Here is a 42,895-nt window from a genome sequence, read left to right on the forward strand (position 1 = left end):
GTCGTCGACGTCTTCGTGCCCAGTGCCCCGCCGGTGCGGCAGGGCAGTGACGTCGACCCGCGACCGGGTCAACCCCGCGCTCGCCCTGCTGCCGCAGGAGCGGGACGAGGCGGGCGTCACCACCCTGCTGTGGGAGCGCCGCCGCCCGCTCCACCCCGAGCGGCTGCACCGGGCGCTGGAACTGCTCGTCCCGGCGGCCCAGCGCAGCCGCGGCCGGTTCTGGCTCGCCAACCGGCCGGACCTCCTGCTGGCCTGGGACGCCGCCGGGGCCAACCTCGCGGTCGAGGAGTGCGGGCCCTGGCTGACCTCCCTGCCCGACGCGGCCTGGGAGCTCTACCCGCCCGCCCGCCGGGCCGCCGCCGCCCTCGACTGGCACCCGCTGCACGGCGACCGGGTGCAGCAGCTCAGCTTCACCGCCGAGGGACTGGACGTCGACGGCCTCACCGAACTGCTCGACTCCTGCCTGCTCACCGACGCCGAACTCGCCGCCGGCGAATCCGGCTGGAAGGCCCTGCCGGACGCCTTCCACGACCTGCTCGACCCCGTCCACCGAGAAGCCGGCCCACCCCGCGCGGGCGACCCGCCCCGCCGCGGTCCCGGCCCGACCACCACCACCCGATGAGGAGCCCACGATGGCCGTACCCAAGCGCAGGACCTCCCGCAGCAACACCCGGCACCGCCGCGCCCAGTGGCGGGCCACGCCCCCGAAGCTGGTCCCGATCACGCTGAACGGCCGGGAGATGCTCGTCCCGCAGAGCCTCGTCCCGGCCTACCGGCGGGGCCTGCTCGACCCGGACGAGCGGTGAGGGAGCCGCCGAGGGGCCCCGGCCCCTCGGCGGCCGCCTCGGCGGGGAGCGGGCGGCACGGCGTGGGACGCGGGGCGACGGCGCGGTCGCGCGGGGGGCGCGCAGGAAGCACCGGGGGTTCTGTCGGGGGTGCTCGGCGGGCGCTTCGGGCCGGGGGTTCGTAGGCTCGACGCATGGCGGATGCGTACGCGGGGCGGCGGGAGCGGGTGAGGGAGCACTGCAGCGCGGCCGGGGCCGATGCGGCGCTGATCACCGGCGCGGCGAACGTGCGGTACCTGACGGGCTGCGCGCCCTGCGGGGCGAGCCTGCTGCTGACCAGGGAGCGGGCGCTGCTCGCGCTGCCGGACGACCTGCCGCCGGACGACTCCGGGGAGCACCTGATCGCCCCGGACATCGCCCGGCTGCCGGTGGCGTCCGGTTCGGACACCGCGCTGGCCGCCGCGACGGTCGCGGCCGCGTCCGGGGTGTCGGACCTGGCGGTGGAGGAGCACGACCTGACCGTCAGCCGGCACCGGGCGGTGGGGGGCCTGGCCGAGGGCGCCCGGCTGGTGGACCTCGGCCGGACGGTCGAGCGGCTGCGGGTGGTCAAGGACGAGCACGAGATCGCCGACCTGCGGATCGCCGCCGAGATCGCCGACCAGGCGCTCGGCGAGCTGCTGGAGTCGATCCTGGTCGGCCGCACCGAGCGGCACCTGGCGATGGAGCTGGAGCGCCGGATGATCGACCACGGCGCCGACCGGGCCGCCTTCCCGGTGTCGGTCGGCACCGGCAGCCACTCCGGCCAGGCCGCCCACCAGCCGACCGACCGCCGGGTGGAGGAGGGCGACTTCCTGACCGTGGTGATGGGCGCCCAGTACCGCGGCTACGGCGTCTCCACCGCCCGCACCTTCGTGATCGGCGCCGCCCCGGCGCCCTGGCAGGTGGAGCTGCACCGGCTGGTCTTCCGGGCCCAGCGGGCCGGCCGGGAGGCGCTCGGACCGGGGGTGGAGCAGTGCGTGCCCGACCGGGCCGCCCGGCAGGTCCTGGAGGCGGCCGGCCACACCGAGGCCTCCCCGCACCCGGTGGGCCACGGCATCGGGCTGGAGATCCGGGAGGCGCCGCGCCTCGGTCCGTCGGACATGGGTAAACTGGACAGCCGCGTGCCGGTCACCGTCGGCCCAGGGGTCCACCTCCCGGGCAAGGGCGGGGTCCGGATCGAGGACACGCTCGTCGTGCGCCCCCTTGAGGAGGGCGGGCCCGAGCTGCTCACCATCACCACCAAGGAGCTCCTCGCCCTGTGACCGCGGCCCCCGGCCGTGGGCGGCAGGACGCACCCCTTGGTTCCTTGACAGCTATATCCAGGAGTAAGTGCGCCCGTGGCTTCCACGAACGATCTCAAGAACGGCATGGTCCTCAAGCTCGATGGCGGCAAGCTCTGGTCCGTCGTCGAGTTCCAGCACGTCAAGCCCGGCAAGGGCCCGGCCTTCGTGCGTACCAAGCTCAAGGAGGTCCTGACGGGCAAGGTCGTCGACAAGACCTTCAACGCCGGCACCAAGGTCGAGACCGCCAACGTCGACAAGCGCGGCATGCAGTTCTCGTACAAGGACGGCGAGAACTTCGTGTTCATGGACATGGACACCTACGACCAGCTGACGGTCGAGCCGGCCGTCGTCGGCGACGCCGCCAAGTACCTGCTGGAGGGCTTCGAGGCCCTGGTCGCCACCAACGAGGGCGCCGTCCTCTACATCGAGCTCCCGGCCGCCGTCGAGCTGACCATCGCCCACACCGAGCCGGGCGTCCAGGGCGACCGCTCGACCGGTGGCTCCAAGCCGGCCACCCTGGAGACCGGCGCCGAGATCGCCGTCCCGCTCTTCGTCGTCACCGGCGAGAAGGTCAAGGTCGACACCCGCGACGGCAGCTACCTCGGCCGGGTGAAGTAAGTCCGTGTCGGCCGCACGCAGCAAGGCCCGTACCCGGGCCTTCCAGATCCTCTTCGAGGCCGACCACCGCGGGGTCGACCCGCAGCAGGTCCTCGCCGACTGGGTGGCCCGCGCCCGTGAGGCCAAGCCCGACGAGGGCACCCCGCAGGTCGGTGAGTACACCATGGAGCTCATCGAGGGTTACGTCCAGCACGCCCGTCGCATCGACGACCTGATCGAGCAGTACGCCGTGGGCTGGACCCTCGACCGGATGCCGATCGTGGACCGCAACGTCCTGCGGCTCGGTGCGTACGAGCTGATCTGGGAGGACGGCGTCCCGGACGCCGTCGTCCTGGACGAGTCCGTCGAGATCGCCAAGGAGTTCTCCACGGACGACTCCCCGGCCTTCGTCAACGGCATGCTCGCCCGCTTCCTGGAGCTGAAGCCGGGCATCCGCCGGTAACGGCGACCTCGTGAACGGCCGTCGGAACCCGAACAGGGTTCCGGCGGCCGTTCCGCGTTTCCCCCGGTCGGCGTAGGGTGGGGGCCTACTTGTCAGTAACTTGACGTCCGGAAGCACGCTGAAGGGCAGGCCCCCCACATGACCACGGCGATCCGCAGCGAGTTCGACCAGGGCATCGCCCTGACCAGGCACCCCGAGGAGGCCGGCCGCTACGAGGCCGAGCTCGGCGCCGGCTGGCAGATCGGTGGCGGGGTGAACGGCGGACTGCTGCTCGCGGTGGCCGGACACGCGCTGTCGCTGGAGCACGGCACCCACCCGGACCCGGTGTCCATCAGCGGTTACTACCTGTCCGCCTCCACGCCCGGCCCGGCCACCGTCCGCACCGAGGTGCTGCGCACCGGCCGCGGACTGTCCACCGGCACCGCCTCGCTCAGCCAGGACGGCGTCGAACGGCTGCGCGTGGTGGCCAGCCACGGCGACCTCGCCACCGCCGAGGGCGAGGTGCGCACCAGCGCCCGCCCGCCGCAGCTGCCGCCGCCGGACCAGTGCATCGGCGTCGAGCACGCCCCCAAGGAGCTGATCGACCAGGCCGCCCTGCTGGAGCGGTTCGACCTGCGGCTGGACCCGGCCACCGTCGGCTGGGCGCTCGGGCAGCCCTCCGGCCAGGGGCGGATCCAGGGCTGGTTCCGGCTCGCCGACGGCCGCGAGCCCGACCCGCTGCTGCTCCTGCTGGTCGCCGACGCGCTGCCGCCGGTCACCTTCGACCTCGGCCTGCCGGGCTGGGCCCCCACCATCGAGCTGACCGTCCACCTGCGCGCCAGGCCCGTGCCCGGCTGGCTCCGGGTCACCCACGCGACCCGCAACCTGGCCGGCGGTTACTTCGAGGAGGACGCGGAGGTCTGGGACGAGTCGGGCCGCCTGGTCGCGCAGTCCCGCCAGCTCGCCCGGGCGCCCCGGTAGGCCGGAGTGCCGCAGCCCCGGACGGTCCGGAGCACCGCTCCCGGGGGCCCGGATTACCGGTGGTTACATTCCTGTGACACGCCGTACGTGTGCGACGCGCGCGGATGGGGAGGAAGAGGGTCAGCGGCGAGCCCGCCGCTGACCCTCGACCCACCGCCGACGTCGAAGCCAGGAGCCACCGATGAGTCATTTGGGGCGCGCCCGCCGTAACTCCGACTGCACCGCCGGCGGCTCGCGGCCCGCCGTGCGGGCGTCGCACCGCCCACAGCGGGCCGCGGGTGCCGAACAGGCTTTTGTCATCGGGGTGCTGACCAACGCCGCGGACTTCGCGCGGGCCCGGGCGTGGGGGATCTCCGACGCCCCCGACCACGAGCGCTACCTGGCCGACATCGCGGACCTGCTGGCCGAGGCGCTGGAGCGGTTCGACACCGTCCGGGCCCGGATGTTCCACCCGCAGGACTTCGAGGAGTTCTGCGTGCTGCACGGGCTGGACCCGGCCGAGCCCGCCGCCCGCGACCGCTACCTGACCAACCCGGCCCTGCAGACCCAGCTGCTCGTCTATCAGGGCGAGGAGCTGGCCGGGGACTTCGTGCCGCGCCTGGTGCGCGCCCGGGAGAACGGGCTGACGCTCTGCCACGCCGACCTGCTGCTCGACGGGGGCCTGTACGGGGGCGCGGGCGCGCCCGATGAGGAGCACGCCGCCTGGGTGCGCGCCGCCTACCAGCGCGGGGGCGAGGTGTTCCGGCGGATGCTGGTCGGCGCGGGCGCCGGCGTGTACGAGCTGCGCCTGCGGGTGGACGCGCCCGGCGGGACGCTGACCGCGGCGGCGCGGGTGCTCCAGTGGGAGGACGGCGTGGTCCGGATCAACGACGAGGACCTGGAGCTGCTCTGCGCGGTGCTCTGCGCCGGGCTGGCCCTGGAGCTGCCGGGCGTCGCGGTGCTGCACGGTTCGCAGGGCTCGGCGGCCTCCTGCGGGGAGTACCTGCCGGCCTCCTGGGCCTGGTCGAGCGGCGGGCAGGACTGGGCCCCGGCCGACCGGCCGGTGCGGCTGGACGGTGTGGCGGCGCAGCCCGGCTACAGCCTGGACACGGTCTGCTGAGACCGGCGCCGCCCGGGACGGCCTGTTCGACACCGCGGCGCGGCCCCCGCTCTGGGGAGCCGCGCCGTGACGTTTCTGCTTGCCGGCACTGGTCGTGCTGGTGCCGGGTCGTGCCTGGATCCGCTGGCGGGAGCCGGTGCGGTGAGCCTCAGCTCGCGTCCTCCTCGCGCACCGCACGGCGCGCGTCGGGGTTCAGCACGCCCCAGGAGATCAGCTGCTCGGTGAGGATCGACGGCGACTGGTCGTAGATGACGGCCAGGGTGCGCAGGTCGTCCTGGCGGATCGACAGCACCTTGCCGTTGTAGTCGCCGCGCTGGCTCTGGATGGTCGCCGCGTAGCGCTGCAGCGGGCCGGCCTTCTCGGACGGGACCTGGGTCAGTCTCTCCAGGTCGAGGACCAGGCGCGGCGGCGGCTCGGCCGCACCGCCGGGCGTGCCGCCGGGCAGCAGTTCCTGCACCGGGACGCCGTAGAACTCCGCCAGCTCGGCCAGACGCTGCACGGTGACCGCACGGTCACCACGCTCGTACGAGCCGACGACGACTGCCTTCCATCGCCCCTGGGACTTCTCCTCGACACCGTGCAGGGAGAGACCCTGCTGAGTGCGGATCGCTCGGAGCTTGCCTCCGAGTTGCTTCGCGTAGTCGCTGGACATTGATCTCCCCGGACGAGATTGCTTCGCGTTCAGTGGTGGGTCACGGGCGATTGCCGACGTCGTTACCGGTGGGTCCGACGTCCGTCTCGTAACTCACTGTGAGGTTACGTAGAGTAAGGTAGTTGCGTCAAGCCGAATGGGGCAGTCGTGCGAATGGCCCGCATCGTCGGCGCGTCCGGAGTGTTAACCCCGGGAAGCGGAATGATGGCCGTCTGTTTACTGTCCGGCGCACTGCTACGATGGCTCGAAGCCCGCGCCCGGTCGGCGGGGGCCATCCCAGACATCCTTTAAGGCCCGTCCCGTGAGGCGGGGAAGGAGGTCCGCTTCGGCATGACCACACACCATGAACCGACGCCCCGGGCACCTCACCAGGTGCTGGACGGCACGGACATCGCCCGGGTCGTCACCCGGATAGCGCACGAGATCGTCGAGCGCGCCAAGGGCGCGGAGGACGTCGTGCTGCTCGGCATCCACACCAGGGGCGTCCACCTCGCCCGCCGCCTACACGGCCGGCTGGCCCAGATCACCGGGCGCGAGATCCCGCTGGGCACCCTGGACATCACCATGTACCGGGACGACCTGCGGCTGAAGCCCGCCCGCGCCCTGGAGCACACCGAGATCCCGGCCGGCGGCATCGACGGCAAGCTCGTCATCCTCGTCGACGACGTGCTCTTCTCCGGCCGCACCATCCGCGCCGCGCTCGACGCGCTGAACGACATCGGCCGCCCGCGCGCCGTGCAGCTCGCCGTCCTGGTCGACCGGGGCCACCGCGAGCTGCCGATCCGCGCCGACTACGTGGGCAAGAACCTCCCCACCTCGCTGCGCGAGGCCGTGCAGGTGCGCCTGTCCGACAGCGACGGAGTGGACGCCGTCCTGGTCGGCGACCGCGACTACACCGCCCGCAGCTCGCAGGCCCTGGCCCCCCAGCCTTCCGAACCGCACCTCCCGGAGTAACCCGCGTGAAGCGCCACCTCGTCTCCGCCGCCGATCTCAGCCGCGACGACGCGCTGCTGATCCTGGACACCGCCGAGGAGCTGGCCCAGCTCTCCGGCCGGGCCGTCAAGAAGCTGCCCACGCTGCGCGGCCGCACCGTCGTCAACCTCTTCTTCGAGGACTCCACCCGGACGAAGACCTCCTTCGAGGTCGCCGAGAAGCGCCTCTCGGCCGACGTCATCAACTTCTCCGCCAAGGGCTCCTCGGTCTCCAAGGGCGAGAGCCTCAAGGACACCGCGCTGACCCTCCAGGCGATGGGCGCCGACGCGGTGGTCATCCGCCACCACGCCTCCGGCGCGCCGGCCCGGCTGGCCCAGTCCGACTGGCTGCACGGCAGTGTGATCAACGCCGGTGACGGCACCCACGAGCACCCCACCCAGGCGCTGCTCGACGCCTTCACCATGCGCCGCCACCTCAACCCCGGCAGCGGCAACGACCTGGCCGGGCGCCGGGTGACCATCGTCGGCGACGTCCTGCACAGCCGGGTCGCCCGCTCCAACGTCCACCTGCTGAACACCCTCGGCGCGCAGGTCACCTTCGTCGCCCCGCCCACGCTGCTGCCGATCGGGGTCGAGAACTGGCCCTGCGAGATCAGCTACAGCCTGGACGAGGTCCTGCCCAAGACGGACGCGCTGATGATGCTGCGGGTGCAGCGCGAGCGGATGAACGCCGCGTTCTTCCCGACCGAGCGCGAGTACAGCCGCCGCTACGGCATGAACGGCCGCCGGATGGCCCAGCTGCCGGACCGGGCGATCGTGATGCACCCCGGCCCGATGGTCCGCGGCATGGAGATCACCGCCGAGGTCGCCGACTCGCCGCGCTGCACCGCCATCGAGCAGGTCGCCAACGGCGTCTCCGTCCGGATGGCCGTCCTCTACCTGCTGCTCGGCGGCGCCGTCTTCGCCGACGCCCCCGCCGACGCCCCCCGTACCGACTCCGTGGAGACCGCTCAGTGACCAGCTACCTGATCCGCAACGCCAAGATCCTGGGCGGCGCCCCGCAGGACCTCCACCTCGCCGACGGTGTGGTCAAGGAGATCGGGACCGGCCTGACGGTCGAGGCGGACATCGAGATCGACGCCACCGGGCTGATCGCACTGCCCGGCCTGGTCGACCTGCACACCCACCTGCGCGAGCCCGGCCGCGAGGACGCCGAGACCGTGCTCACCGGCACCCGGGCCGCCGCGATGGGCGGCTTCACCGCCGTGCACGCGATGGCCAACACCACCCCGGTGGCCGACACCGCCGGCGTGGTCGAGCAGGTCTGGCGGCTCGGCCAGGAGGCCGGCTACTGCGACGTGCAGCCGGTCGGCGCCGTCACCGTCGGCCTGGAGGGCAAGAAGCTCGCCGAGCTCGGCGCGATGCACGAGTCCGCCGCGAACGTCCGGGTCTTCTCCGACGACGGCAAGTGCGTGGACGACGCGGTGCTGATGCGCCGCGCCCTGGAGTACGTCAAGGCCTTCGACGGCGTCGTCGCCCAGCACGCCCAGGAGCCCCGGCTGACCGAGGGCGCCCAGATGAACGAGGGCCAGGTCTCCGGCGAGCTCGGGCTCGGCGGCTGGCCGGCCGTCGCCGAGGAGTCGATCATCGCCCGCGACGTGCTGCTCGCCGCGCACGTCGGCTCCCGGCTGCACGTCTGCCACCTCTCCACGGCCGGCTCGGTCGAGATCGTCCGCTGGGCCAAGTCCAAGGGCTGGGACGTCACCGCCGAGGTGACCCCGCACCACCTGCTGCTCACCGACGAGATGGTCCGCACCTACGACCCGGTGTACAAGGTGAACCCGCCGCTGCGCACCGCCGAGGACGTCCGGGCACTGCGCGAGGCGCTGGCCGACGGCACCATCGACGCCGTCGCCACCGACCACGCCCCGCACCCGGACGAGGACAAGGACTGCGAGTGGGCCGTGGCCGCGATGGGCATGGTCGGCCTGGAGACCGCCCTGTCGGTCGTCCAGCAGACCATGGTCGACACCGGCCTGCTGAACTGGGAGGGCGTCGCGGACCGGATGTCGCACCGCCCGGCCCGGATCGGACGTCTCGCCGGCCAGGGCCGGCCGATCTCGGTGGGTGAGCCCGCCAACCTGGTGCTGTTCGATCCCGCGTACCGTGGAGCCGTGAACCCGGACAGCTTCGCCACCCGCAGCCGCAACACCCCCTACAAGGGCCTGGACCTGCCCGGACGGGTGCACGCCACCTTCCTGCGGGGCCGCGCCACCGTCCTGGCCGGCGAGCTCGCCGAGCAGGACGGCGACCGGTGATGGACGGCGCCACGCTCGCCCAGGAGCAGGCGAAGGTCACCGACTGGCCCGGCTACATCGGCTGGTCCGTCGGACTGCTGATCGTGATCGGCCTCGTCTACTGGCTGATGCGCCAGGGCTGGAACTGGCGGCGCACCCTGCAGTCCGGCATCCCGCCGCTGCCGGCCGTGCCGGCCCGCGCCGGGCGCACCCTCCTGGAGACCAGCGGCCGGTACCACGGCACGACCACCGCCGGGAACTGGCTCGACCGGGTCGTCGCCCACGGCCTGGGCACCCGCAGCCGCGTCGACCTCACCCTCGGCGAGGACGGCCTGCTGGTGCAGCGCCCCGGCGACGTCGACTTCTGGATCCCGGCCGCGCACCTGACCGGCGCCCGGACGGACTCCGGGATCGCCGGCAAGGTCGTCCCCTCCGGACTGCTCGTCGTCAGCTGGACGCACGAGGGAACGGAGCTGGACTCCGGCTTCCGGGCCGACCACCCCGATGAGCACGCCGCCTGGGTCGAGGCGATCGCTCAGCTCGCAACACGTACGAAGACGAAGACGGAAGAGGCCGCGCAATGACCGCACCTGCCCCCACCACGCAGCGCCAACGGCGGGAACGAGTGCCTGCCGTGCTCGTCCTGGAGGACGGCCGGACCTTCCGCGGACAGGCCTACGGCGCCACCGGCGAGACCTTCGGCGAGGCGGTCTTCAACACCGGCATGTCCGGCTACCAGGAGACCCTCACCGACCCGTCGTACCACCGCCAGGTGGTCGTGATGACCGCCCCGCAGATCGGCAACACCGGCTGGAACGACGAGGACGACGAGTCCCAGCGGATCTGGGTCGCCGGCTACGTCGTCCGCGACCCCGCCCGGATCGCCTCCAACTGGCGCTCGCGGCGCTCGCTCGACGAGGCACTGGTCGACCAGGGCATCGTCGGGATCAGCGGCATCGACACCCGCGCGCTGACCCGCCACCTGCGCGAGCGCGGCGCGATGCGCTGCGGCATCTTCTCCGGCGAGGCGCTGGCCGACCCGGCCGCCCTGCTCGCCCGGGTGCAGGAGTCGCCCGAGATGAAGGGCGCCGACCTGTGCGCCGAGGTCGCCACGACCGAGCCGTACGTCGTCCCCGCGATCGGTGAGAAGCGCTTCACCGTCGCCGCGCTGGACCTCGGCATCAAGGCGATGACCCCGCAGCGGATGGCCGAGCGCGGCATCGAGGTGCACGTGCTGCCGGCGAACTCCACCCTGGAGGACGTCTACGCCGTCAACCCCGACGGCGTCTTCTTCTCCAACGGCCCGGGCGACCCGGCCACCGCCGACCACCAGGTCGCCGTGGCGCGGGGCGTGCTGGAGCGGAAGACCCCGTTCTTCGGGATCTGCTTCGGCAACCAGATCCTCGGCCGCGCCCTGGGCTTCGGCACCTACAAGCTCAAGTACGGCCACCGCGGCATCAACCAGCCGGTGCAGGACCGCACCACCGGCAAGGTCGAGGTGACCGCCCACAACCACGGCTTCGCCGTGAACGCCCCGCTGGACAAGGCGAGCGACACCCCCTTCGGGCGGGTCGAGGTCTCCCACGTCTGCCTCAACGACGACGTGGTCGAGGGCCTCCAGGCACTCGACGTCCCCGCCTTCAGCGTGCAGTACCACCCCGAAGCGGCCGCCGGTCCGCACGACGCCGCCTACCTGTTCGACCGCTTCGTGAAGCTCATGGAGGGCCAGCGTGCCTAAGCGCACTGACATCAAGTCCGTCCTGGTGATCGGCTCCGGCCCGATCGTGATCGGCCAGGCCGCCGAGTTCGACTACTCGGGTACGCAGGCCTGCCGGGTCCTCAAGTCCGAGGGCCTGCGGGTCGTGCTGGTGAACTCCAACCCGGCCACGATCATGACCGACCCGGAGATCGCCGACGCCACCTACGTCGAACCGATCACCCCGGAGTTCGTCGAGAAGATCATCGCCAAGGAGCGCCCCGACGCGCTGCTGCCGACCCTGGGCGGCCAGACCGCGCTCAACACCGCGATCTCGCTGCACGCGGCCGGCACGCTGGAGAAGTACGGCGTCGAGCTGATCGGCGCCGACGTCGAGGCGATCAACAAGGGCGAGGACCGCGAGCTCTTCAAGGGCGTCGTCGAGGCCGTCAACGCCGAGATCGGCCACGGCGAGTCCGCCCGCTCGGTCATCTGCCACACCATGGACGAGGTGCTGGCCGGGGTCGACACCCTCGGCGGCTACCCGGTCGTCGTGCGCCCCTCCTTCACCATGGGCGGCGCCGGCTCCGGCTTCGCCCACAACGAGGAGGACCTGCGCCGCATCGCCGGCCAGGGCCTGACCCTCTCGCCGACCACCGAGGTGCTCCTGGAGGAGTCCATCCTCGGCTGGAAGGAGTACGAGCTGGAGCTGATGCGCGACAAGAACGACAACGTCGTGGTCGTCTGCTCCATCGAGAACTTCGACCCGATGGGCGTGCACACCGGTGACTCGATCACCGTCGCCCCGGCGATGACCCTCACCGACCGCGAGTACCAGATCCTGCGCGACATCGGCATCGCCGTGATCCGCGAGGTCGGCGTCGACACCGGCGGCTGCAACATCCAGTTCGCCGTCAACCCCGTGGACGGCCGGGTCATCGTCATCGAGATGAACCCGCGCGTCTCCCGCTCCTCGGCGCTCGCCTCCAAGGCCACCGGCTTCCCGATCGCCAAGATCGCCGCCAAGCTGGCCGTCGGCTACACCCTGGACGAGATCCCCAACGACATCACCGAGGAGACCCCGGCCTCCTTCGAGCCGAGCCTCGACTACGTCGTCGTCAAGGTGCCGCGGTTCGCGTTCGAGAAGTTCCCGAGCGCCGACGCGACGCTGACCACCACCATGAAGTCCGTCGGCGAGGCCATGGCCCTGGGCCGCAACTTCCCCGAGGCGCTCCAGAAGGCCCTGCGCTCGCTGGAGAAGAAGGGCTCCCAGTTCGGCTGGACCGGCCCCGTCGGGGACAAGGCGGAGCTGCTGGCCAAGGCGGTCGTGCCGACCGACGGCCGGATCAACACCGTCATGGAGGCCATCCGGGCCGGCGCCACCCCGGAGGAGGTGTTCGAGGCCACCAGGATCGACCCGTGGTTCGTCGACCAGCTCTTCCTGCTGGACGAGATCGCCGGCGAGCTGGCCGAGGCCGACGAGCTCACCCCCGAGCTGCTGCGCCACGCCAAGCGGCACGGCTTCTCCGACCAGCAGATCGGCGAGATCCGCGGCCTGAAGCCGGACGTCGTCCGCGAGGTGCGCCACGCCCTCGGCATCCGCCCGGTGTTCAAGACCGTCGACACCTGCGCCGCCGAGTTCGCCGCCAAGACCCCGTACTTCTACTCGTCCTACGACGAGGAGAACGAGGTCGCCCCGCGCACCAAGCCCGCCGTGATCATCCTGGGCTCCGGCCCGAACCGCATCGGCCAGGGCATCGAGTTCGACTACTCCTGCGTGCACGCCTCCTTCGCGCTCGCCGACGCCGGGTACGAGACCGTCATGGTCAACTGCAACCCGGAGACCGTCTCCACCGACTACGACACCTCCGACCGGCTCTACTTCGAGCCGCTCACCCTGGAGGACGTGCTGGAGATCGTCCACGCCGAGCAGCAGGCCGGCCCGCTCGCCGGCGTGATCGTCCAGCTCGGCGGCCAGACCCCGCTCGGCCTGGCCCAGGCGCTCAAGGACAACGGCGTGCCGATCGTCGGCACCCAGCCCGAGGCGATCGACCTCGCCGAGGAGCGCGGCGCCTTCGGCCGCGTCCTGCGCGACGCCGGACTGCCGGCCCCCAAGCACGGCACCGCCTTCTCCTTCGAGGACGCCAAGGCGATCGCCGACGAGATCGGCTACCCCGTCCTCGCCCGCCCGTCCTACGTGCTCGGCGGCCGCGGCATGGAGATCGTCTACGACGAGGCCTCGCTCGCCTCCTACCTGGAGCGGCACGCCGGTCTGATCTCCGAGCACCCGGTGCTCATCGACCGCTTCCTGGACGACGCGGTGGAGATCGACGTCGACGCGCTCTACGACGGCACCGAGCTCTACCTCGGCGGCGTCATGGAGCACATCGAGGAGGCCGGCATCCACTCCGGCGACTCGGCCTGCGCGCTGCCCCCGATCACCCTCGGCGGCTTCGACATCAAGCGCCTGCGCACCTCCACCGAGGCCATCGCGCGCGGTGTCGGCGTCCGCGGACTGATCAACATCCAGTTCGCCATGGCCGGGGACATCCTCTACGTGCTGGAGGCCAACCCCCGCGCCTCCCGGACCGTCCCGTTCACCTCCAAGGCGACCGCCGTGCCGCTGGCCAAGGCCGCCGCCCGGATCTCGCTCGGCGCCACCATCGCCGAGCTGCGCGCCGAGGGCCTGCTCCCGGCCGAGGGCGACGGCGGCACGCTGCCCGCCGACGCGCCGATCGCGGTCAAGGAGGCCGTGATGCCGTGGAGCCGCTTCCGCGACATCCACGGCCGCGGGGTGGACACCGTGCTCGGCCCGGAGATGCGCTCGACCGGTGAGGTCATGGGCATCGACAAGGTGTTCGGCACCGCCTACGCCAAGGCGCAGTCCGGCGCGTACGGCGCGCTGCCGACCAAGGGCAAGGTCTTCGTCTCGGTGGCCAACCGCGACAAGCGCAACCTGGTCTTCCCGGCCCGGGCGCTGGTCAACCTCGGCTTCGAGGTGCTCGCCACCGCCGGCACCGCCGAGGTGCTCCACCGCGGCGGCATCCCGTCCACGCTGGTGCGCAAGCACAGCGAGGGCGAGGGCCCGAACGGCGAGCGGACCATCGTCCAGCTGATCCACGACGGTGAGGTCGACCTCATCATCAACACGCCGTACGGCACCGGTGGCCGCCTCGACGGCTACGAGATCCGCACCGCGGCCGTGGCCCGCGCGGTGCCCTGCCTGACCACCGTCCAGGCGATGGGCGCGGCCGTGCAGGGCATGGACGCGCTGCTGCGCGACGAGGTCGGGGTGATGTCGCTCCAGGAGCACGCCGAGCTGATCAACGCCGGCCGCAAGTAGCACCACCGCAGTGGGGGGCACCGGAACCGCTGGGTGCCCCCCACTGCCGTGCCCGCCCACCCGTCGCCCGCCGCCGCCCTTCTTCTCTTCCGACGGGCTGCGCCCGCGCCCCTACTCTCTCCGCTCCGGGAGTTGAACCACCCTTGTACAAGCTTCTGTTCGACCTGGTCTTCAAGAAGATGGACCCCGAGAAGGCCCACCACCTGGCCTTCTTCTGGATCCGCCTCGGCTCCTCGGTGCCCGGACTGCGCACCCTGGTGCGGCTGGTGCTCGCCCCGCGCGACCGGGCCCTGCGCACCCGCGCCCTCGGCCTCGACCTGCCGGGCCCGTTCGGCCTGGCGGCCGGATTCGACAAGAACGGCGTCGGCATCGACGGCCTGTCGATGCTCGGCTTCGACTACGTCGAGATCGGCACCATCACCGGCGAGCCCCAGCCCGGCAACCCGGCGCCCCGGCTGTTCCGCCTGGTCGAGGACCGCGCGCTGATCAACCGGATGGGCTTCAACAACCAGGGCTCGGCCCGGGTCGCGGCCCGGCTGGCCGCCCGCCCGCACACCAGCTCCACCCCGGTGGTCGGCGTCAACATCGGCAAGACCAAGGTGGTCGAGGAGGCCGACGCCGTCGCCGACTACGTGAAGTCCACCGAGCGGCTGGCCAAGTACGCCGACTACCTGGTGGTCAACGTCAGCTCGCCGAACACCCCCGGGCTGCGCAACCTCCAGGCCGTGGACCACCTGCGGCCGCTGCTCGCCGCCGTCCGCGAGGCCGCCGACCGCACCACCGCGCACCACGTGCCGCTGCTGGTCAAGATCGCCCCCGACCTGGCCGACGAGGACGTCGACGCGGTCGCCGACCTCGCCCTGGAGCTGGGCCTGGACGGCATCATCGCCACCAACACCACGATCGGCCGCGAGGGCCTGCGCACCGACGCCGGGCGGGTCGAGGAGATCGGCATGGGCGGCCTGTCCGGCGCCCCGCTCAAGGCCCGCGCCCTGGAGGTGCTCCAGCGGCTGCGCGCCCGCACCGAGGGCCGGCTCACCCTGGTCTCGGTCGGCGGCATCGAGACCGCCGAGGACGCCTGGCAGCGGATCGTCCACGGCGCCGACCTGGTCCAGGGCTACAGCGCGTTCATCTACGAGGGCCCGTTCTGGTGCCGCCGGATCCACAAGGGCCTGTCCGCCAAGGTCCGCGCGGGCGGCTTCCGCAGCCTGGCCGACGCCGTCGGCAGCGCCGTGCGCAGCTCCTGAAACCCCCACCACCTCCGGAAAGAGACGACATGACCCTCGCCCCGTTCGGCACCCGGCTGCGCCAGGCCCTCGACACCCGCGGCCAGCTCTGCGTCGGCATCGACCCGCACGCGTCCCTGCTCGCCGCCTGGGGGCTCGGCGACGACCTCGCCGGTCTGGAGACCTTCAGCCGCACCGTGGTCGAGGCGCTGGCCGACCGGGTGGCCGTGCTCAAGCCGCAGGCCGCCTTCTTCGAGCGCTTCGGCAGCAAGGGCGTCGCGGTGCTGGAGAAGACCGTCGAGGAGGCCCGGGCGGCCGGCGCGCTGGTCCTGATGGACGCCAAGCGCGGCGACATCGGCTCCACCATGGCCGCGTACGCCGAGGCCTTCCTGTCGCCGGGCAGCCCGCTGTTCTCGGACGCGGTGACGGTCAGCCCGTACCTGGGCTTCGGCTCGCTGCGCCCGGCCCTGGACCTGGCCCGGGAGCAGGGCTGCGGCGTGTTCGCGCTGGCGCTCACCTCCAACCCGGAGGGCGCCGAGGTGCAGCGCGCGGTGGGCGCGGACGGCGAGCCGGTCGCGGCCTCGGTGCTGCGGCAGCTGGCGGCCGAGAACGAGGGCGCCGCGCCGCTGGGCTCCTTCGGCGCGGTGGTCGGCGCGACGCTGGCCGACGCGGGCGTGGAACTGGCCATCAACGGCCCGCTGCTGGCCCCCGGGATCGGCGCCCAGGGCGCGACCATGGCGGACCTGCCGCGGGTGTTCGGCGCCGCGGTGATCAACGTGGTGCCGAGCGTCAGCCGGGACGTGCTCAAGCACGGCCCGTCGGTGCCGGCGCTGCGCGGTGCCGCGGAGCGCTTCGTCGGCGAGTTCGCGGACGCCGTCAAGTAGCGGAACGAGTTCTTCCGGTAGCCGCGCGGTGACCCTGCGGAGTGTCCGCAGCACCGCGCGGTGGCCGGGGAGTTGACGTGAGCGCCGTCACATCGGCGCCGCCAAAGCCTCGCAATCGCGGTCATTTTGCCCTGGAAAGTCCTGGTCGGCCTTGGCTGACCAGGACTTTTCGTGTTCTTTTCCTGACGTGGCGCCGCAATCCGGGTAGTGTCCGGCGATAGGTCATCGGCGAGCCGCGATTTCCGTGGCTCCCGCAGGTCAGGGCCTTGTGGTTCCCCTTGCGGACGGTGTCCTCGGTACCGAACCAGTCCTAGCTCAATCCATCCATCCACACCCTGAGGTGAACGGCGTGGCCCTTCCGCCCCTTACCCCTGAACAGCGCACCGCCGCGCTCGCCAAGGCCGCCGAGGCTCGCCGGGAGCGCGCCGAGGTCAAGAACCGGCTCAAGCACTCCGGCGCCTCCCTGCACGAGGTGATCAAGGCCGGCAAGGCCGACAACGACGTGATCGGCAAGATGAAGGTCTCGGCCCTGCTGGAGTCCCTTCCGGGCGTCGGCAAGGTCCGCGCCAAGCAGATCATGGAGCGCCTCGGCATCAGCGAGAGCCGGCGTGTCCGGGGCCTCGGCACGAACCAGATCGCTTCCCTGGAGCGGGAGTTCGGCGGTGGCGCCGCCTGACCGTGCCCCCGTGGTCCCAGGATCCTCCGCGATCCGGGATAATCGGTGCATGAGTGAGCGTCCGCGGCTGACCGTGCTCTCCGGCCCTTCGGGGGTCGGCAAGAGCACGGTCGTCGCTCATATGAGGAAGATGCACCCCGAGGTCTGGCTCTCGGTGTCGGCGACGACCCGCCGTCCGAGGCCGGGCGAGAAGAACGGGGTCCAGTACCACTTCGTCGACAACGACGAGTTCGACAAGCTGGTCGCCAACGGCGAACTGCTGGAGTGGGCCGAGTTCGCCGGGAACCGCTACGGGACCCCGCGTGCGGCCGTGCAGGAGAAGCTGGAGCGCGGCGAGCCGGTGCTGCTGGAGATCGACCTCCAGGGCGCCCGTCAGGTCCGCGGCTCGATGCCCGAGGCGCAGCTGGTGTTCCTGGCCCCGCCGAGCTGGGACGAGCTGGTCCGCCGGCTGACCGGCCGGGGCACCGAGGCACAGGACGTGATCGAGAAGCGGCTGGAGGCGGCCAAGGTCGAGCTCGCGGCCGAGCCCGAGTTCGACACGACCCTGGTCAACACCTCCGTCGAGCAGGTAGCGGCCGAACTGCTAGCCTTGCTCGGTGTAGCCTGACCTGTCTGTCTTTTCCACCCTTTCGGAAGGTTTTAGCGTGTCCTCTTCGATGACCGCGCCCGAGGGCATCATCAACCCGCCGATCGACGAGCTGCTTGAGGCCACCGACTCCAAGTACAGCCTCGTGATCTACGCCGCCAAGCGCGCGCGGCAGATCAACGCGTACTACTCCCAGCTCGGCGAGGGCCTGCTGGAGTACGTCGGCCCGCTGGTCGACACCCACGTGCACGAGAAGCCGCTGTCGATCGCGCTGCGCGAGATCAACGCGGGCATGCTGACCGCCGAGGCGGTCGAGGCTGCCTGAGGCGGTCGCTGAATTTCCGGAAGGGCCCGGCGGAATCGTTTCCGCCGGGCCCTTCGGTGTTCCCCGGCGGGGCTCCGGTGTTCCCCGGGGTTGCGGTGTTCCCCGGGGGGTGCCGGTGTTGCCCGTGGGGTGCGCAGGCCCCCCGGAAGCCCGTTCCGCCGCGGGGAGGGGCGCCGAGCGGGTGCCGGCCGCGGGGCCGTAGGGTGGGCGCGTTCCCGATGCGGAGCCCCGATGCGGAGAAAGGCCGGTAGATGACTCTGAGTGCGGACGCCCCCCGCGTGGTCCTCGGCGTGAGCGGCGGGATCGCCGCGTACAAGGCGTGCGAGCTGCTGCGACGCTTCACCGAGTCGGGCCACCAGGTCACCGTGGTGCCGACCGCGGCCGCGCTGCACTTCGTCGGTGAGGCGACCTGGGCCGCGCTGTCCGGGCGTCCGGCCGCCACCGAGACCTGGGAGCGCGTGCACGAGGTGCCGCACGTGCGGATCGGGCAGCAGGCCGACCTGGTCGTGGTCGCCCCGGCAACCGCCGACCTGATCGCCAAGGCCGCCCACGGCCTCGCCGACGACCTGCTCACCAACACCCTGCTCACCGCCCGCTGTCCGGTCGTGGTGGCGCCCGCCATGCACACCGAGATGTGGGAGCACCCGGCCACCCGGGACAACGTGGCCACCCTGCGCCGGCGCGGCGTGATCGTGCTGGAGCCGGCCGTCGGGCGGCTGACCGGCAAGGACACCGGCAAGGGCCGGCTGCCCGAGCCGTCCGCGATCTTCGACGCCTGCCGGGCCGTGCTGCGCCGGGGCGGGCCGGTGCCGACCGACCTGGCGGGCCGGCACGTGGTGGTCTCGGCCGGCGGCACCCGGGAGCCGCTGGACCCGGTCCGCTACCTGGGCAACCGCTCCTCCGGCAAGCAGGGCTACGCGCTCGCCACGACGGCCGCGGCGCGCGGGGCCCGAGTGACGTTGCTCTCGGCCAATGCCGAGCTGCCGGACCCGGCCGGGGTGGACGTGGTGCACGTCTCGACCGCGCTGCAGCTGCGCGAGGCGGCGCTGGAGGCGGTCCGGGACGCGGACGCCGTGGTCATGGCCGCGGCGGTGGCGGACTTCCGGCCCGCCGAGTACGCGACCGGCAAGATCAAGAAGGTCGAGGGGGTCGAGCCGTCGCCCGTCGCCCTGGTCCGCAACCCCGACATCCTGGCCGAGGTGTCGGCCCGCCGGGCCCGTTCGGGTCAACTCGTGGTGGGTTTCGCGGCGGAGACCGACGACGTGCTCGCCAACGGCCGCGCCAAGCTCGCCCGCAAGGGCTGTGACCTGCTCGTCGTGAACGAGGTGGGCGACGGCAAGGCCTTCGGCACGGACGTCAACGAGGCCGTGGTTCTGGGCTCGGACGGCAGTGAGACCGCCGTTCCGGTGGGCCCGAAGGAGGCGCTCGCGGACGTGGTCTGGGACCTGGTCGCAAAGCGGCTGGAAATGGGCGGCAACTGATCGGAACCGGTCGCGCGGCGGTCGAGAAATCCTGAAGCGGGTGACGTTCGACGGAACCAGACCGTTAGACTCCAGGAATCAAGTCTTTCCGGAGTTCCCCGGGTCGCCCCGGGGAACTTCAGTCAGCAGCCGCTGCAACCCCAGGGAGCGCTGTGTCTCGCCGCCTGTTCACCTCGGAGTCCGTGACCGAGGGACACCCCGACAAGATCGCTGACCAGATCAGCGACACCATCCTTGACGCTCTCCTCCGGGAGGACCCGACGTCCCGGGTCGCCGTGGAGACGCTCATCACCACCGGCCAGGTGCACGTGGCCGGCGAGGTGACCACCAAGGCGTACGCGCCGATCGCCCAGCTCGTCCGGGACAAGATCCTGGAGATCGGCTACGACAGCTCCAAGAAGGGCTTCGACGGCGCCTCCTGCGGCGTCTCGGTGTCCATCGGTGCCCAGTCGCCCGACATCGCGCAGGGCGTCGACACCGCGTACGAGGCACGGGTCGAGGGTGACGAGGACGACCTGGACAAGCAGGGCGCCGGTGACCAGGGCCTGATGTTCGGCTACGCGTCCGACGAGACGCCCGAGCTCATGCCGCTGCCGATCACCCTGGCGCACCGCCTCTCCCGCCGCCTCACCGAGGTGCGCAAGAACGGGACCATCCCGTACCTGCGCCCCGACGGCAAGACCCAGGTCACCATCGAGTACGACGGCGACAAGGCCGTCCGCCTCGACACCGTGGTCGTCTCCACCCAGCACGCCAGCGACATCGACCTGGAGTCGCTGCTCACCCCGGACATCCGCGAGTTCGTGGTCGAGCCGGAGCTGAAGGCGCTGGCCGAGCAGGGCATCAAGCTGACCACCGAGGGCTACCGCCTGCTGGTCAACCCGACCGGCCGCTTCGAGATCGGCGGCCCGATGGGCGACGCCGGGCTCACCGGCCGCAAGATCATCATCGACACCTACGGCGGCATGGCCCGCCACGGCGGCGGCGCCTTCTCCGGCAAGGACCCGTCCAAGGTGGACCGCTCGGCCGCGTACGCGATGCGCTGGGTGGCGAAGAACATCGTCGCCGCCGGCCTCGCCCGCCGCGCCGAGGTGCAGGTCGCGTACGCGATCGGCAAGGCCGAGCCGGTCGGCCTGTTCGTGGAGACCTTCGGCACCGAGAGCGTGCCGGTCCTCGCGATCCAGAAGGCCGTCTCCGAGGTCTTCGACCTGCGTCCGGCCGCGATCATCCGCGACCTGGACCTGCTGCGCCCGATCTACTCCCAGACCGCCGCGTACGGCCACTTCGGCCGTGAGCTGCCGGACTTCACCTGGGAGCGCACCGACCGGGTGGAGCAGCTGAAGGCGGCCGTGCAGGACTGACGTCCGCGGCCCGGGCACCGGCGGTGCCCTGTGGCGCCGGACGGTGCCGAGCGGTGCCGAGCAGTGCCGAGCAGTGCTTGAGGCGGCGCCCGCCCCCGAACGGGGGCGGGCGCCGCTTCGTGCGTTGTCGGTGTGACCTGGTAGTACTTGGTGGCGATGAGCAGCACAGGGGAGAACGGGGGCGCCGAGCCCGAGCAGCTGGCGTTCATCCGGGAGACGGTCAAGCGGGCCAAGCCGCGCACCTGGCACGGGGCCAAACGGGCCGAGCACCTGCCGGTGGCCCGGGTCGTGGTGGACAAGGGCGTGCTCACCATCGACAAGTTCTTCGACTACGAGGTGCCGGCCGGCATGGCCGAGGAGGCCCAGCCCGGCGTGCGGGTCCGGGTGCGGTTCGGGGCCCGGGTGGTGCGGGGCCAGCGCGAGGGCGGGGAACTGCACGACGGCTTCATCGTCGCCCGGCTGGAGAAGAGCGACTTCGCCGGCCCGCTCGCCCCGCTGGCCCAGGTGCTCTCGCCCGAACCGGTGCTCACCCCGCAGCTGCTGCGGCTGTGCCGCACCGTCGCCGACCGGTACGCCGGGACGCTGGCCGACGTGCTCCAGCTCGCCGTCCCGCCCCGGCACGCCAAGGCCGAGGCCGAACCCTCGCCGCCCCCGCTGCCCCGCCCGGCCGCCCCCGCCCCCGGCGGCTGGCAGCGCTACCCGGCCGGACCGGACTTCCTCGCCGCCCTCGCCGGGGGCGGCTCGCCGCGCGCCGTCTGGTCGGCGCTGCCCGGCCCGGGCTGGCCGTACGAGATCGCCCGGGCGGTGGCCGCGACACTGGCGGGCGGGCGCGGGGCGCTGGTGGTGCTCCCGGAAGGACGCTCGGTGGCCCGGGTCGACCAGGCCCTGACCGAGCTGCTCGGCCCCGGGATGCACGTGGCGCTGGAGGCCGACCTCGGCCCGCGCGAACGCTACCGGCGCTGGCTCGCGGTGAGCCGCGGCTCGGTGCACGCCGTGATCGGGACCAGGGCCACCATGTTCGCGCCGGTGCGGGACCTCGGGCTGGTCGTCGTCTGGTCCGACGGCGACAACAGCCACAGCGACCCGCGCGCGCCGCACCCGCACGTGCGCGAGGTGGCGCTGCTGCGCGCCGCCGACGAGGGCGCGGCGGTGCTGCTCGGCGGGCACGCGGTGACGGTCGAGGGCGCGCAGCTGGTCAGCACCGGCTGGGCGCGCCCGCTGGTCGCGGACCGCGAGACGGTGCGGCAGGTCGCGCCCAGGGTGCGGACCGTCACCGACCAGGACCAGCACCGGGACGCCGCCGCCCAGGCCGCCCGGCTGCCCTCGGTGGCCTGGGAAGCCGCCCGGGAGTCCCTGGCCGCCGGCCACCCCGTGCTCATCCAGGTGCCCCGGCGCGGCTACGTGCCCAGACTGGCCTGCGGACGCTGCCGGACCCCCGCCCGCTGCCGGCGCTGCGAGGGGCCGCTGGAGGCACCCTCGGCGGACGCCCTGGTGTGCGGCTGGTGCGGGGAACCGGAGAACGACTGGCACTGCCCCGAGTGCGGGTCCTTCCGGCTGCGCGCCCAGGTGGTCGGGGCCCGGCGGACGGCGGAGGAACTGGGCAAGGCGTTCCCGCGCATCCCGGTGCGGACCTCGGGCCGGGACTCGGTGCTGGCCACCGTGCCGGACGAGCCCTCCCTGGTGATCTCCACGCCCGGCGCGGAACCGGTGGTGGAGGGCGGCGGGTACGGGGCCGCGCTGCTGCTCGACGGCTGGGCCCTGCTCAGCCGGCCCGACCTGCGGGCGGGGGAGGAGACGCTGCGGCTCTGGCTCGCGGCGGCCGCGCTGGTGCGCCCCTCGACGGAGGGCGGGACGGTGGTCGTGGTCGCCGAGCCGTCGGCCCGTCCCGTGCAGGCACTGGTCCGCTGGGACCCACTGGGGCACGCCGGACTGGAACGGGACGAACGGGCGCAACTGCACTTCCCGCCGGTCTCCCGGATGGCCTCGGTGAGCGGGAGCCCCTCGGCGGTCGCGGACCTGCTGAACCTGATCCGGCTGCCCGAGGGGGCGGACGTGCTCGGGCCGGTGCCGGTGCCGGCGCTGCGGGGGGAGGAGCAGGAGCGCGCGCTGCTGCGGGTGTCGCCCGGGCAGGGGGCCGCGCTGGCGACGGCGCTCAAGGCGGCGCAGATCGCGCGGATCGCGCTGCGGACGGCGGAGCCGGTGCGGGTGCGGGTGGATCCGACGGACATCGGCTGAGGGGCTGGGGAGCTGGGGGCTTCGCGGCCGGGCGGCCCGGGGCCTGGTGGGCCTGGGGGCCTGGTGGGTCGGCGGCCTGGTGATCGGGTGGCCCGGTGGGTCGGCGGTCCGGAGGCCCGGTGGGTCGGCGGTCCGGAGGCCCGGAGGCCCGGTGGGACGGGCCGATGGGGCGGGGTGAGTGGGCCACCCCGCCCCGGACGGCCCGGCTGCGGCGGCTCGGTCAGCCGCGCAGCGGGATGCCGGGCCGGTCCGGCTGGGGGCGGTCGACGGCGGTGCCGCGGTCGGTCGTACCGCGGTCGATCGGGGTGCGGTCGATGGCGCCGCGGTCCATCGAAGTGCGGTCCATCGGGGTGCGGTCCAGGACGGCGCGGTCCAGGCTGCTGCGGTCCAGGCCGCCCTGGCGGGCCGCCGGAACGGTCGTCGCCAGACCGGTGCGCTCGGCGCTGGCGGGCAGCTCCTCGGAGCGGTCCGGGCGGCTCTGGCCCGGGACGGCGCCGCTCGCGGCGAGGAGCTCGCTGGTCGGGCGGCGCATGCCGTAGCGCCGGTGCACCGCCTGCTTGGTGACCCCGAGGGCGGAGCCCACCGAGTCCCAGGAGAAGCCCAGCGCCCGGTCGAACTCGACCGCCGCCGCCACCAGGGTCTCCACGCTCTCCCGCAGCTCCTGCGCCAGGCGCACGGTCGGCGCCGGCGCCCGCCCGTACACCACGAAGCCGGCCGAGGTGCTCGGTCGGCGCGGACGGTAGACGTTGCCCAGTTGAGCGGTGAGCGTCCGCAGCGCGTCGACCTGCCGCCTCACCCGCTCGATGTCCCGCACCAGCAGGTGCAGGCTCGCCCGCGCCCGGGCGTCGTGGTTGATCTGCTCGGCCATGGCCTACGTGCCACCTTCCGTACGGTTGGGTCGGCCGGCACTCGGTGTCCCGATGCGCCCGGCCCCGGTCAATCTCTCTTGACCAACGCCGAAGCGGGGGCCGGGGTAACGCGGCTCGGCACAGTCGGGCCGCGGCGGCCGCCGATCCGGCCCCGGGGAAGCCCCCGTCGGGCGGCCGCGCGGGTTGCATAGACTGGCGGGTGAACCAGCGGCCGACCGCAGCCCGCGCCCCTACGGACAGGAGCCCGTACCCCGTGGCGATCCAGCCGATCCGTCTCTTCGGAGACCCCGTCCTGCGGTCCACCGCCAAGCCGGTGACCACCTTCGACAAGGAACTGCGCAAGCTGGTGGCCGACCTCACCGACACCATGCTGGACGCCCCCGGCGCCGGCCTCGCCGCGCCCCAACTCGGCGTCTCCCTGCGGGTGTTCACGTACCACGTGGACGGCGTCACCGGGCACCTGATCAACCCCGACCTGTCGCTGAGCGAGGAGGAGCAGGACGGCCCCGAGGGCTGCCTGTCGCTGCCCGGGCTGCGCTACGACACCAAGCGCGCGTACGGCGTGGTGGCCAAGGGCTTCAACATGTACGGCGATCCGGTGACGCTGGAGGGCACCCGGCTGCTCGCCCGGTGCATCCAGCACGAGACCGACCACCTGGACGGCATCGTCTTCATCGACCGTCTGGACCGGGAGCAGCGCAAGGCCGCGCTGAAGGCGATCCGGGAGGCGGACTGGGGCGGCGGGCCGGCCCCGGTGGTCAAGGTCTCGCCGCACAGCACCTTCGGCTCCGCCCGCTGACCCTCCGTCCCCCTCCTCGTCCGTTCCCCTGTCGCGGTCCGTCCCCCGCGGGCCTCACCGACTTCCTCCACCAGAAAGGCACTTGATGCGCCTCGTCTTCGCCGGCACCCCCGAGGTCGCCGTTCCCGCCCTGGACGCCCTGCTCGCCTCGGACCGGCACGAGGTCGTCGCGGTGGTCACCCGCCCCGACGCCCCGGCCGGGCGCGGGCGCAAGCTGGTCGCCAGCCCCGTCGCCCAGCGCGCCGAGGAGGCCGGGATCGAGGTCCTCAAGCCGGCGAAGCCCAGCGACCCGGACTTCGTCGCCCGGCTCACCGAGCTCGCCCCCGACTGCTGCCCGGTGGTCGCCTACGGCGCGCTGCTGCGCCCCGGCACCCTGGAGATCCCCAAGCACGGCTGGGTCAACCTGCACTTCTCGCTGCTCCCCGCCTGGCGCGGCGCGGCCCCGGTCCAGCACGCGGTGCTGGCCGGTGACGAGGTCACCGGCGCGTCGACCTTCCTGATCGAGCAGGGCCTGGACTCCGGCCCGGTCTACGGCGTGATCACCGAGGAGATCCGCCCGAGCGACACCAGCGGCGAGCTGCTCACCCGGCTCTCGGTCTCCGGGGCGCGGCTGCTCGCGGCCACCATGGACGGCATCGAGGACGGCTCCCTGCACGCCGTGCCGCAGCCGGCCGAGGGCGTCACCCTGGCGCCGAAGATCACCGTCGAGGACGCCCGGATCGACTGGAACCACCCCGCGCTGCGGATCGACCGGGTGGTGCGGGGCTGCGCGCCGGCACCGGGGGCCTGGACGGAGTTCCGGGGCGAGCGGCTGAAGGTCACCGGGCCGGTCCGGCTGCTGCCGGACTCCGCCGAGCTGGCGCCGGGCGAGGTCGCCATGGCGGGCAAGAACAGCGTCCGGGTCGGGACCGGCAGCCACGACGTCGAGCTCGGGGAGGTGCGTCCGCAGGGCAAGAAGGAGATGCGGGCCGCCGACTGGGCCCGGGGCGCGCGGCTGGAGGAGGGGGAGCGCTTCGGGGGCTGACACCCCGGTTTGGCGCTACTGTTCGTTCGAGGCCGATCGAGGCCGCCCGTGTTCGTCGACAGCCGTTCGTTGACAGCAGTTCGTTGACAGCAGTTCGTTGACAGCCGTTCGTTGATAGTCGTTCGTTGATAACCACCGCAGCACCTTGAGGCACCTGTGACCACCCCCAGCGCCAAGCGCGCCCCCCGCCCGCACCGCCGTCCGAAGAAGGACCCGGCCCGGATCGTCGCGTTCCGCGCACTGCGCGCCGTCGACGAGCGCGACGCGTACGCCAACCTGATCCTCCCCTCCCTGCTCCGCGAGGCCGAGCAGAAGGGCATGGACCGGCGCGACGCCGCCCTCGCCACCGAGCTGGTCTACGGCACCCTGCGCCTGCAGGGCACCTACGACGCGATCATCGCCGCCTGCATCGACCGACCGCTCAGCAAGGTCGACCCGCCGGTGCTGGACGTCCTCTCGCTCGGCGCGCACCAGCTGCTCACCACCCGCATCCCCAGCCACGCGGCCGTCTCGGCGACCGTCGAGCTGGCCCGGGTGGTGCTCGGCGACGGCAAGGCCAAGTTCGTCAACGCCGTGCTGCGCCGGATCAGCGCCCACGACCTGGACGCCTGGATCGAGCAGGTCGCCCCGCCGTACGACAAGGACGCCGAGGACCACCTGGCCGTCGTCCACTCGCACCCGCGCTGGGTGGTCTCCGCCCTCTGGGACTCGCTCGGCCGCTGGCAGCCCGACGCCTCCGGACGCACGGCGATGGAGGAACTGCTGCGGGCCGACAACGAGCGGCCCGAGGTCACCCTGATCGCCCGCCCCGGCCGGGCCACCGTCGGCGAGCTGGCCGACGCGCTGCCGGAGGCCGAGCCGGGCCGCTGGTCCCCGTTCGCGCTGCGGCTCGCCGAGGGCGGCGACCCGGGCTCCGTCGAGGCGGTCCGGGAGAACCGGGCGGGCGTGCAGGACGAGGGCAGCCAGCTGGTCGCGCTGGCGCTGGCCGCGGCGCCGCTGGACGGGCCGGACCGGCTCTGGCTGGACGGCTGCGCCGGCCCCGGCGGCAAGGCCGCGCTGCTCGGGGCGCTGGCCGCCGAGCGGGGCGCCGCGCTGGTCGCGAGCGAGAAGCAGCCCCACCGGGCCCGACTGGTGGCGCGGGCGCTGGAGGGCAACCCCGGCCCGTACACCGTGATCGCGGCCGACGGGACCCGCCCGGCCTGGCGCTCCGGCGGCTTCGACCGGGTGCTGGTCGACGTGCCCTGCTCCGGCCTCGGCGCGCTGCGCCGCCGCCCGGAGGCGCGCTGGCGGCGCCGGCCGTCCGACATCGCGGCCTTCGGCCCGCTCCAGCGGGACCTGCTGCGCTCGGCGATCGAGGCCACCCGGGTCGGCGGGGTGGTCGGCTACGCGACCTGTTCGCCGCACCTCGCGGAGACCCGCGCGGTCGTCGACGACGTGCTGCGGGCCGAGGGCGGCCGGGTCGAGTGGATCGACGCGCGCCCGCTGCTGCCCGGCGTCCCGGCGCTCGGCGACGGCCCGGACGTGCAGCTGTGGCCGCACCTGCACGGGACGGACGCGATGTACCTGGCGCTGCTGCGGCGCACCGCCTGAGACGGCGGCGGTGCCGGCCCCGGGAGGAGGCGGTGCCGGCCCCGGGCGGAGGCGGTCGTGCCTCCGGCCGGGGCCGCTCCCGTTTGGGGGCCGCTTCCGGCGGGGGCGTGATTCCGGCGGGGCGTGATTCCGGCGGGGCGTGATCCCGGCCGCCGGGTCGCCTCCGGCGGGGGCCACCTCCCCGGCGGGGGCTTGCATCTCCCGTGGGGGGAGGTAGCAGGGTGGGGTCATGAACGGCGACACGACGTACGGCATCGGTGAGCTGGCCCGGCGGACGGGACTGACGGTCAAGACCGTCCGCTTCTACTCGGACGCGGGCATCGTGTCGCCGGCCGACCGCAATCCGGCCGGCCACCGGCGGTACGGCGCCGACGCCGTCGCGCGCCTGGAACTGGTCCGCACCCTGCGGGAGCTCGGGCTCGGACTGTCCGTGATCCGGCGGGTGGTGGAGCGCGAACTGGTGCCGGCCGAGGTCGCCGCCGCGCAGGCGGAGGCGATCGACCTCCGGATCCGGGTGCTGCGGCTGCGGCGCGCCGTGCTCGGGGCGGTGGCCAGACTCGGTTCCACACCTGAGGAGTTGACGCTCGTGCACCGCTTGGCCCGGCTCACGGAGGACGAACGGGAGCGCCTGATCGGGGAGTTCCTGGCGGGGGTGTTCGGCGGAATCGGGGGCGGTGGGGCGGGGAGCGGCGGCGAGCGGTTCGCGGCCGCGGCGCGCTCGTTGACGCCGGAGCTGCCGCAGGATCCGTCGGTCGAACAGATCGAGGCCTGGGTGGAGTTGGCGCGGCTGGCGGGCGACGCCGGGTTCCGGGCGCTGCTGCGGGGGCTCGCCGAGGCGGAGGCCGCGGAGGCGGAGGTCGCCGAGACGGTGTTCCGGAAGTCCGCGGCCGGGGCGGCGGGAGCCGGATCGCGTGTACCGAGGCCCGGACTGGCGGTAGCGGTCGGGGAGTTGGCCGGACCGGCGGTCGCGGCCGGGGTGGAGCCGGGGTCGGCGGAGGCGGCCGCCGTGGTCGCGGAGCTGGTGGAACGGTACGGGCGGTGGTGCGCGGGGGCGGTGCCGGGGGATGCCGGGGCGGTGCGCGACCGGTTGGCGGAGCGGTTGGGGGCGATGGCCGATCCGCGGCGGGAGCGGTACCTGGAGCTGCTGGCGGTGGTCAACGGTTGGTCCCCGCCCGAGAGCCGGGCGGCGGAGATGGAGTGGGCGGTGCGCGCCGTGGCGTGAGCCGGGGCCGGTTCGGCGGGCGCGGGTGGGGTGGGCGCCGGTGGGGCGGCGCCGGTCGGCCGGTCCGCGTCGGGCGGCTACCGGCGGGTGGGGCCCGGGTAGGTGGTGAGGAAGGCGTGGGCCTGGGCGCGGAGGTGGTCGACCGGCGGGTCCTCGCAGATCACCTCCAGGCCGAGTCCGGTCGCCCGGCCCAGGTCGTAGTAGGACTGGTAGGCGAGGTACGGGCGGTGGTCGTCGGTGGGGTCGAGGCCGACGGCGAAGGTCGCGAAGTGGGGCCGCGACTCGCCCCCGGCCGGGTCCGGACCGGTGCGGGAGAGCTGCCACTCGAACTCGTACGGCTCGGGTTCGGCGGGCAGGTCCAGCAGGGCCTGGGCGAGGCGGCGGACCTCCTCCGGGTTCGCGAAGGGGATCGACTCCGACCAGGAAGGGGCGGAGGCGAGCAGCTCCCAGTCGGCGCCGTTGTGGCCGACGGTCAGGGCCCACTCGCCGTTCGGGTCCTGCCAGCGGCAGCTGATGATCGGGTCCACGGTGGTCAACCTCCCAGTGGCACTGGATCGTTCGTGCCTCCTCATCGTGGCACACCGGGCGGGGTCGGGGGCGCGGACCGTGCTCGGGCCCGCTGCCAGGCCTCCTGGAGCGTGCGGTACCCGAGGACGGTGATGCCGTGTTCGGTGAGCAGCCGACGGGCCTCGGGGGAGACCAGGAACGCGTGGTCGGTGCGCCGGACGTCCCAACCATCCCCCGGGGCCTGGGAGTTCGCTCTGGCCAGGGCCGGGTGCAGGGCCCACTCGGTGAGGCCCGGCGGGAGGGCGGCGAGCAGGCGGGCGTAGTGGGCGGGCTTGTCGTCCAACGGGACGGTGAAGCTGTCGAGGAAGCCGCGGTCCACCACCGGCAGGCCGCGCTCGCGCATCCGGGCCGACGCGGGTGGCAGCCAGACCCGGACCGCCAGGCCGTACTCGGCGCCGAGCGCGAGGGTGAGGTCGAGGATGTCCGCGCGGCCGCCGTCGGCCAGGCAGTGGAAGTCCAGGTGGGTCGGGGCGAGGCCGGCGGCCGCCACCGCGTCGATCTGGGCGCGGAACTCGCGCTCGACCTCGTCGAGCCGGGCCTGGGCGAGTAGCGCGGCGCGTCCGGCGGGGGTGGGGGCGAAGAACGCGCCCGAGGCGTCGAGCAGGGAGGGAACCCGGTCTCGGGCGGTGAGCGGGCCCCAGCGGAGGTCAGCGGACTCGCAGACCATCGTCAGGTGGACGCCGAAGGGGACCTCCGGGTGCCGGCGCAGCAGCCGGAGCGCGTGCGGCGCGGCGGCGCAGGGCGTCATCAGGCTGCAGGAGGCGGCGATGCCGTTCCGGACGGCGTCGATCACGGCGAGGTTGACGGACTCGTGCAGGCCGAGGTCGTCGCAGTTGAGCAGCAGGAGGCGGGCGTCGGGCGGCCGGCCGAGGAGGTGGTTGGCGGTGGGGAGCGGGGGTGGGGGCGTGGGCGGAGGCTTGGGTGGGGGCGGGGCGTCGGCTGCGGGCATGGGCAGCAGTCTGTCCCGGTGGTGCGGGCGGGCGCGCGGGGTTTTCCGGGTGCCGTGGGCGAGCGGGGTACCGGTCAGTCGGTGTCGGTGTCGGTGTCGGTGTCGGTGTCGGGCACCGGGTGCCAGGGGCGGTCGGGGCGGGTGGGGACCGGGGCCGAGGTGAGGCGCAGCGCGTACACCTCGCGGTCGGAGGCCTCGTGCGGCACCGGACCGAGGTACTCGTGGCCGGTCAGGTGGCACCAGGCGGGGAGGTCGAGCGGGGCGGCGGGGTCGGTGGTGTGGATGTGCACCACCGCGCCGGCGGGGAGGTGCGCGATCCGGGCGCGCAGCCGGAGCAGGAGCTGGACACAGAGCAGCCCGGTGCCGTCGACGGTGAGATCGGGGGCGAGGCCGGCGGCCCGCGCGGCGGTTCCGGAAACGGCGGTTCCGGAAGCGGCGGCCTCGGGGGCGATCGCCTCGGGGATGGCCGCCTCGGGGGCGGTCGTCTCCGGGGTGGCGGCGTCGGGGGCGGTCATCGGGGGGTCTCCTGGGTGATGCGCCAGAGGCGGCGGGGCAGTTCGCCCTCCTCGAAGGGGTGGACCTCGGTCAGGTGCCAGCCCTCGGCGAGCGAGTCCACCAGCTCGCGGGGGAAGAAGTGGACGGCGAAGCCGCCGTGCTCCCAGATGTCGTCCCCGTGGCCGGTGCCTGCGCCGTAGTGGGCGTCACCGGTGTGGCGGACGGTGTAGACGAGGGTGCCGCCCGGGCGCAGGACCCGGCGGACCTCGGCGACCAGCGCCTCGATCTCCTCGGTGGAGAGCGCCATGCAGAGCAGCATGTGGGCGAAGACCGCGTCGACGGAGGCGTCGGGGAGGGGCAGCGGGGTGCGGACATCGTGGGTGAGGGCCGAGAGCCGGTCGGCCAGGCCCTGGTCCGCCGCGGCGGCGCGCAGCTGCCGCAGACCGGTCGGGCTGAAGTCGGTGGCCAGCACGTGGAAGCCGGCCCGGGCGAAGTGCAGTGCGTCCCGGCCGTGCCCGGCGCCGAGTTCCAGCACGTCCCGTGCCCCGGCGGCGGCGAACACCTCGGCGGCGTACTCGGCCGGGGTGGAGGGTTGCTCGCCGTACATCCCGGGGTTGGCGGTGTAGGTCTGCTGCCAGTGCGCGCGTTGGGCGTCGGCGAGGGCCTGCTCCCGGCCGGGCCCGGTGCCGGGGGTGTCGGTCATGGTGCTGCCCTCCGCGGGGTCGGGGTGGTACGGGTGGTGCGAGTGGTGCGAGTGGTGCGGGGCCAGCCTAGGACGTGGGGTGGAACGGCGGGTGGGGTGGGGGCGGTGTGCCCGGGGGCGTGCGGCCCGGCCGGGAGTGGGGCTCGGTCGGGAGGGGGCCCGGCCGGGAGCGGGGCTCTCAGCCGAGGCGTTGGCCGGGCGCGGTGCCGCCGAGGCGGGTGAGCAGGGTGGAGAGCCGGCCGAGGTCCTCGGGGGTCCAGCGGTCCGCCGCGAAGTGGTCGGCGGCGACCTGGCGGGCGGTGTGCAGCATGTCGGCGAGCCGTTCGCGGCCGGTAGGGGTGAGGGCGGCGTAGGCCACCCGGGCGTCACGGGCGGCGGCCTCCCGGGCGACCAGGCCGATCCGCTCCAGCGGTGCGAGGCCGCGGGTCACGCCGGAGGCGGTGAGCCCGAGGGCTTCGGCGAGGTCGACCCGGCGCATCCGGCCGCCGGGGGCCTGGGAGAGGTGGAGCAGCATGGTGAAGTCGGCCAGGCTGACGCCGTGCAGGCCGCCGAGGCTCGCGTCGAAGCGTTTGACCAGGGCGGTCTGGGCGCGGACCAGCCGCAGGGCGGTGTCCAACGGGTCGGGGCCGGGGCTCGTGCCGGGGTTCGGGCTCGTGCCGGGGTTCGGTGCGGCCGGGGCGGTCCCGGTCGGCTCCGTGCGCTCGGTCTGCTCCGGGTGTTCCGGGTGCTCTGTCATTTGCCACCTCCTTGACTGCTCAAGCATATCTCCATGCGGAGCCCTCAAGGAGGTGGCCGGGGGGGGAGGGGTCGGGTCAGCGGGCGGTGCCGGCGGCGCGGCGCTGTCGCTTGCCGAGGGGCGCCTGGGAGAGGTCCTCGGCCTGGGAGCGGAGGTTCTTCCAGCCGTAGCCGCGTTCGGTGAGCCAGTCGCGCGCCGACTGCTCGGCCCGCTCGGTGGCCTCCAGGATGTCCTCCTCGGCCTCGCCCTCGTCGAGGAAGCGGAAGGTGAAGGCGGTGCGCGCGGAGAGGTCGTAGCTGAGGTGCCCCTCGCGGGTGAACGCGGCGCGCAGGACGTCGTGCTCGGGGGCGGCGGCGAGCAGGTCGGCGCGCTGGTCCTCGGTGAGGCCGTCGAAGACGCCGCGCACCATGATGCGGAAGGTTCGTGTGGTCATCCCCCGACCATAGGCAGTGCGGACCGTCGACCGCCAACGCGATTTCGGCGCCCGGAGCGGCGCGGGGTCCGCGACGGGCGTGGTCCAACGGGCCGGCGCGGACTCACCGGGCCGGGGTGAGTGCCTCGGCGAGACCGTCCGCGTACCGGGTGAGCCGGTCACGCTCGGGGCCGCTCCGGGCGCGCCGGAAGCCGTGCCGCCGGCCTCGGAACGCGGCTCGGACGGCGTGGAGTTGGGCCCAGCGGCGGGTGCGTTCGCGGTCCAGCTCGGCGGCCTCGGCGAAGACGTCGAGCGCGCGCAGGACTGTTCGGTGCTGGTCCGGCGCGTCGAGCAGGGTCAGGGCGTGGACCGTGAGCAGGGTGCCGCCGTCGTAGGCCCGGTCTCCGGCGTACCCCTTCGGATCCACGGCCAGCCAGGGTTCGCGCTCGGCCCGCAGGATGTTGCGGGGGTGGAGGTCGCCATGGACGAGCACGCCGGGCTGGGCGCGCCCGAGTTCGCGGACGGTCGCGAGGGCGGCGCCCACCGTGCGGGCCGGCAGGGCGTGGGGCAGGGAGGCCGCGTCGGCGCGCAGCCGGGCCTCCCAGTCGGCTGCCCGCTCGCTCAGCCGGGGCAGGCCCGGTGGCGCCGGGACGGCGAGCCGGCGGCTGAGCCGCCCGGCGACCGTCAGTACCTCGTCGCCGTCCCGGACCTCCGCGAGCGTCGTCGGGCTCGCACGTTCGAGCAGCATCGCGAACCGCCCGTCGCACCGTTCGTACAGCCGGACGGCGCCCCGGCCCGCCCACACCGCGAAGGCGTCCGGCTCGTGGACGTTGCCCGGGTGAGGGAAGGAGACCTTCAGCACGGCGGTGCGCCCCGCCGACTGTCGGACCGGGAGGACCAGGCCGACTCCGCCGTGGGTGGCCGGGCCGTCCGGCGCGCAGTCCCAGCGGTCCAGCAGCTCGGTGGCGAGGCGGGGGAGTCCGGCGATCCAGGCCGCGCCGGGGGCTCCCTCGCGGTCGACGGTGGTGCGGGCGAGCCCGTCGGGGACGGCGATCACGCGGTTTCCTCCCGGGGTGGGGGCGGTGGCGGAGGGCGGGGCGGGCGGCGCCGGGGACGGGCGGGTGCGGCCGGGCTCAGGAAGCGAAGGGGCCGAAGGCCGTGACGGCGAGGCGGAGCGCCGGTGCCGGGGTGGGCTCCCAGGTGCCGACGGAGTAGACCAGCCGCTTGCGCAGGTCCGGCGTGGCGAACAGGCCGTCGGCGTACCCGAGGTCGTGCCCGGTCTTGCCCCAGACCACCGTGCCGTCCTGCAGGGGGATGGCCATCAGTCCGGCGCTGTAGCAGGCCCGCCCCTTGTCCGGCCCGAACCGGCACTCGCCCGCCCCGCGCACGGGCACCGGCCGGCCGGAGGCGTCCCGCGGCAGGGTGAACAGTTCCCGCAGCTGCTGGGGAGGCAGGAGTTCGCCGTCCAGCAGGGCGCGCAGGAAGCGGTCGAGGTCGGCCGGGGTGGACACCATCGATTCAGGGTTGCCGCCCTGCTCGGAGACGTCCGTCGGGATGTGGGCGTTGTCGGGGTAGTAGCCGGCCAGGCGGGGCTCGGGCATCGCGGGCCTGCCTTCCGTCACCTCGGTGTGCCGCAGGCCGAGCGGCTCCAGGACGCGGGCCGTCACCTCCTCCCTGATCGTGTGCCCGGTCATCTGCTCGATGATCCGGCCCGCCAGCCGGTAGTTGAAGTTGTTGTACTCCTGTTCGGCGCCCGGGGCGAAGGCGGGCTTCGGCTCGGGCAGGCCCTTCTCGGGGTCGGGGTGGAGCGTCCGCCGGACGACCTCGTCGAGCGTCTCGACCGTGAAGCGCCGGGCGATCAGGTCGTCGTTGTCCTTGACGTCCGGGCCCTCGACGGCCTGCGGAAGGCCGCTGGTGTGGTTGAGGAGCTGGCGGACGGTGATCGGCAGGGCGAAGGCCGCGGGCAGCGTGCCGGGCAGGTACTGCTGGACGGTGCCGTCCAGTGAGATCCGTCGCTCGGCGGCCAGTTGGAGCAGCACTGCGGCGACGAAGGTCTTGTTGATGCTGCCGATCCGGAACGCGGCGTTCGGTGCCACGGGCCGTCCGCTCACCGGATCTCCGGCGCTGCCGCGCCAGACCAGGCCGTCGGCTGTCACCCGGGCGACGGCGCCCGCGGCCGGATCCCCTGGCCGGGCGGCGAACGCGGCGTCGAGGGCGGCCGGATCGAGGCGGGTGAGCGGTATCCGGCCGGCGGGGCCGGCAGGGCCGGCTGATGCGGCGGCGAGGGCGGGCGCGGTGGGTGCGGCCGCGAGAGCCACGGCGGCGAGGCCCAGGGCGAGGGCGGCGGACTTGGTGGTGGCCATGTGTTCTCCGAAGCGGTCGGGACGGGTGCGGGTCGGACTGACCCGCCCAGGAGTACACGAGACTGGCGGACGGTCAGTTGCAAGCGGACGGCGGGGAACCGCTGGGCTCGGTCGACGAACACGGTGGAGGCTCCTTCCCCGGCGGCCCGGGTGGCCGCCGTGGTGATGCCCCAAGACTGACCGCCGGGACCCCGTTCGCACATGTGCCGATCGGCAGGAATCCCGCGGAAACGCGACCGGGCCTCCCCTGCCGATCGGCAGGGGAGGCCCGGGACGCGGGGGCGTGGGACGCGGGGGGTGGAGCGGGGGAGTGCGGGCTACACCCGCGCCGGGAGCCGGGTGCAGACCGCCCCCGCCATCAGCGGAGCGGGCTCGGCGCCCAGGGTGGCCAGGGTGAAGGCGGTGGTCAGCGCGCTGATGTCGCGGGACTCGCGGAACAGGTAGTGGTTGGCTCCCGGGGCCTCGTAGCGCGCGAGGTCCGGCACCACCCGCCGGGCGCGCAGCGCGTACTCGAGGGACCGGGTGGCACTGGCCGTGCTGTGGTCCCCGGTGCCGTGGACGATCAGCACCCGCCGCCCGGCCAACTGGTCGACCGGGTCGCCGCTGGGCAGCCAGGGCGCGATCCCGGCCACGCCGACCACCGAGGGGTGCCCGGCGGACCAGAAGGCGGCCCGCCCGCCCAGTGAATTGCCGATCAGGACGACGGGTGCGCCCGGGTACGTCCGGGTGAGTTCGTCGAGCGCCCAGCGGGTGTCGACGGCGGTGTCGGCGTCGGCGCCGTTCCAGCCGCCGACGCGGTAGCGCAGCAGGTGCACCGCGAGACCGTGCGGCCGGCCGCGCTCGGTGAGCTCGGCGGCCAGGTCCCGCAGGCCCAGCTCGGCGACCCTCATCGGTGCGCGCCGACTGCGGATGAATCCGCCCGGCAGCAGCAGGGCGACGCCGGTGACCGGCTCCTCCCCCTGCCACGGGGCCAGCTCTGCGGTGCGCGGACGCTGCGCTCGGAACACGCGAATTCCCTCCTGATGTGTACAGGCGGATTCTACGGTTCCGAGGACGGGTCGCGGTGCGCGAGCAGGGACCACAGGACCCAGCCGGAGACCCGGGTACGCACCACCATGACCTTCGCCCAGCGGGCGCCGAGCGGCGAGGTCCAGGTGTCCACCACCTCCACCCGGTCACCCGAACGGGCGAGTCCGATGACGGTGTCCTCACCGAAGTGGTCGACCCGGACGTTGGCGGCGCCGGCCGACACCTCCCACCAGCCCGCGCCGAGCTCGGGCGGCAGGTCGGAGCCGGCGGTGACGGCCGCCGGGATGAGCAGGATGCCCAGCGCGACCACGGTGGCCGTCGCACGGCCGATCACGGCCACGGGAACCTCCTCCCTGTGGTGCTGGGCGCGGGCAGCGGGAACGGAGGGGGCTTCTGGGGAGGCATGTACTGCAGAACGAGCCGACCGGGCGTACGCGTACTGTCCGGTGCCGAGGTGCACCCGGTCGGCTCAGCACGATGTGGAGACCCTGTGTGCGGGTGGCTCCGGGCCGCCCCGGGCGGGTCCGCGGCCTGTGTCAACTCTCCACCCGTGGCGCAGGGTTGGCGCGCCGTGGCGGACGGTCGGCGACGCGCTCCGCCGTCTCGGCCCGTTCGTTCGGCGGTGCGGGTGCGGGTGCGGGTGCGGGTGCGGGTGAGGTCCGGTCGGGTGCGCCGCGCCGGGTCGGCCCGGGTTTCGAAACCCCTTGCGGGCGAAGGGTGGTAACACTGTTTCCGATGGGTTACGTTGTTACCCATGAGCACGCCCTACCAGGACGCGCAGCGGATCGGCCAGGACGCCGTCCGCGCCGTGATCCTCGACCGCGCCATCTCCCTCCTCGTCGCCGAAGGCCCCGCCGCGCTGACCGTGCGCCGGATCGCCGCCGAGGTCGGCTCCTCGACCAAGGTGCTGTACACGATGTTCGGCGGGAAGGAGGGGCTGCTCGACGCGCTGTACCGGGAGGGCTTCGCGCGACTGCGCCGGGCCCAGGAACAAGTCCCGCGCGGCAGCGACCCGTTGGCGTACCTGACCGAGCTCGGCCGCGCGTACCGCGAGCGGGCGATCGCCGAACCCGCCTACTACCGGGTGATGTTCGAGCAGCCGGTGCCCGGATTCCGCCCCGGCGCCGAGGCGTTGGCGGTGGCCGACAGCGCGTTCGGCGCCTCGGTGGCCGCGGTGCAGGCCTGTGTGACGGCCGGGGTCTTCCGGCCCGGCGACGCCCACGAGGTCTCCAAGCTCTTCTGGGCGGCCACCCACGGCGCGGTGAGCCTGGAGCTCGCCGGCCACTTCGCGCCGGCCGAGGCCGGGGCGCGCTACGAGGCGCTGATGGCCGCCCTGGGGCGGGCGTTCGGAGCCGACACCCGATCACCGGACGAGAGGCAGACACCATGAGCACCGGCGACCCGATCCGCACCGACCCGATCCGCAGCGGCACGGCTCGCGCCGACCCGATCCGCAGCAGTACGGCCCGCAACCGCTACCTGTCCGGGAACTTCGCCCCGGTGACCGAGGAGGTCACCGTCCACGACCTGCCCGTCACCGGCCGGATACCGGTCCACCTCGACGGCCGCTACCTGCGCAACGGCCCCAACCCGCTGGGCATCGAGGACCCCGCCGCCCACCTGTGGACCCTCGGCGCGGGCATGGTGCACGGCGTCCGGATCCGCGACGGCCGGGCCGAGTGGTACCGCAACCGCTGGGTCCGCTCCGGTGCCGTCGCCGACCGGCTCGGCGAGCCCCGGCGCGGCACGCCCGTCGACGAGCGGCTCGACATCTCCCCCAACGTGCAGGTCGCGGGCCTGGCCGGGCGCACCTACGCGCTGATCGAGGGCGGCATCCGCCCGTACGAACTCACCTACGAGCTGGACACGGTGGGGCCGTGCGCGCTGGGCGCCACGCCGCAGGGGTACAGCGCCAACGCCCACTCGATCCTCGACCCGCACACCCGGGAACTGCACTCGCTGGCCTTCCGGTACGGCTCCGAGCAGGTGCAGCACATCGTGATGGACGCCGCCGGGACCGTCCGGCGCAGCACGCTGATCGAGGTGCCGGGCAACCCGTACATGCACGACTTCGCGCTGACCGAGCGGTTCGTGCTGCTGTACGACACACCGGTGGTGTTCAGCGCGGCGCACCTGGCCACCGGAGTGCCCTTCACCTGGGACGAGCGGCGTGCCGCCCGGGTCGGGGTGATGCCGCGCGAGGGCGGCCCGGTGCGGTGGTTCGAGCTCACCCCGCACCTGGTCGGGCACACCCTCAACGCGTACGAGCGGACGCCGGACGTGCTGGTGGTCGACGTGGTGCGGCACCCGTCGGGCATGGACCTGCGCGCCATCGGCGCCAGCCGGCCCACGCTCGACCGCTGGACGCTCGACCTGGCGGCGGGCACGGTGCGGGAGGAACGGCTGGACGACCGGGTCCAGGAGTTCCCCCGCCTCAACTCGCGCCACACCGGCCGCCCTTACCGCTACGGCTACGCGGCCGCCGTCGAGCTCTACGCGCCGCCGACCGGCCCCGGGGACGACCGCCCGGACGAGGGCTTCAGCAACGCCCTGCTCAAGCACGACCTGCTCCGCGGGACCGTCGAGGCCCACGAGTTCGGGCGGGACGGCGCCGTGGGCGAGGCGGTGTTCGTCCCCGCCGAGTCGCCGGCGGCGGAGGACGACGGGTACCTGATGGCGTACGTCCACGACCCGGCGCGCGGTGCGGCGGACCTGGTGATCCTGTCCGCGCAGGACTTCACCGGCGAGCCCGTCGCCCGCGTCCACCTGCCGGTGCGGGTGCCGCTGGGACTGCACGGGAACTGGGTGCCGGGCGGGGAGCCGGCCGCGGGCGGGGACCGGGGCGGGGACACGGGCTGGAGCTGAGGGGTTGCGACCTGCCCGCCGTGCGACGGACGCCCCCGGCGCCGCCGCGAGGCCGGCGCGGCGGCCCGGGCGTGGTCACCGCGGCCTGGTGGCCCGGAGCGAGTAGGTCTGCGGGGCGGGGGAGCCGGCCGGGACGCGGAAGTGGCCGTGGGCGTGCTCGTGCAGGAAGTCCAGGCGCAGGCCCGCGGCGGCCAGGGCGGTGACGACGTCGCCGAGGCCGTGCTGCCACTGGACGGTGACGGTGGCGTCGAGCCGGGCGTCCGGGTCGGCGTAGGTGCCGGGGTAGTCGACGACGATCGGGGTCCGTTCGAAGTAGTCCTCCTCGAAGCCGCGCCCGTCGTCGGCGAGGACGTCGGCCACCGGGTGGTGCTCGGCGAGGTAGAGGAAGCCGCCGGGGGTGAGGAGCGCGGCGACCGTCCGGGCCCAACGGGTGAGGTCGGGGAGCCAGCAGAGCGCGCCGAAGCCGGTGTAGACGATGTCGTACGTCCGTCCGTCGAGGGCCTCGGCGGCCTCGTAGACGTCGGCGGTGACGAAGCGGGCGTCGGTGGCGCCGATCCTGGCGGCGAGGCCCTCGGCGGCCGCGACGGCCGGGGCGGAGAAGTCGAGCCCGGTGACGACGGCGCCGCGGCGGGCCCAGGAGAGGGTGTCGAGCCCGAGGTGGCACTGGAGGTGCAGCAGCGTGCGGCCGGTGACGTCGCCGACCTCGGTGGGTTCAAAGTCCCGTAGGGTGTCACGGCCCGCGACGAAGCCGGGCAGGTCGTAGAACGGGCCGTCGGCGTGCACGGGGACGCGCTCGTCCCAGTTGGCGCGGTTCGCCGTGCGCCAGTCGGGGGTGGTGGGAGTCGTGGTCATGCCGGGCAACGCTAGTCAGCGCCGTGCCGGCGGACAATCGATTTCCGCAGGCCGGGCGGGGCGGAGGGAACGGGGCCGGCCCTGGGTATGTGCGGTCATGGCCGGGGTTTTCCCTGCTCTTTGTTTCGGATCATGGCTCGCTCTGCGACGATCCGATGATCGTCGCCCCGACGCGGTGGGCGGCGCGTCGCAGGGGAGAAACCGGCATGGCCGTTCAGGCCGAGGACAGTGTCGTCCGGGCGAGGTGGCGAGCCAGGTGGGGCCCGGGGTTCGCCTGGGACAAGGAGACCTGGATGGTGGTCTCCGGCGGAGTGCTGGGGGCGATGTTCGCGACCATGGGGCTGGCGGTGCTGTTCGGCCCGGCGAACGGGTTCGGCGGCGACAGCCTCGCGTTCATGGGGATCATCAGCATCCTCGGGCTGATGCCCTGCGGCGCGGGCTTCGTCTGGGCGCTGATCCACCCGAGGACCGGGTTCCCCTCCGCCGCCGTCGGGGCGCTGCTGGGGCTCGGGATCTTCGTCGGCTTCGCCGGGGACGGCCTCAACGACTCCTGGAAGGCGCCGCTGGACCGGCCGTCCACGATCCGCGCGGTGGGCAGCTGGACCAGCGGGGACCTCGTCGTGCGGGCCCGGCCCGACCTGGTGGTGGCGTACCGCCGCGCCACCGGGGCCGTCGCCTGGCGCTGGACCCCGCCCGGGGAGGACACGGTGTGCGCGATGAGCCGGGCGACCGGCTCCGACGGGACGGGCCGCGGCGGCGCCGTCGGCCTGATCGGCCATGCGGCGCACGACAAGCCGTGCGCCGCCGTCACCGCCCTCGACCTCGACGACGGCAGGGAGGGCTGGACCGCCGCCGTGGACGCGCCCGCCCGCGACGGCGACGACGCGGCACCGGACGTCGTCGCGGTGGCCGGGCAGCAGGCCCTGCTCCAGGAGAAGACCGGCTGGCGCGCCGTACGGCTGGCCGACGGCCGGGACCTGTGGCGCAGCCCGGCCGATCCCGGCTGCGCCCCGCTGCAGGTCGCGGGCGGGCCCGCGGACGCCGTCACGGTCGCGCAGTGCGGCGACGCCACCCAGCCCGTGCTGCGCACGCTGACCCCCGCGGACGGCCGTGAACAGCGGCGGATCGTGCTGCCCGCGGCCGGCGGGCTGAAGAACCTCGCGGTGGTGTCGGTCGACCCGCTCGCGGTGTGGGTGGACGCCCAGGCCGAGCGCGGCACCCACGCGGTGCTCAGCTTCGACCGGAGCGGCCGGCAGCAGGCGGCCATAGCGGTCGCCGGGGACGAGTACGACCTGGACGTGATGCTGGGCGGGCTGCACGCCTTCGACGAGTTCAGCGCCCGGCCGCTGTTCGGCGGGGTGGTGGTGGGGGACCTGTTCGTCGTACCCGGCGAGAAGCCCGGCGACGTCGGCATCAGTGGCGGCAAGCACCCGAGCCGGACCGCCACCGGCCGGCTGCTGGCGTACTCGCTCACGGACGGCCGCAAGCGGTGGACGGCCGGGCTGGACGACCAGGTGACCGGCCTGGTGGTGGACGGCGGCTCGGTGTGGGCGATGACCCGGGGCCGGGTGACCAGGGTGGAGGCGGCGACCGGGCGGCAGAGCGCCGTGCTGGACGTCAACGACACCGCGTCCCTCTATCCGGTGGACCTGTCGGTCTCGGGCTCGGAGCGGTTCACGGTGGTGGCGGAGGACGGGACGAGGGACGAGCCGCCGGTGCGGGTGATGAGCTGACCCGGCGGTGCCCGGGAGGTACCGGGTGGTACCGGGAGGTACCGGTCGGCGGGCGGGCGGGCCCGGGGCCGGGGCGGCGCGGAGGCGAGGGGCGGAAGGGCCGCCGGAACGGGGCTCCAGGGGCACACCGGGCCCGCGACCGGAGGATCTGAGCCTTCCGGGTGGTTGTGTCAGTCTGGGTGGGGGAGCACCGCCGAGACCGGGAGGCTCGTGATGGCCGAGATCAGGGTGAACGGGGTGGCGCTGCACTACGAGGCCCACGGCGAGGGCCCCGGCGTCGTCCTGGTGCACGGTTCCTGGAGCGACGCGGACTCCTGGGCACGGGTGCTGCCGGGCCTGGCGGAGTCCACCACCGCGGTCGCCTACGACCGCCGGGGGCACAGCCGCAGCGAGGACCTGCTCACCCAGGGTTCGGTGCACGAGGACGCGGCCGACCTGGCCGGACTGATCCAGGGACTGGGCCTCGCGCCCGCCTTCGCCTACGGCGACTCCTACGGCGCGCTGGTCACCCTCCGGCTCGCCACCGCCCGGCCCGACCTGCTGCGCGGGATCGCCGTGCACGAGCCGCCGGGCTCCGGCGTCCTGCTCGCCGACCCGGACCTGCGGCCGATCGGCACCGCCTTCGCCGACCGGATCGCCGCCGTCCGGGAGCTGCTGGAGCAGGCCGAGTCGGCCGCCGCCGCCGAGCTGTTCGTGGATAGCCTCGCCTTCGGCCCCGGCGCCTGGGAGCAGCTGCCCGCACCCGTCCGGCACACCTACATCCGCAACGCGCCCACGTACCTGGACGAGCTGCGCGACCCGGACGCCCTCGACCTCGACCTCGCTGGGCTCGCGCGCTACGGCGAGCCCGCCCTTCTCACCCAGAGCGACGACAGCGCGCCGATGTTCGGCGAGGTGCTGGACCTGATCGACCTCTCGCTGCCCAAGGCGGAGCGCCACCTGTACGAGGGAGCCGGGCACGCCCCGCACCTGTCGCAGCCGGAGGAGTGGGTGCGGGTTGTGCTGCCGCGGGCGCTGGCCTGACCGGTTGCGGGGAGTCGCTCCGACCCGTCGTCGGGGGCGTCCTGACCTGCCGTGGGGGTACGCCCTGACCTGCTGCGGGGGTACGCCGTGACCCGCCGTCGGGGTACGCCCTGACCCGCTGCGGGGGTTCGTCCCTGGCCGCATCCCCGGATATCCGCTCGCTTCGAAGTCTCCCGGGGCGCAGGCTGCTTCCGTGACCGCGCCGGCCCGGCGCGGTGCGAGCGGAAGGACGAACATGACGAGCACGCGCGGCCGCTTCGCCGCCCTGCTGGGCGCCGTCGCGGTGGTCGCCGGCACCACCCTGGCCACCCCCGCCCTCGCCTCCACCGGGGTCTCCTCCGGGGTCTCCTCCGGAGTCTCCACCGGGATCTCCACGGGCGCCTCCACCGGAACCGGCGCCCAGGTCGCCCCGGCCCGCCCCGGCGGCGGGATCACCGGTCAGGCGCCCTGCCCGGACGCGCCCGAGTTCACCTGCGGGACCCTCACCGTCCCACTCGACCACCGTGGCGCCGTCCCCGGCACCCTCGACCTCGCGGTAGCCGTAGCCGGCAACACCACCGCCCCCAAGGGCGACCTGCTGTTCCTCACCGGCGGCCCCGGCCAGCCCGGCGTCCCGGCGATGAAGCGGATCGCGGGCAAGCTGGAGCCCGTCCTCAAGGACTACCGGCTGGTCATGTACGACCAGCGCGGCACCGGCCGGGGCGCGCTCCAATGTCCCGGCCTCCAGGAGGACATGGGCTCCTC

40 protein-coding genes and 3 pseudogenes are annotated in these 42,895 nt (G+C 73.9%); 30 read left to right on the forward strand and 13 right to left on the reverse strand.

Going from position 1 to position 42,895, the window contains the following annotated elements:
- Positions 1–70: 70 nt before the first annotated feature.
- From AB0E96_RS06940 to AB0E96_RS06970, 7 genes and pseudogenes are all read left to right on the forward strand, one after another.
- A pseudogene (locus tag AB0E96_RS06940) lies at positions 71–622 on the forward strand (GTP-binding protein); the annotation flags it as partial.
- A 10-nt stretch (positions 623–632) separates the two neighbouring features.
- Positions 633–806 carry a 50S ribosomal protein L32 gene (gene rpmF, locus AB0E96_RS06945; protein ID WP_359819503.1) on the forward strand — a complete coding sequence of 58 codons (174 nt, stop codon included), beginning with the start codon at positions 633–635 and terminating at the stop codon, positions 804–806.
- 173 nt (positions 807–979) lie between these two features.
- Entirely contained in the window at positions 980–2,086 is a 1,107-nt protein-coding gene (locus AB0E96_RS06950; RefSeq protein WP_359819505.1) for an aminopeptidase P family protein, read from the forward strand.
- Between the two features lie 75 nt (positions 2,087–2,161).
- Positions 2,162–2,725, forward strand: a complete 564-nt coding sequence (gene efp / locus AB0E96_RS06955; protein WP_359819507.1) for an elongation factor P — start codon at positions 2,162–2,164, stop codon at positions 2,723–2,725.
- Positions 2,726–2,729: 4 nt separating this feature from the next.
- The gene (gene nusB / locus AB0E96_RS06960; protein ID WP_359819509.1) at positions 2,730–3,167 is read left to right on the forward strand and encodes a transcription antitermination factor NusB; all 438 of its coding nucleotides are present in this window, start codon (positions 2,730–2,732) and stop codon (positions 3,165–3,167) included.
- Positions 3,168–3,305: 138 nt separating this feature from the next.
- A complete protein-coding gene (locus AB0E96_RS06965) occupies positions 3,306–4,127 on the forward strand; it encodes a thioesterase family protein (protein WP_359819510.1) in 822 nt (273 codons plus the stop codon).
- A 181-nt stretch (positions 4,128–4,308) separates the two neighbouring features.
- Positions 4,309–5,226, forward strand: coding sequence for a hypothetical protein (locus AB0E96_RS06970; RefSeq protein ID WP_359819513.1), 918 nt, complete (start codon positions 4,309–4,311; stop codon positions 5,224–5,226).
- 148 nt (positions 5,227–5,374) lie between these two features.
- Here AB0E96_RS06970 and AB0E96_RS06975 read toward each other — a convergent pair whose 3' ends face one another.
- Positions 5,375–5,878: a transcriptional regulator gene (locus AB0E96_RS06975; RefSeq protein ID WP_030056198.1), complete on the reverse strand. Its 504-nt coding sequence runs from the start codon at positions 5,876–5,878 to the stop codon at positions 5,375–5,377.
- A 330-nt stretch (positions 5,879–6,208) separates the two neighbouring features.
- On the opposite strand from AB0E96_RS06975, the gene pyrR reads away from it, so the two are divergent.
- The 14 genes from pyrR to AB0E96_RS07045 all read left to right on the forward strand — a co-directional run bounded on the left by pyrR (position 6,209) and on the right by AB0E96_RS07045 (position 22,920).
- Positions 6,209–6,832 carry a bifunctional pyr operon transcriptional regulator/uracil phosphoribosyltransferase PyrR gene (pyrR, locus tag AB0E96_RS06980; RefSeq protein WP_359819516.1) on the forward strand — a complete coding sequence of 208 codons (624 nt, stop codon included), beginning with the start codon at positions 6,209–6,211 and terminating at the stop codon, positions 6,830–6,832.
- Between the two features lie 5 nt (positions 6,833–6,837).
- On the forward strand, positions 6,838–7,827 hold the full coding sequence (locus tag AB0E96_RS06985) for an aspartate carbamoyltransferase catalytic subunit (protein ID WP_359819518.1): 990 nt from the start codon (positions 6,838–6,840) through the stop codon (positions 7,825–7,827).
- On the forward strand, positions 7,824–9,128 hold the full coding sequence (locus tag AB0E96_RS06990) for a dihydroorotase (RefSeq protein WP_359819521.1): 1,305 nt from the start codon (positions 7,824–7,826) through the stop codon (positions 9,126–9,128). Before AB0E96_RS06985 ends, AB0E96_RS06990 begins: the two co-directional genes overlap by 4 nt.
- The gene (locus AB0E96_RS06995; protein WP_359819524.1) at positions 9,128–9,691 is read left to right on the forward strand and encodes a hypothetical protein; all 564 of its coding nucleotides are present in this window, start codon (positions 9,128–9,130) and stop codon (positions 9,689–9,691) included. Before AB0E96_RS06990 ends, AB0E96_RS06995 begins: the two co-directional genes overlap by 1 nt.
- A complete protein-coding gene (carA, locus tag AB0E96_RS07000) occupies positions 9,688–10,845 on the forward strand; it encodes a glutamine-hydrolyzing carbamoyl-phosphate synthase small subunit (protein ID WP_359819527.1) in 1,158 nt (385 codons plus the stop codon). Before AB0E96_RS06995 ends, carA begins: the two co-directional genes overlap by 4 nt.
- Positions 10,838–14,146 (forward strand): carbamoyl-phosphate synthase large subunit, encoded by a 3,309-nt coding sequence (gene carB / locus AB0E96_RS07005; RefSeq protein WP_359819530.1) that lies wholly within the window; start codon positions 10,838–10,840, stop codon positions 14,144–14,146. The genes carA and carB overlap by 8 nt, the downstream gene beginning before the upstream one ends.
- 143 nt (positions 14,147–14,289) lie before the next feature.
- Entirely contained in the window at positions 14,290–15,393 is a 1,104-nt protein-coding gene (locus AB0E96_RS07010; RefSeq protein WP_359819533.1) for a quinone-dependent dihydroorotate dehydrogenase, read from the forward strand.
- 29 nt (positions 15,394–15,422) lie between these two features.
- The gene (gene pyrF, locus AB0E96_RS07015) at positions 15,423–16,256 is read left to right on the forward strand and encodes an orotidine-5'-phosphate decarboxylase (protein ID WP_359819535.1); all 834 of its coding nucleotides are present in this window, start codon (positions 15,423–15,425) and stop codon (positions 16,254–16,256) included.
- A gap of 349 nt (positions 16,257–16,605) precedes the next feature.
- Positions 16,606–16,932 (forward strand): integration host factor, actinobacterial type, encoded by a 327-nt coding sequence (mihF, locus tag AB0E96_RS07020; RefSeq protein WP_030056187.1) that lies wholly within the window; start codon positions 16,606–16,608, stop codon positions 16,930–16,932.
- Between the two features lie 49 nt (positions 16,933–16,981).
- Positions 16,982–17,539 carry a guanylate kinase gene (gene gmk / locus AB0E96_RS07025; protein ID WP_359819538.1) on the forward strand — a complete coding sequence of 186 codons (558 nt, stop codon included), beginning with the start codon at positions 16,982–16,984 and terminating at the stop codon, positions 17,537–17,539.
- Between the two features lie 37 nt (positions 17,540–17,576).
- Entirely contained in the window at positions 17,577–17,843 is a 267-nt protein-coding gene (rpoZ, locus tag AB0E96_RS07030; RefSeq protein WP_030056185.1) for a DNA-directed RNA polymerase subunit omega, read from the forward strand.
- A gap of 251 nt (positions 17,844–18,094) precedes the next feature.
- Positions 18,095–19,324: a bifunctional phosphopantothenoylcysteine decarboxylase/phosphopantothenate--cysteine ligase CoaBC gene (coaBC, locus tag AB0E96_RS07035; RefSeq protein ID WP_359819541.1), complete on the forward strand. Its 1,230-nt coding sequence runs from the start codon at positions 18,095–18,097 to the stop codon at positions 19,322–19,324.
- A gap of 152 nt (positions 19,325–19,476) precedes the next feature.
- Positions 19,477–20,685, forward strand: a complete 1,209-nt coding sequence (gene metK / locus AB0E96_RS07040; RefSeq protein WP_074002394.1) for a methionine adenosyltransferase — start codon at positions 19,477–19,479, stop codon at positions 20,683–20,685.
- A gap of 156 nt (positions 20,686–20,841) precedes the next feature.
- Positions 20,842–22,920, forward strand: a complete 2,079-nt coding sequence (locus tag AB0E96_RS07045; protein ID WP_359819544.1) for a primosomal protein N' — start codon at positions 20,842–20,844, stop codon at positions 22,918–22,920.
- Between the two features lie 523 nt (positions 22,921–23,443).
- On the opposite strand, the pseudogene AB0E96_RS07050 reads toward AB0E96_RS07045, so the two are convergent.
- A pseudogene (locus AB0E96_RS07050) lies at positions 23,444–23,788 on the reverse strand (hypothetical protein); the annotation flags it as partial.
- Between the two features lie 254 nt (positions 23,789–24,042).
- Here AB0E96_RS07050 and def point away from each other — a divergent pair.
- From def to AB0E96_RS07070, 4 genes are all read left to right on the forward strand, one after another.
- Positions 24,043–24,588, forward strand: a complete 546-nt coding sequence (def, locus tag AB0E96_RS07055; protein ID WP_359819547.1) for a peptide deformylase — start codon at positions 24,043–24,045, stop codon at positions 24,586–24,588.
- A gap of 85 nt (positions 24,589–24,673) precedes the next feature.
- Positions 24,674–25,612 carry a methionyl-tRNA formyltransferase gene (gene fmt / locus AB0E96_RS07060; RefSeq protein WP_359819550.1) on the forward strand — a complete coding sequence of 313 codons (939 nt, stop codon included), beginning with the start codon at positions 24,674–24,676 and terminating at the stop codon, positions 25,610–25,612.
- Positions 25,613–25,768: 156 nt separating this feature from the next.
- Positions 25,769–27,202, forward strand: a complete 1,434-nt coding sequence (locus AB0E96_RS07065) for a transcription antitermination factor NusB (protein ID WP_359819552.1) — start codon at positions 25,769–25,771, stop codon at positions 27,200–27,202.
- A gap of 229 nt (positions 27,203–27,431) precedes the next feature.
- Positions 27,432–28,424, forward strand: a complete 993-nt coding sequence (locus AB0E96_RS07070) for a MerR family transcriptional regulator (protein ID WP_359819555.1) — start codon at positions 27,432–27,434, stop codon at positions 28,422–28,424.
- Positions 28,425–28,501: 77 nt separating this feature from the next.
- On the opposite strand, the gene AB0E96_RS07075 is transcribed toward AB0E96_RS07070, so the two are convergent.
- From AB0E96_RS07075 to AB0E96_RS07120, 10 genes are all read right to left on the reverse strand, one after another.
- Positions 28,502–28,951: a hypothetical protein gene (locus AB0E96_RS07075; protein ID WP_359819557.1), complete on the reverse strand. Its 450-nt coding sequence runs from the start codon at positions 28,949–28,951 to the stop codon at positions 28,502–28,504.
- Positions 28,952–28,992: 41 nt separating this feature from the next.
- A complete protein-coding gene (locus AB0E96_RS07080) occupies positions 28,993–29,940 on the reverse strand; it encodes a polysaccharide deacetylase family protein (protein WP_359819560.1) in 948 nt (315 codons plus the stop codon).
- Between the two features lie 74 nt (positions 29,941–30,014).
- Positions 30,015–30,455 (reverse strand): sulfurtransferase TusA family protein, encoded by a 441-nt coding sequence (locus AB0E96_RS07085; protein WP_359819563.1) that lies wholly within the window; start codon positions 30,453–30,455, stop codon positions 30,015–30,017.
- Positions 30,452–31,138: a class I SAM-dependent methyltransferase gene (locus AB0E96_RS07090; RefSeq protein ID WP_359819566.1), complete on the reverse strand. Its 687-nt coding sequence runs from the start codon at positions 31,136–31,138 to the stop codon at positions 30,452–30,454. Before AB0E96_RS07090 ends, AB0E96_RS07085 begins: the two co-directional genes overlap by 4 nt.
- Before the next feature lie 178 nt (positions 31,139–31,316).
- A complete protein-coding gene (locus tag AB0E96_RS07095) occupies positions 31,317–31,874 on the reverse strand; it encodes a MarR family winged helix-turn-helix transcriptional regulator (protein WP_359819568.1) in 558 nt (185 codons plus the stop codon).
- 76 nt (positions 31,875–31,950) lie between these two features.
- Complete coding sequence (locus AB0E96_RS07100; protein WP_359819571.1) at positions 31,951–32,307, reverse strand: DUF6204 family protein; 357 nt, start codon at positions 32,305–32,307, stop codon at positions 31,951–31,953.
- Positions 32,308–32,410: 103 nt separating this feature from the next.
- A complete protein-coding gene (locus AB0E96_RS07105) occupies positions 32,411–33,343 on the reverse strand; it encodes an aminoglycoside phosphotransferase family protein (protein ID WP_359819574.1) in 933 nt (310 codons plus the stop codon).
- Positions 33,344–33,419: 76 nt separating this feature from the next.
- Positions 33,420–34,649, reverse strand: a complete 1,230-nt coding sequence (locus AB0E96_RS07110) for a serine hydrolase domain-containing protein (protein ID WP_359819577.1) — start codon at positions 34,647–34,649, stop codon at positions 33,420–33,422.
- A 317-nt stretch (positions 34,650–34,966) separates the two neighbouring features.
- Positions 34,967–35,656 carry an alpha/beta hydrolase gene (locus AB0E96_RS07115; protein WP_359819580.1) on the reverse strand — a complete coding sequence of 230 codons (690 nt, stop codon included), beginning with the start codon at positions 35,654–35,656 and terminating at the stop codon, positions 34,967–34,969.
- 32 nt (positions 35,657–35,688) lie between these two features.
- Positions 35,689–36,018, reverse strand: a complete 330-nt coding sequence (locus AB0E96_RS07120) for a hypothetical protein (RefSeq protein WP_359819583.1) — start codon at positions 36,016–36,018, stop codon at positions 35,689–35,691.
- Positions 36,019–36,432: 414 nt separating this feature from the next.
- Between AB0E96_RS07120 and AB0E96_RS07125 the strand changes: the two genes are divergently transcribed.
- Positions 36,433–37,068, forward strand: a complete 636-nt coding sequence (locus AB0E96_RS07125) for a TetR/AcrR family transcriptional regulator (protein WP_359819586.1) — start codon at positions 36,433–36,435, stop codon at positions 37,066–37,068.
- Entirely contained in the window at positions 37,065–38,543 is a 1,479-nt protein-coding gene (locus tag AB0E96_RS07130; RefSeq protein WP_359819589.1) for a carotenoid oxygenase family protein, read from the forward strand. Before AB0E96_RS07125 ends, AB0E96_RS07130 begins: the two co-directional genes overlap by 4 nt.
- 75 nt (positions 38,544–38,618) lie before the next feature.
- On the opposite strand, the gene AB0E96_RS07135 is transcribed toward AB0E96_RS07130, so the two are convergent.
- Entirely contained in the window at positions 38,619–39,395 is a 777-nt protein-coding gene (locus AB0E96_RS07135; RefSeq protein WP_359819592.1) for a class I SAM-dependent methyltransferase, read from the reverse strand.
- Between the two features lie 206 nt (positions 39,396–39,601).
- Here AB0E96_RS07135 and AB0E96_RS07140 point away from each other — a divergent pair, with 206 nt between their 5' ends.
- The 3 genes and pseudogenes from AB0E96_RS07140 to AB0E96_RS07150 form a co-directional block, all read left to right on the forward strand.
- Entirely contained in the window at positions 39,602–41,128 is a 1,527-nt protein-coding gene (locus tag AB0E96_RS07140; RefSeq protein WP_359819595.1) for a PQQ-binding-like beta-propeller repeat protein, read from the forward strand.
- Positions 41,129–41,341: 213 nt separating this feature from the next.
- Entirely contained in the window at positions 41,342–42,151 is an 810-nt protein-coding gene (locus AB0E96_RS07145) for an alpha/beta hydrolase (RefSeq protein WP_359819598.1), read from the forward strand.
- A 235-nt stretch (positions 42,152–42,386) separates the two neighbouring features.
- Positions 42,387–42,895, forward strand: a pseudogene (locus tag AB0E96_RS07150) (hypothetical protein); the annotation flags it as partial.

It is taken from the genome of Kitasatospora sp. NPDC036755, from assembly GCF_040636595.1.
Classification (GTDB): Bacteria; Actinomycetota; Actinomycetes; order Streptomycetales; family Streptomycetaceae; genus Kitasatospora.

What these genes read in the sequence shown, in the direction of transcription:
- rpmF (WP_359819503.1), top strand. Translation starts at nt 633, where the DNA reads ATGGCCGTACCCAAGCGCAGGACCTCCCGCAGCAACACCCGGCACCGC.
- AB0E96_RS06950 (WP_359819505.1), top strand. Translation starts at nt 980, where the DNA reads ATGGCGGATGCGTACGCGGGGCGGCGGGAGCGGGTGAGGGAGCACTGC.
- AB0E96_RS06965 (WP_359819510.1), top strand. Translation starts at nt 3,306, where the DNA reads ATGACCACGGCGATCCGCAGCGAGTTCGACCAGGGCATCGCCCTGACC.
- AB0E96_RS06970 (WP_359819513.1), top strand. Translation starts at nt 4,309, where the DNA reads ATGAGTCATTTGGGGCGCGCCCGCCGTAACTCCGACTGCACCGCCGGC.
- AB0E96_RS06975 (WP_030056198.1), bottom strand. Translation starts at nt 5,878, where the DNA reads ATGTCCAGCGACTACGCGAAGCAACTCGGAGGCAAGCTCCGAGCGATC.
- pyrR (WP_359819516.1), top strand. Translation starts at nt 6,209, where the DNA reads ATGACCACACACCATGAACCGACGCCCCGGGCACCTCACCAGGTGCTG.
- AB0E96_RS06995 (WP_359819524.1), top strand. Translation starts at nt 9,128, where the DNA reads ATGGACGGCGCCACGCTCGCCCAGGAGCAGGCGAAGGTCACCGACTGG.
- carA (WP_359819527.1), top strand. Translation starts at nt 9,688, where the DNA reads ATGACCGCACCTGCCCCCACCACGCAGCGCCAACGGCGGGAACGAGTG.
- pyrF (WP_359819535.1), top strand. Translation starts at nt 15,423, where the DNA reads ATGACCCTCGCCCCGTTCGGCACCCGGCTGCGCCAGGCCCTCGACACC.
- gmk (WP_359819538.1), top strand. Translation starts at nt 16,982, where the DNA reads ATGAGTGAGCGTCCGCGGCTGACCGTGCTCTCCGGCCCTTCGGGGGTC.
- coaBC (WP_359819541.1), top strand. Translation starts at nt 18,095, where the DNA reads ATGACTCTGAGTGCGGACGCCCCCCGCGTGGTCCTCGGCGTGAGCGGC.
- AB0E96_RS07045 (WP_359819544.1), top strand. Translation starts at nt 20,842, where the DNA reads ATGAGCAGCACAGGGGAGAACGGGGGCGCCGAGCCCGAGCAGCTGGCG.
- fmt (WP_359819550.1), top strand. Translation starts at nt 24,674, where the DNA reads ATGCGCCTCGTCTTCGCCGGCACCCCCGAGGTCGCCGTTCCCGCCCTG.
- AB0E96_RS07070 (WP_359819555.1), top strand. Translation starts at nt 27,432, where the DNA reads ATGAACGGCGACACGACGTACGGCATCGGTGAGCTGGCCCGGCGGACG.
- AB0E96_RS07080 (WP_359819560.1), bottom strand. Translation starts at nt 29,940, where the DNA reads ATGCCCGCAGCCGACGCCCCGCCCCCACCCAAGCCTCCGCCCACGCCC.
- AB0E96_RS07085 (WP_359819563.1), bottom strand. Translation starts at nt 30,455, where the DNA reads ATGACCGCCCCCGACGCCGCCACCCCGGAGACGACCGCCCCCGAGGCG.
- AB0E96_RS07090 (WP_359819566.1), bottom strand. Translation starts at nt 31,138, where the DNA reads ATGACCGACACCCCCGGCACCGGGCCCGGCCGGGAGCAGGCCCTCGCC.
- AB0E96_RS07095 (WP_359819568.1), bottom strand. Translation starts at nt 31,874, where the DNA reads ATGACAGAGCACCCGGAACACCCGGAGCAGACCGAGCGCACGGAGCCG.
- AB0E96_RS07100 (WP_359819571.1), bottom strand. Translation starts at nt 32,307, where the DNA reads ATGACCACACGAACCTTCCGCATCATGGTGCGCGGCGTCTTCGACGGC.
- AB0E96_RS07110 (WP_359819577.1), bottom strand. Translation starts at nt 34,649, where the DNA reads ATGGCCACCACCAAGTCCGCCGCCCTCGCCCTGGGCCTCGCCGCCGTG.
- AB0E96_RS07125 (WP_359819586.1), top strand. Translation starts at nt 36,433, where the DNA reads ATGAGCACGCCCTACCAGGACGCGCAGCGGATCGGCCAGGACGCCGTC.
- AB0E96_RS07130 (WP_359819589.1), top strand. Translation starts at nt 37,065, where the DNA reads ATGAGCACCGGCGACCCGATCCGCACCGACCCGATCCGCAGCGGCACG.
- AB0E96_RS07135 (WP_359819592.1), bottom strand. Translation starts at nt 39,395, where the DNA reads ATGACCACGACTCCCACCACCCCCGACTGGCGCACGGCGAACCGCGCC.
- AB0E96_RS07140 (WP_359819595.1), top strand. Translation starts at nt 39,602, where the DNA reads ATGGCCGTTCAGGCCGAGGACAGTGTCGTCCGGGCGAGGTGGCGAGCC.
- AB0E96_RS07145 (WP_359819598.1), top strand. Translation starts at nt 41,342, where the DNA reads ATGGCCGAGATCAGGGTGAACGGGGTGGCGCTGCACTACGAGGCCCAC.